The following is a 56,766-nucleotide window of genomic DNA, read 5'->3' as shown; positions in this document are numbered from 1 at the left end:
AAGAGTGAAAAATAAGAAGACGGGACTGCCACCTGTTATCACAGTATCTGTTTGAACATCATATTTCAGTGTTGACATAACAGAGAAAACTTGTGTATAGCTACAGGCAATAGAAAGTAGATATAAAACAAGCACGCCCCAACCTGTCATCCCAGCATCACGATACCGACGGACACACATTGCCCACGTTGGTAATAATAAAGCTAACCATAAAACAAGTGCAAAAAGCATCAACGGTAATAAGTTTCCAAAATCATAGGTTTCAAAATATTCAGCTGCTAAAATTGCTGACACGGCTTTGCCGACAATGGCAATATAAAAAATAAGTGCTAAAATGCTTAATACCAATGTCATCCACCAATAACCAGCACGTGTGGTCCGACCTTTAAAATCAACATATCCACGAAAATAATCTTTAAAAGCTTGTCCAAATGTTACTTTACCTTTTTCCTCAATTTTAACCATAAAAACACCCCTTTGTATTTAATAAAATGATTATAACGGAAAGTAATAAAATAGGAAAATGCGAATTCGCATATTTTGTGATTTTTTTGATAAATCATATAAGGAGCAGGTTTTATCAAAAAACGGTAAAATAAGAGAAGATATTTTATAATGGAGGAATCATGAATGAAAATCAGTATTAGACATCGCTACATAGCAAAAATTCCAGCATTAGAAGTGACAACAGAAGAGCAAAAAAACGAAGCATTACCTTTAATTGTTTACTATCATGGTTGGCAATCAGCTAAAGAATTATCTTTAACACAAGCAAGAAAATTAGCACACGAGGGGTTTCGGGTCATTTTACCAGATGCCATGAACCATGGAGAAAGAAAAACAGGACCTATTTCCACGATTCCTTCGATTACATTTTGGAGTAGCATTCAATATAATTTAATTGAATTTCCAGTAATTATCCATCATTTTCATAAATTAGGGTTGATTAAAGAAAATTGGATTGGCGTAGGTGGTGTATCCATGGGCGGTATTACTACTAGCGCTCTTATGACCCAACATCCTGAGATTCAAGCTGCTGCTTGCTTAATGGGAACACCCTATCCGGCGCGCTATATTCAGCGAGTGATTCAACGGGCGAAAGAATTTGCTATTTTTGTACCTAAAGACTTGCCACTGTTGCTAAGTTGGGTACATCAATACGATTTATCACAAACGCCAGAAAGACTACAAGAACGACCGATGCTGTTTTGGCATGGAACGGAAGATGAAAAAATTCCCTATGAAGACATGGCTGATTTTGAACAATTAGTGTCTGGGAAAACGTATGCGAGAAATACGCAATTTATAACGGAAATCGGTGAGCGGCATTTAGTGAAAGGAGAAACAATGGATTTGGTTGCTGACTTTTTTAAAGAAGCGTCAAAAACGTTAGAAAAATAACGGGATTTTTCAAAGAGAAAAGGGGAATCAGCTTGTTTTTTAAGAACACTTTCTATAAACTTAACAGAAAAGGGGTTGAAGGTGTACATGGAGAAAAACAAGTTGAGAAAAGTGGGCTTAACTGCCCTAGAATGGCTAAAACAACATCCAGAAATTAAACAACATAAAGAATCAAGTCTCTATGAACAGTTGTTTGCTAGTCAGCAATGGCAACAAGCACAAACAATCGGAATGATTCGGTCGTTACCGCTAGAATTATCAACACAGCCAATTTTCGAGCGGGCCATGCAAGAGAGCAAGCAAGTGGCGGTGCCGCGAACATTTAAAGGAGGCAAAATGCACTTTTATCAAGTCTTTCCAGAGACGGTTTATGACACCAGTGCATTTGGCGTGGAAGAACCTCCGTTAACAGCGGCAGAAATAACAGCTACAGCGATTGATTTATTGATTGTGCCAGGGATTGTTTTCAATCGGGCTGGCTATCGAATAGGCTTCGGCGGTGGTTTTTATGATCGTTATTTGGAACATTTTTCGGGCCATTCATGTAGTTTAGTTTTTAGTGAACAACTCCATGAACAATGGCAACCAGAAGCGTTTGATCAGCCAATCGAACAATTATTTATACAATAGGAGGAATGGAATGAATTATCAAACAGAAATGAAATTGAAACGGCTAAAAAATCAGCCGTTCATTACGTATGCCCTTTTAGGTATTTCAATCATTGTTTTCCTTGGATTGGAATTAACTGGAGGATCAGAAAATATTTTAAACTTAGTTAATTGGGGGGCAATGGTTCGTCCACTGGTAGCTCAAAATCATGAATACTGGCGGTTTATCACGCCAATGTTTCTTCACATTGGGTTTATGCATATTATTTTGAATATGGTTACTCTTTATTATATCGGCGCACAGGTTGAGGCAATTTATGGGCATTGGCGCTATTTGGGAATTTATTTATTGAGTGGGATTGCTGGAAATATCGCCAGTTTTGCCTTTGGGACACCCAACAGTGTCTCAGCGGGTGCTAGTACAGCGCTTTTTGGTTTGTTTGGCGCATTTGTTATTTTAGGACGCCATTTTAGAGACAATCCAGCGATTATGTATATGGTGCAACGCTATTCAATGTTTATTGTGATTAATTTGTTATTTAACTTGTTTAGTAGCTCTGTAGATATGATGGGTCATGTTGGCGGTCTAATCGGTGGACTATTAGTCGCGACGGCTTTTGCTGTTCCAAATCGTGAAGAAGCATTTAATAAGCACGAGCGAATTATGGCCACGTTAATTTTTATTTTTCTTGTCGTAATTTGTCTGTTATTGGGTTTTAAAAAATACGGTTTACCTGTATAATAAGGAAGTGTTTTCGTATGGAAACGTTATATGATGTACAACAACTTTTTAAACAGTTTGGGATGTATATTTATGTCGGTGCACGGATTTATGATATTGAGTTAATGATGATTGAATTAAAAAAATTGTATGAAGGTCAATTGGTAGACCGAGATACGTATTTACAGGCCCGGCATATTTTGCAAAGAGAGCATCGAATAGAAGAATCTAGAGGGAAGCAGAAAGGAATCGACTAAATGGATAAGAAGATTATTGGGATTGATTTAGGTGGAACGACCATCAAATTTGCTATTTTAACAACCGATGGCGTTGTTCAACAAAAATGGAGTATTGAAACGAATATTTTAGAAGATGGCAAGCATATTGTGCCATCAATTATTGAAAGTATTCGTCACCGTATAGATCTTTATAATATGAAAAAAGAAGATTTTGTGGGAATTGGTATGGGAACACCAGGAAGTGTCGACATTGAAAAAGGAACTGTTGTAGGTGCCTATAATTTAAACTGGACGACTGTACAGCCTGTCAAAGAACAAATCGAATCTGCTTTAGGAATTCCGTTTGCATTAGATAATGATGCCAATGTTGCCGCTTTAGGTGAGCGTTGGAAGGGCGCGGGGGAAAACAATCCCGACGTGATTTTTATTACTTTAGGAACAGGTGTTGGCGGAGGCATTGTTGCAGCGGGAGAATTGCTCCACGGTGTTGCTGGCTGTGCTGGTGAAGTTGGGCATGTGACGGTTGATCCTAACGGCTTTGACTGTACCTGTGGGAAACGTGGCTGTTTAGAAACTGTTTCTAGCGCCACTGGTGTCGTTCGTGTTGCACGTCATTTATCAGAAGAGTTTGCAGGTGACTCTGAACTGAAACAAGCGATTGATGATGGACAAGATGTTTCGAGTAAAGATGTTTTTGAATTTGCTGAAAAAGGCGATCATTTTGCTTTAATGGTTGTGGATCGTGTTTGTTTCTATTTAGGCTTAGCCACAGGAAACTTAGGTAACACGTTAAATCCAGATAGCGTGGTTATCGGTGGAGGTGTTTCTGCAGCAGGAGAATTTTTACGTAGTCGTGTCGAAAAATATTTCCAAGAATTTACTTTCCCGCAAGTTCGAAATAGTACAAAAATCAAATTAGCAGAGCTAGGTAATGAGGCCGGCGTCATTGGTGCCGCTTCACTAGCATTACAATTTTCAAAAGAGAAATAGAGAGGGCTTTTTAGAATGAGTATTTTATGGGTAATCAATGGTATTTTGCTAGTTATTGTACTAGCGATGGTATTCAATGAATTATATTTGAAAATTATGGTGAAACGTTCAGCAAAAATGCTGACGGAAGAAGAATTTAAAGAAACAATGCGTAAAGCACAAGTGATTGACGTTCGTGAGAAAGATACATTTGATGCTGGGCATATTTTAGGGGCGCGCAGCATGCCATACAGCATGTTAAAAACAACAATTGGTTCTCTTCGTAAGGATCAACCTGTTTATCTTTATGATCAGAAGAAAGCTTTAAGTATCCGAGCAGCTAATTTATTACGCAAAAATGGCTATACTGATATTTATATTTTAAAAGGCGGCTATGATGGCTGGACTGGGAAAGTGAAAAAGAGAAATAGTTAATAACAAAAAGAGTTGGTCTTCATTGAGACCAACTCTTTTTGTATAGGAAAGTTTAATAGAGATGCTGCTTTTTGTCAGTCCTCACTTTTTGAGCTACAATAAAGAGAAGAGGTGAAGGCAGATGATTCAAATCAAGCGAGCATATGAAGCACCGACAGAGCAAGATGGCTACCGTGTTTTAGTTGACCGTATTTGGCCACGAGGAAAATCCAAGGAATCTGAAAAGTTAGATGAATGGCTCAAAGAAGTGGCCCCAAGTACAGAGCTACGGAAATGGTTTAATCATGAAGTAAATAAATATCCCGAGTTTAAACAAAAATACCAAGAAGAATTGAAACATGAGCCAACTGCCACAGCGTTTAAGCAGTTACAGACGATTGTAAAAAATCAGCCAGTAGTCACGCTGGTCTATGGGGCGAAAGATACAGTGCATAATCAAGCGGTTGTCTTAAAAGAATTATTAGAAAAATAGAGTAGGTGATTGGATGAAAATTGCAATTGTAGGTGCTGGACCCAGAGGCTTATCAGCTGCAGAACGAGTCATTGAATGGGCTCGTAAAACGGAAATAAATGTTCAGCTCACGTTGTTTGATCCATACGGTCCAGGTGGGAAAATTTGGCGAGCAGAGCAACCTAATTATTTATTAATGAACACCGTGATTAGCCAAGTCACTTTATTTACAGATGAATCTTTTAGTGGCGAAGGACCAATTGTCAAGGGCCCCACTCTCTATGAATGGACCCAAGCAGAAGCTGCGCAGTACATTCAACAGCAACAACCCTATAATTATCTTGAGTTGTTGAAAGAATGTCATCGCCTTGGACCGAATGATCACTGCTCGAGGGCTTTTTATGGCATGTACCAAAAATGGTTTTATACGTATTTAGCCACGCGGTGTAACGAACAAACATCGCTGACGTTTTTTAAAGAGCCAGTAACTGCTGTACGGTCAGGAGAGGATAACTATTATGTGTACACCCAATCCATTGAGTTTACGGCAGACAAAGTAATTTTAGCCATGGGTCACCAAGAAAATGAATTAACGACTGTTGAACAAGAGCTTGCGGACTACGCCAAGGAGCATCGTTTGTTTTATTCTTCTCCTAAAAATGCGGCGGATGCTTTATTGGCACTTGCCAATATACCCGCAAAACAACCTGTTGTGTTAAAAGGCTTAGGTTTGGCATTTTTTGACTATTTATCTGCCTTGACGATTGGCCGCGGGGGTGTTTTTTCTCGTCAAAATGGCCGCTTACGTTATGAACCTTCTGGAAGAGAGCCTATTATTATTGCTGGTTCTGGTCGCGGTTTTCCTTCTCATCCTCGAGGGAATAATCAAAAAGGCTACGGGGAAACCTATCAGCCTGTTTTTTTAACCGAAACGTATTTAGCTGAATGTCGTAAAAAAGGACAGGTTACAGGCGCAGAGTTTTTTGGGTATTTAAAAAAAGAAGTGGAATATGTGTATTACACTTGCTTAATCGAAGAAAAATATCCGCATCTTTCTAAAGAGGCCTTTCAACAGCTGTTTATTCAAACCAAGGGAGCGCCGGAAAGCTTAGCCCACTTTGAAAAACAAGATTGGTTTGATTGGCAAGCGTTAGAACATCCTGAAACAAAGAAAACCACTCATGAAAGTTTTCGTTCGTTTTTACTAGAGTATTTAAAATGGGATATTCAAGAAGCAGAGAAAGGCAATCTTAGCGGTCCTTTGACCACTGCTTTAGACAGTTTAAAAGATTTAAGAGATCAGATTCGCTTTGTTTTGGATGAGGGGTTATTAACGAATGACGAGAGTCAAAAGTGGTTGTGGCATTGGTTTACCCCGTTGAATACCTTTTTGTCAGTGGGACCTTCTGTTGAAAGAACAGAAGAGCTACAGGCGTTAGTTGAACTGGGATTAGTCACGATTCTGGGGCCAGAAATGCGTGTCGAAATGAAAGCGGGTCAATTTATTACTTATGCTAATTTGTTTCCGGAAAATCGGTATAATAGTCACTTTTTAATTGAAGCGCGCATTCCTAAAGTCAATAATGAAAAAAGTTTGAATCCTTTAACGAGGCAGTTGTTAGCCGATAAGCTAGCTACGCTCCATCAACTGGCATTAGCCGATGGTCAAATAGTCAAAACAGGTGCACTCTTGATTGTGCCTGCCACGAATCAAGTCATCACAAAAGATGGACAGGTGGCGACAGGCCTTTTTAGTTGTGGTATTCCAACAGAAGGGATTCATTGGTTAACAGCCGCTGCAGCTCGTCCGGGTGTGGATCCTTGGAATATGCGCGATATGGATCGGATTGCTGCCACTATTTTTAATAGTTAAGAAAAATAGTCAGCTCCTTTGGTAAAAAAGAAAGCATAACAAGTGGTCATCCATCGCTTTGATGGATGACCACTTGTTATGCTTAAGAGAATCAACCAAGCCAGAAGCGCTCCTGTTGATTTCTTGCCGTTAGATTTTTTATCTCAACGTCACAGCTATTTTTTAACGTGCAATACGTTTACGCATCGCTTTTTTACGGTTTTCTTCAATCATATCTTCTTTTTCTTCAATTGGATCAATGACTGTTTTTTTAATAGTTGTAGCCACACCGGCTAAAGCAGCAACTGTGATAGCAGTACCGACTAACATACCTGATACAAATTTTTTCATCGTTCATTCCTTCTTTCAAATTGTATTTGTTTCTATTATGACGGAAAAAAGCAAAAAAATCCAATAGTTACAATGATTTTTCATAAACTCTACGACTAATTTAGAGATTTGTTAAAATTTACCAAGTCTTTTCTGTATTTTTATAGGAAAAATGAATAAGGAGAAATGGCCAAATTAAATCCTGTTTACAAAATGAAATAATTCAGAAGTAAACCTTATTTAATGGTACAATAGAAAAAGAAATTAGGGAGTAAAAGGAGCGTATTTATGTCTATTTTAGTATTAGGCGGCGCAGGCTACATTGGCTCACATGCCGTCGATCAATTAATTTCAAAAGGATATGCCGTTGTTGTTGTTGATAATTTATTAACGGGGCATCGTTCAGCAGTTCATGAACAAGCGACTTTCTATGAAGGCGATATTCGTGATAAAGCTTTTTTACGTAGTGTCTTTGAAAAGGAATCAATTGAAGGGGTGTTACACTTTGCGGCCAATTCTTTAGTAGGAGAATCCGTGGAGCAACCGTTAATGTATTTCAATAACAATGTTCACGGCACTCAAATTGCCTTGGAAGTCATGCAAGAATTCGGAGTGAAACACATTGTTTTTTCTTCCACAGCGGCCACTTATGGCGAACCAAAAGCAATGCCTATTACAGAAGAAACCCCAACGAATCCTAAAAACCCGTATGGGGAAAGTAAATTAATGATGGAAAAAATCATGAAATGGTGCGACAACGCTTATGGAATGAAATATGTTGCTTTGCGTTATTTTAATGTTGCGGGAGCAAAAAAAGATGCCTCAATTGGTGAGGATCACACGCCAGAAACGCATATTGTGCCAATTATTTTACAAGTGGCATTGGGCCAACGAGCAGAGCTAAGTATTTTTGGGGATGATTATGATACACCTGATGGCACGTGCATTCGAGATTATGTTTATATTGAAGACTTGATTGCAGCACATATTTTGGCTTTAGAATATTTGAAAAATGGCGGCGAAAGTGACGTCTTTAACCTGGGAAGCAACAACGGCTATTCTGTTAAAGAAATGTTAGATGCTGCTCGCGAAGTGACAGGCCAAGAAATTCCTGCGACAATCGCGCCACGCCGAGCAGGGGATCCTAGTACGTTAATTGCTTCTAGTGAAAAAGCCAAACGAGTTTTAGGCTGGCAACCAGAAGTAACTGAGGTCAAGGATATTATCGCCACCGCTTGGCAATGGCACCAAGCTCATCCACATGGATATCAAGAAAAGTAATAGGAGGAATGAATCGATGACCACGAGTCAAATGATTGCCGATTTTACCACATTTGCTATTCAAGCAGGTGGTTGGATGGAATTGGATCGCTTATATCTTCAGAACCGTTTATTATCAATGATTGGTGAACAAGAATTAGGCGAAGTAGACATACGGCCTGTGGCAACACCCGCCGCTGATTTGGCGGAACAATTGTGTCAAGTTGCGAGTGCCAACCAACTTGTAAAAACAGAGCAACAAAAAGAACAGTTCGTGGTGCAATTGATGGATTTGTTGACACCGCCACCTTCTGTGGTTAATGCTTTTTTTGCACAACATTATGCCAAAGAGCCACAAGAGGCTACCGAGTATTTTTACCAACTTTGTCAAAAAAACGGTACGGTCATTGAACAGGAAGAACCTGTTGTTTTTTCAACAGTCTATGGTGATTTTTTAGCAAATAAGGTCCACGGTGAGGCGCCAAAAGCAACGCTCTCTGCACAAAGCTATCCCCGCTGTGAATGGTGCATGGCAACAGAAGGCTACCAGGGAAGTCAGCAATTTCCTGCGACTACGAACCATCGAGTGATTCGAATGAACTTAGATGGCGAAAGCTGGGGGTTTTCCTTTGTAAAACAGGCACAATATCAGCAACAAGGTGTGATTGCGTTTGAAAAACATCAGGCAGCGAAACGTTCAATTAAGACTTTTCAGCAATTGTTGAAAATTGTTGAGGTCTTTCCTCATTATTTTGCTGGGATTGATGCTCACTTTGAACAAGATGAGCATGTCTATTATCAAACGGGTTTGCAACAATTTCCATTAGCCGAAGCGAGCATTTCAGAATATGTTGAGTTAGCTAACTATCCTTTAATCAACGCAGGAATGGTGAAATGGCCAGTTGCGACATTTCGCCTAGAGGGACCGAATGCGTCAGAAGTTGCCCAAGCCGCAAATGATATTTTTGAGCAATGGCAAATGCTAAAACTGCCAACGGATGAGATACAAATCGTTGCCCGACGAAAAGAACTTTTATATGTCATGGACTTAATTTTTAGTCGACCTCAAGCAAAGCCTTCGTTAACGTTAGCAGAAGTCCAAGGTTTAACGACTTGGAACAACCAGAAAACGCAGGCACTTGAAACTGTCGCTTCAGCGTATCAACAGCGATTAAAAGAAGCCAGTGCGTTTGCAGAAACAAGTGAAGGAAAAGCGGCTTTTTTAGCAATGGTTGCGCCAGTGACTCATTAAAAGAAAAAAGATGCCGAATGACTAAAAATCACGTATAATAGATAAGAATGAAAAATAAGGGAGGGTAAAAAATGGCTTATCAAGCACTTTATCGGGTCTGGCGTTCACAACGTTTCGATGACGTAGTAGGACAAAAAGCAATTACTCAGACACTGAAAAATGCGATAGTGCAAAAGAAAACATCTCATGCCTATTTATTTACTGGCCCTCGTGGTACAGGTAAAACCAGTGCCGCAAAAATTTTTGCTAAAGCGATTAACTGTAAACATAGTCAAGATGGTGAACCTTGTAATGTTTGTGAAACCTGTGTAGCCATTACGGAAGGTCGTTTAAATGATGTCATTGAAATTGATGCGGCGAGTAATAATGGCGTGGAAGAAATCCGTGATATTCGTGATAAAGCAAAGTATGCACCGACACAAGCCGAGTACAAAGTTTATATTATTGATGAAGTTCATATGCTATCAACAGGCGCGTTCAATGCACTTTTAAAAACCTTGGAAGAACCGCCACAAAATGTTATTTTTATCTTAGCAACGACTGAACCACACAAGATTCCGTTAACGATTATCTCACGGACGCAACGCTTTGATTTTAAGCGAATTAGTACGCAAGATATCGTCGATCATATGGCCCATATCATGCAGGAAATGGCTCTCGATTATGAGGAACAAGCCCTTTATGTGATTGGACGTGCTGCGGAAGGTGGGATGCGAGATGCCTTGAGTATCTTGGATCAAACGATTTCATTTAGTGATGAAAAAGTAACACTGGAAGATGCAATGCAAGTGACAGGCAGCCTAACCTATGAAATGATGGATCATTATATTCAGTGTTGTGTCGCCGGTGATGTTGAACGAGCATTAGAAGGCTTGGAAAGTATTTTAGGCGAAGGTAAAGAAGCGCGCCGTTTCTTAGAAGATTTGTTATTATATTGTCGAGATTTGCTGATGTATCAGCAAGCACCGAAGTTATTAGCAGAAAAAGCAGGAACTTTGACAGAAGCATTTAAGGAACTAGCTACACAAACACCTGCTGAAAAAATCTACCAACTAATCCAAATTTTAAGTGACACACAAAATGAGATCCGCTTTACCAACAATGCGAATATCTATCTGGAAGTAGCCACTGTCAAATTAGCTAAAACGGTGCAACCCAATAAACACAACACGCCAGAAACAGCTAATCAAGATGGTAGTGCAGAGGGAAATCCAGAATTAGCAGATTTACAAAATCAAATCGGGCAACTGAAGAAAGAACTGGCTGAATTAAAGAAACACGGTGTAACTGCCAAAGAAGCAGATGCGCCACGTCAACAAGCACGACCACAAGCGCCAAAAAGTTCGTTCCGTGTACCCACAGAACGCGTATATCAAGTCCTAAACGAAGCGACTAGAACACATTTAATGAATGTGAAAAATGTCTGGGAAGACTTACTACAAACATTATCTGTGACTCAACGAGCGATGCTCAAAGCTAGTGAACCTGTCGCAGCGAGTCCTAAGGGCATCGTGGTGGCATTTGACTATGAGATTGTTTGTGCTCGTGCAACAGACGATGAAGAGATGCAGTTAGCTTTCAATAATAATTTAAGCCGTTTGATGGACTATACACCAGAGATGGTCTGCATTACTAGAGAAAGCTGGCCAAAACTAAGACAAAGTTTTATTAACCAAAATCAGGGCAGTTTGAATCATTCTGAACCTGAAAATGAAATGGCTCGTCTAGCGGACGAACCGCCTGTAACAAATGAACATTCACAAGAAAATCCAGTAGTAGATGAAGCAATCGCTATGTTTGGTGAAGAGCTTGTCGAAGTACTAGATGATTAATACGAAGGAGTAGAGGAATTATGATGCGAGGAATGGGCAACATGCAAGGCATGATGAAACAAGTACAAAAAATGCAAAAAGAAATGGCCAAAGCGCAAGAAGCGCTAAATGAAAAAGAATTTATCGGTGAAGCAACCAATCAACTTGTGACAGCGACCTTTACTGGTGATCGCACAATGAAAGATTTGACCATTAAAGAAGACGTGGTTGATCCTGAAGACGTTGATATGTTACAAGATTTAGTCATTATGGCTGTCAACGATGCGTTAGTAAAAATTGAAAAAGAAACTGAAGCAACTTTAGGTAAATACACCAAAGGAATGCCAGGATTCTAAAAAATAAGACCAACGAAAGTATGAAAAACGTCATGCCAAAAAAATCGAACTTTTTGGGCATGACGTTTTTTCTATTTTTGTGGGAAAACTCTTTGGCAATTTTAGTAGTCGCTTCCAAAAAACTATGCTATACTAAAGCCAATTGAAGAGAAACATTTGGGGTGCTATTAGCTGAGATTATACCCATGGAACCTGAAACAGTTAGGACTGGCGCAGGGAAATGTCTTGAAATTTTGACCGATTATTGCACCCAACTACGTTTATTTGTGGTTGGGTTTTTCTGTCTTTTTCAGTCGCGCCTCCTTTTGCTTCTCGCAGAAAGGAGTTTTTTTACGTGGAAAAAAATCGAATCCACAGAGTTACGTTACTGGCTTTAATGATTGCGATGGACGTTGTATTATCGCCGTTAATGCGAATTGAGGGAATGGCCCCTATGTCCAGTGTCATGAACATTATTGCCGGAGTTTTATTAGGTCCTCTTTACGGAACGCTCATGGCACTTGTCTGCGGCTTAATCCGTATGACATTCTTAGGTATTCCGCCATTAGCGTTAACAGGTGCCGTCTTTGGCGCATTTTTTGCTGGTTTATTTTATCAATGGGGACAAAAATTAGGCTGGTCGATGCTAGGGGAAATTTTTGGTACAGGCATCATTGGCTCGTTATTGTCCTATCCTGTAATGGTTTGGTTTACTGGCAGTAAGCAGAATTTTTATTGGTTCATTTATACACCACGATTTATTGGTGCCACACTGATTGGTTCAGTGATTGCTTGGCTTGTCTTAGTAAAACTGAAAGAAACTCGAGTATTTAAACAAACACAGGAATTATTTTTGGGAGGGTACTTTTATGAAAACAAGCGTTAAGTTTGAAACGATTTTTCCACTAACAACGGCACCATTAATTCAGTGCATTACGAATGAAATTACGTGTGAGTCTATGGCGAATGCATTACTTTATATTGATGCTAAACCCATTATGGCAGATGATCCCCGGGAATTTCCGCAGTTGTTTCAGCAAACCAGTGCCTTGGTTTTGAATTTAGGCCATTTATCACAAGAACGAGAGCAGAGCTTGTTAGCAGCTAGTGATTATGCTCGGCAAGTGAATAAACCGACCGTAGTCGATTTAGTTGGTTATGGCGCTAGTGATATTCGTAATGAAGTCGGGGAAAAGCTGGTGCACAATCAGCCAACCGTTGTGAAAGGGAATCTTTCAGAAATGCGGACTTTTTGCCAGTTGGTGAGTCATGGCCGAGGAGTGGATGGCAGCCCTTTGGATCAAAGTGAAGAAGCAGTTGAGGAACTGATTCAGGCTTTACGTCAACAAACGAAAAAGTTTCCCCAGACGGTATTTTTAGCAACAGGGATTCAAGATGTCTTGGTTAGTCAAGAGCAAGTGATTGTCTTACAAAATGGCGTTCCTGAGTTGGATTGTTTCACTGGCACGGGCGATTTAGTCGGCGCATTAGTTGCCGCTTTATTAGGTGAAGGCAACGCGCCAATGACTGCGGCAGTAGCCGCAGTGAGCTATTTTAATCTTTGCGGAGAAAAAGCCCAGACTAAGAGCCAAGGGCTGGCCGATTTTCGTCAAAATACGTTAAATCAGTTATCTCTTTTAATGAAGGAGAAGGATTGGTTTGAGGCGGTGAAAGGACGAGTGCTATGAGAGAGCAATTGAAAGTTTATTTGGTGACAGGACGGTATGATTTTAGTGATACTGAATTTTTAAAACGAATTGAAACTGCTTGTCGCAGTGGAGTGACATTGGTCCAACTGCGCGAAAAGGAAGTGTCAACACGGCGCTTTTACGAATTAGCAGTGAAAGTTAAAGCGATAACAGATACGTATCAGATTCCGTTGATTATTAATGATCGTGTCGATATTTGCTTGGCAGTGGATGCGGCAGGTGTGCATATAGGGGATGATGAATTACCGGTTGCTCTTGTGCGAAAACTGGTTGGGTCCACAAAAATCGTAGGTGTTTCAGCCAAAACGGTGGCACGAGGAGTTGAAGCGGAAAACGAGGGCGCCGATTATTTAGGCGTGGGCGCAATTTTCCCCACAACGACTAAGGACAGTCCGTTAACTTCTTTGCAGACACTTTCTGAAATTGCCGCAGCAGTCACGATTCCTGTTGTAGCGATTGGTGGAATCAAAGAAGAGAATATAGAACAACTTATGGGAACGGGAGTGGCTGGTGTTTCACTGGTCAGTGAAATTATGCTGGCTGAACAGATAACCGAGAAAGTTCAAGGGTTGATGCGTGTAATGGAGCGAATGTTGGAGGCGAGAAAATGACCGAATATAATTTGACCCCACAAGTAGTCACGATTGCTGGTTCTGATTCTGGTGGGGGAGCTGGCATGCAAGCAGATTTAAAAACATTTCAAGCACGGCAGGCATTTGGCTTAAATATTGTCATTGCATTGACGGCACAAAATACGTATGGCGTGCAAGATAGCTTACCGATTCCTAGTTCATTTATTGATGCACAATTTCAATCACTGGCGGCTGATTTTAAAATTGGGGCAGCGAAAACGGGGATGTTAGCAGATAGTGAGCGTGTCGAAGCTGTTGTTCGCAATTTGCAGAAAGTTGATTTTGGTCCGTTGATTGTCGATCCTGTAATGGTGGCTAAAGGTGGACATCATTTGTTAGAAGCCGAGGCAGTTCAAACGATTAAAGAGCAACTGTTGCCATTAGCAACGGTCGTGACACCTAATTTACCAGAAGCGGAAGTTTTACTAGAGACGACCATCAAAACAGAACAAGAAATGCAGACCGCAGCAAAAAAATTACAGCAATTGGGCACAAAAAATATTATTATGAAAGGCGGACATAGCACAAATCAACAAGCGGCTGATTATGTGTTAATGGAAGACGGTTCGAGCTTTTGGCTAAGTGCACCACGAATTGTAACGAAAAATACTCATGGAACAGGAGATACTTTTTCAGCGTGTATCGCAGCCGAATTAGCAAAAGGCACGCCGTTAGAAGCGGCGATTGTGATTGGCAAACAGTTTATACAAGGGGCCATTAGCCAAGCAATCTCTGTTGGACATGGTCACGGACCTACTAATCATTGGGCCCAATTAACGCAAGATATTCAAGTTATTAAAGCATAAGAAGAGCCTGGGGAAAAATCTAAAATGATTTTTCCCCAGGCTTTAAATAGCTTAAAGTTCCCTCTTAATATAGTTTATAAACGTTTTGTTCACTAATCTTCACATTTTAAATAAATTTCTTGGCCTTGTTCTTGCAAATGAGCCACGTGGGATTCTCCCCAATTACATAAGTTATCTAAGACAGCAGAGAGGCTTTGACCATAATCGCTTAAATAATATTCGACTTTTGGTGGAACTTGGTTGTAAACTTTTCGCTCGATAATGTTGTCTTCTTCGAGTTCCCGTAATTGTTGTGTCAGCATTTTTTGACTAATGCCAGTAATGCCGCGTTTTAAATCGCTGGGGCGCATGGCACCGTGCCGTAAATTACACAGAATAATTGGCTTCCATTTGCCACCAATAACATCCATCGTTGCTTCGACACCAATCGCATATGTACGAGTTTCCAAAAAACATTCCTCCTTAATAGATTGATAATAAACAAAAGTTACTAAAAGGTACCTATGATACAAAAAAGTAGGTACTTATCAAAAATTCAATCTTAGTATATAGTAATTTTTGTTGAAATTCAAATGTTTTTTAGGAGGAAGAGAATGGAAAAGAAAATTTCACCAAATTTAACGCTCTTTGCATTAGCTATCAATGCTTTCGCAATCGGTTCAACAGAATTTATAAGTGTGGGTTTATTACCAATGATTGTTAAAAGTTTTCATATTAGTCTTTCCCAAGCAGGTTTGACTGTTTCTTTGTACGCTTTAGGTGTGACGATTGGGGCGCCGTTATTAACAATTTTGACAGGAAAATGGAATCGTCGCTCATTAATGCTGGGGATTATGCTTCTTTTCATTAGTGGGAATTTAATTGCTGCGTTTGCGCCAACGTTTATTATTTTATTGGTAGGGCGGATACTTTCTGCATTGGCGCATGGCATTTTCATGTCTGTTTCGACTGTCATCGCCGCAGATGTTGTGCCGCCATCACGTCGTGCCAGCGCCATTGCTATTATGTTTACGGGCTTAACGGTTGCAACAGTGACTGGTGTACCTTTAGGGACGTTTATTGGGCAACAAACAGCTTGGCATATGTCCTTTCTTTTTATAGCCAGTATTGGCTTGGTGGGACTGATTGCTAGTTATTTTTTAGTTCCCAAAAATTTACCGATACCAGGGAAGGTTGACTTAAAAGGAATCACGCGGATTTTTACGAACAAACCCCTCGTTTTATCTTTTCTAATTACTGCTTTTGGTTATGGTGGAACGTTTGCTGCATATACGTACTTGTCACCGTTATTGGAAAATTTAGGCTTTTCAGCCAACGCGGTAGTGATTATTTTAGTTGTTTATGGCGTAATGGTCGCAATTGGCAATACAGTAGGTGGTCACTGGGCAAATAAAAAACCCTTAGATTCGTTAGTAAAAATGTTTAGCTTATTAATTCTGTCCTTAGTCTTTTTATTTATTACTGTTTTAATGGATAACAGTCTTCTAGGCTTATTAGCAAGTTTGATGTTGGGTCTATTTGCCTTTATGAATGTACCTGGTTTACAACTATATGTTGTAGAATTAGCGGAAAAGTATGTTCCAGAAGATATCACTTTGGCCTCAGCTTTTAATATTGCAGCCTTTAATATTGGGATTACCGTTGGCTCAATGACAGGTGGGGTGGTCACAGATCATTTATCAGTAACATATACACCGATTTTTGGTGGTTTTATCGTGCTAATTGCTGTCTTGTTCGTACTTTATATTCGGAAGCAAGAAGCATAAAAAAACAACTATCTTTAGAAAACTAAAAAAAGCAGCTGGTCACTACGGAACGGACCAGCTGCTTTTTTTTAAGCTTTTTTGCGGAAATAATTCCAGCAAGCAATTAAAACAATTACTAATAAGGTTAACAAGAAAATCAGAGAAATGAGTGAGCCCGTTGTTGTCCCCAGAGCAAAATTATCTGCGTGGTCTTGAGCGATATTAATAATCGTCGCTACAATGGCCGTCGCAATAGCGCCAGAAAATTGTTGAAGTGTATTAAATAACGTATTGCCGTCGCCAAAATCTTTCTCCTCTAACAAGCTCATACCAGTCGTCATCATATTACTGTATGCAAAACCTAGACCAATCATATAGGTAACATGTCCAGCGACGAATCCTAATAAAACAGGCATCTCTAGTAAAATTGTTAAAGCTAGCCAACCGATTGTCGCCAAACTTAAGCCAAATAATATAGGTTTTTTAGCGCCGTATTGATCCAACACTCGTCCAGAAAGTGGTGCCAAAATGGCCCCAACTGTAGCACCTGGCAGCATGACTAGCCCAGCTACAAACGCATTTTTTCCAAGGACGATTTGAACAAAGTTTGGTAAGACAAAGGAAATACCTAACAATAAGAATTGACAAACTAAAAAGCCACATAAAAATAAAACGAAGGAGGGATTTTTTAAAATTGTCAAACGTACTAGTGGCTGTTCAGCGGTCGTTGCTCGTTTATAAAAAATAACAAAGCCAATAACGGCTGCCAGAAGTGAAAGCCAGCCAAACAATGTGCCAATTTTACTTAAAAACATCAACAAACCACTAAATAACAGGGCAATACCAATTAAACTAACCAAATCAAGAGTGGTGGTTTTTTTAACAGGTATTTCTGGAATAGCAGATAATCCCATAAACAAAGAAAGTAGTAAAACAGGAATTAAGAATAAAAAGATGGCGTGCCAAGATAGGGAAGATGTTAAGATTCCACCATACGTTGGACCAATGGCTGGAGCAATTGAAGTGGTCAATGTGCCTACCCCCATCATCGTTCCTCGTTTTTCCAGCGGGGTAAAGTTCAAAATAATATGAAACATCAGTGGCAAAGCAATCCCAGTGCTAGCCCCTTGGAAGAGTCGGCCTAATAACAAGATACTGAAAGATGGCGAATAGACATCAATCGCTAAACCAATCAAAAAGAAAAGATTCGCAACAATAAATAAGCGTCTTAACGAATAGGTTTTTAATAAATAATTGGATAAGGGCACCATGATAGAAATAACTAATAAATAAATCGTTGTCACCCACTGCACGGTACCGGTGGAAACACCAAATTCCTTTGTTAATGTCGGAAAGGTTACATTCATTGCTGTTTCAATTAATACGCCAGCAAAAGACATAATTCCTGTCGCTAAAACGGCAGGGAATAATCGTACGTTTTTTTGTTCCATTTAATCACCTCTATAGTTTTCATTTTTTCGTAAAAAAATAGAAGCAGTTTCTATAAGAATAGAAACCGCCTCTCTCTCGACACGCAACTTGCGTGTTATCTGTACGATTTGTTTACATGTTGCATTGTAAACAGTTTTTAGGCTATCGTCAAGCAGAAAATAATTAACGTTGCATGAAGAAACTAATAATTGCAAAAATAGCAATGTGAGCTGGATAGAAAATATAAAAGAAATTCCGCATGCCACGGCCTTTTTCACCATTATAAAGAACAATTGGAATCGCTGCTAAAATCATCATCCATTGGTGGTTCACCCCGAATAGTTCTTGGAAATTATAGCTGGCTGCTGAAATCAACGCAACAACGCCAATTGCTGAAATTTGTAACCACTTTTTGCCATGGAATAAATAAAAAGCTACGGCCAAGAGAACAAATAAAAACCCACCTTCTGTCATCATTAGTGATGGCACAATCAGATTGAAAATTTGGAAACCAATTAAGATAGCAGGGTTGCTTAATATGTCTGGAGAACTAAAAACAACGAGAGGTAGGGCACTGATTAATAAAGGCACAATAAACCAAAGAAGCCCTTTACCAATTTGTTTTTGTTTAAAATAGTCCATAGACTGCATGTAGACCGTACCTAAAAATAACGTCCCAAAAATATTATTGATAATTAAGCCACCTGTTGAAAAATACGCATTTAAAATGCCGTTCAGAATCCCCATAATCCAGAAGCCTAACAATAACCGGAACATGTATTTTCGCCGATTGCTTGTGTGAATGAAGCCTTCAGAACTTTCAAATAAGAAAATAGGTGCAGCAATTCGTCCAATCCATCCGAACCAACCAGGCACGCCTAAAAAACTAAAAAATTGCAATAGATGGTCAAAGACCATTGAAATAACCCCAATGACTTTCAAGTGAAAGCCAGTTAATGTTTTACCCATAGTATAAACGCCTCTCTTTCATAAAGAACAATATAACAAAGTCCAGAAAAACCAACCATTTATTTGCCTAACAGTTATCTTACAAAATTGTTTGATTTCTTCAGCTTTTGATGAAAGAAAAAAGTGCCAAGACTAGTTTTTATAATTATTCTATGCTATAGTAAAAGTACATTTTAATAAAAAACATTTGGGGTGCTGTTATGGCTGAGATGATACCCATTGAACCTGATGCAGTTAGTACTGTCGCAGGGAAATGCCGATTTACTTTGATTTTTCACGCACTCATTCTGTCCTAGGATGAGTGTGTTTTCTTTTATCAGGGTTTATTTAAGTCACTCCTTTTGCTTTTTGTTAAGAGAAAGGAGTTTTTTTATTGAAAAAATGGTCATTGCAACAAGTCGTCTTACTCGCTTTTTTAGCCTTTTTGTTTGGCGGTGTTTTTATGGGGGCAGGGTTCCTCTATGCGTTATTGAATGCTGCGCTGTTACCATTAGGACTGAGTCCATTTGCCAATGAGCTTTTATTTGGAATGTGGACCATGGTGGCACCAATTGCAGCGATGCTGATTCCACGAGCGGGAAGTGCTGTTTTGGCGGAAGTTTTAGCCGCTTTGGCAGAAATGCTTTATGGTTCGTATTTCGGACCTAGTGTATTAATTTCTGGTGTGATTCAAGGCCTAGGTAGTGAAAGTGGCTTTTTTGTGACACGCTACAAACGGTACGATACACTCACGTTATTTTATAGTGCGATTGGGACGACTATTTTTAGTTATGTGTATGAATACTTTAAGTTTGGTTATGGCAATTACGGTCTGGGGATGAACATTGCTTTAATTAGCGTTCGGTTCGTTTCCATTTGTTTCTTTGGTATTTTCTTAACGAAAGTTATTTTACGAATGTATCAGTCTGCGCAAGGGTTAGCTGTGAAGGCAAAATGAATAGTATCCAATTAAAAGCTGTATCCTTTTCACGAGAACAACCCTTGTTTGAAAAGACAAATTTAGCAATTCCTCAAGGAACGTTTTCCTTATTAATTGGCGATAGTGGTAGTGGAAAATCAACGCTCTTACGATTGATTGCCGGATTTGCTCCGCTTGATTACCAAGGAGAAATTTTGATTGAAGGAATAGAACGCCGACAATTATCAACTCGTGAAAAGGCGCAAAAAATTGGCATGCTGTTTCAAAATCCCAGTCAACAATTTACAATGAAAACCTTGGAACGAGAACTGATTTTTGCTTTAGAAAATTTAGGAATCTCGCCTGAAGAAATGAATCGAAAAATCCAAACAGCGCTTCAACTTGTTCAGACTCAAACCTTATTCACACGAGAATTAGCTACGTTATCTGGTGGTGAAAAACAAAAAGCGGCGTTGACAGTTCTGCTAGCAATGAACCCAGATATTCTTTTATTAGATGAACCTTTTGCAAGTATTGATCCAACCTCTCGAAAACAATTTATTCAAATATTAGCAAGACTCCATCAAGCAGGCAAAACGATTTTGGTGTGCGACCACGATTTCAGCGATTACGCTGATGTTGTGGACCAAGTCGTCACGTTGAAAAATGGCCAGTTTGAAAAGCAACCGTTGACGTTTATCAAAACAAAACCACAGACATTTCAGCTTACAACTTCTGTGGTAAAACAACCAATGCTCCAATTGAAAAATTTTCGTTTGTCTCAGGGAAAACGAGTGCTACTTGAAGAAAAAGAAGCGCTTTTGTTTAAAGGAATTACCACGTTGACGGGGCCAAATGGGGCGGGAAAATCCACCTTATTAAAAGCCATCGTTCAGAGACAAAAATATCAAGGAAAAATGTTCTTGGCAGGCCGCCGCTTGCGGGCTTCAAAAAAATTGTATCAACACATGACATTAGCGGTGCAACAAGCCAATCGTCAGTTTGTCACGTTGACTTTACGAGAAGAGCTTTTGTTTGGTCAGAACATGACAGCAGAAAAAAGAAGAAAACAAGAGGAAGCCTTAACTTTTTTAGGTTTAAAAGAAAAACTAGAGCACAGTGTTTTTCAACTAAGTGAAGGGCAAAAAAAGATGGTGCAATTAATTAGTTTGCTGAGCTTAGATTTGGACTGTTTACTTTTAGATGAACCTTTTGCTGGATTAGATGAGCGAGCATGCAATTATTTTGTTGAATGGATCAAAGAAAAAAGTGCGCAACAAGATTTTCTAATCGTCACGCATCGGCTAGAACCTCTCTCTGGCGTGAGCAATTACCGAATAGAATTGCTGCAGCAACAACTGATTATCTGGCAGGAGGGAACCACATGCAAATAAAGCAAACAAATGCAGCAATTTATGCTTCTTTGATTCTTATTTTGACCTTTGAATTATCTTTTTCTCAGTCAATTTTGGCAAATTTGGCGGTTTTTATGGGTTGTGTCATTTTTTTAATAGGCCAGCGAAAATCCCGCTTACTGCTTTGGTTATTTTTCTTGCCACTTTTACCAGCAATCGGGACGTTTTGGTCTATTTATTTGTATGGTACGAGTAGTCAACAAGCCTGGCTTTTGTTTAGTCGAACGTATGCCTTTGCCGGTTTAGGACTAGCTTTTGCTGTAGGCGTTGATTTTGAAGAATTATTGTTGTTATTGGAACAAAAGGGGCTAGCACCGAACTTTGTTTATGGAATTTTAGTGGTGGTTCACGCCTTACCGGAAGTGAAAAGAGAAATTAATGATTTAAAAGAAGCAAGCCTACTCCGTGGCAAAACGTTTCATTTTTGGTCGCCGATGCTTTATGTTAAAACACTGCTCGTTGCTGTTTCTTGGCGAGATAAATATACTGAAGCAATGTCTGCCCATGGCTATGAAGAAGGAGCCACCAGAAGTCGAAAAGAGCATTTTGTGTCAGCAAAAGTCAGTCTGGGGCTTGCTATTTTGATCATCATTTTTACCAATTTGTTTATTTTTCTAACGTAAAGGAGAAACCTATGACATTTACAGAACAAGCCAAAGATCAAGCGCAAGCTTCTTGGCAAGGAAGTTTTCAGCATCCTTTTATCACAGAGTTACATGAAGGAACCTTGAGTCCAACGATTTTTCGCTACTATTTAATTCAAGATCATTACTATTTAAAACACTTTAGTCAACTTTATCGCTTGATTGCGGCACAAACGCAACAACCTCGATTGAAAAAATTACTCTTAACAAATGCGGAAAATCTCGCGTTGGGCGAATTAGCTATTCGTGAAACTTTTTTTGAAGAACTAGCGATTACGGAAGAAGAAGTTGCAGCGACACCGATTGCACCAACCGCTTATCACTATGTTTCTCATATGTATCGCCAACTTATTGAAGGAACGCCTAAGACGGCCGCAGCAAGTATGTTGCCTTGTTCTTGGCTCTATCAAGAAATTGGTGCACAGTTAGTCAAACAACACTCACCAGAGCCACTGTACCAACGTTGGATTGAAACCTATGCTGGGGAGGAAGCGTACCAACACGTCCAAGAGGAACGCCAACTGTTAGACCAATTATATGAAGAAAGTTCACCACAAGAACAAGCAGCTATGATCACCGCTTTTGTTATCAGCAGTGAGATGGAATACGCTTTTTGGGAAATGGCCTATACACACGAAACCTGGATACAAAAAGAAGAGATGAACATGTGGTAAAATAAATTTATCAAAATAGGAGGATAAATTTATGAAAAGTGTTGGTATACTATTGTTCATTGTTGGCATTGGAAATTTTGTTTATCAAGGGATTTTGACCTTACGGAAACTGCGTAAAGAAGCAAATGAGGTACGCACAACGCATAGGTTTTGTTGCACGGCTTGTGGTGAAAAATATGAGTTGAGTACTGTGGAAACAAAGGAAAAAATCAAGTGGAGTATTCATATCCGCAAAGAGACGTTGAATACACAAAAAAGCTTGTACAAATTTATTTGTCCAATCTGTGGTGAAAAAAATTTTCAGGAACGATTGTATGATTTGAATATTACCAAATTGAAAGGTAGAATTCGGTATCAAGGTACAGAATTTCAGCTAAGAGAATTAGTTCTTTTTTTCTTGAAAGGTGTATTACCATTATTACTAGTACGTTATCTATTGCGATTTTTAATTTGAGCAAAATAAAAAAACTTCCATTTTGTCACAACAAAGTGGAAGTTTTTTTTGATTCTTTAAATAGCGGTTAAATATTGCTTTTTTGACAGGGCGTGATAAGATATTCAGTGACGCAAAATCTGTTATAACTCGTTTAGTAATAACAGAAACGCCTTGCTAAGAAAGGACTGTAGAAGCCTCATGAATTATCCAGAACCGATTGCAAAATTGATTGAAAGTTATATGAAATTACCAGGAATTGGTCAAAAAACAGCGACACGGCTTGCTTTTTATACAATTGATATGAAAGAAGAAGATGCTAATGCTTTTGCAAAAGCGCTAATTAGTGTCAAGAGAGATCTCCATTTCTGTAGTATTTGCGGAAATATTACTGAAGAAGATCCTTGTGAAATTTGCCAAGATAAAAATCGTGACCGTAGTATTATTTTAGTAGTGGAAGAACCAAAAGACGTTATGGCAATGGAAAAAATGCGTGAATATCAAGGTTTGTATCACGTACTCCACGGGGTGCTTTCACCGATGGAAGGAACAGGACCAGAAGATATTAATATTGCCTCTTTGATCAAACGATTGCACGATGATGAAGTGAAAGAGGTCATTATAGCAACCAACGCTACCACTGAAGGAGAAGCGACGGCGATGTATTTATCACGGCTCATTAAACCAGCCGGAATCACCGTTACTCGTTTGGCACACGGCTTGTCTGTCGGCAGCGATATTGAATATGCAGACGAAATAACCTTGCTAAAAGCAGTCGAAGGACGTCGAGAAATTTAAAAGAAACATCGTTGGAAAAAGAAGTTGAAATCGAAGTAGGTCGTTTCTGTGAGAAAATGTCGCAGTTCAAGCTTTCCCGTACTTCTTTTTCAGTTTCTTTTTTTCAGCGGATGCATCACTTTAAATAGGACATAAGGATTTCAATTAGACTGATAGAGCAAGATGAAGTATAATAGATACAAGTAAAAATTGATTGGAGTTTTCGCACGTGCAGGGTATTTTTATCACATTTGAAGGTCCAGATGGCGCTGGCAAAACCAGTGTTTTGAAGGAAGTTTCTGAAAGATTAGCTAAAGAGTCAAAACGAAAAATTGTCACTACAAGAGAACCAGGCGGCATACCGATTGCCGAAAAGATTCGAACAGTTATTTTAGATCCAAGAAATGACAGAATGGATGAGCGAACAGAAGCTTTACTTTACGCAGCTGCTCGTCGTCAACATTTAGTGGAAAAAATCTTGCCAGCTTTGGAAGCAGGTCATTTAGTCCTATGTGATCGTTTTGTTGACAGCTCATTAGCCTACCAAGGCGCTGGGCGTAGAATTGGGATTGCCCCCATTGCTTCAATTAATGCGTTTGCGACAGAAGGTGTCTCACCAGATTTTACAATTTATTTAGACGTTGACTCAGATACTGGCTTACGGCGGATTCAAGAAAATCGAACACAGCAAATTGATCGCTTAGATTCAGAAGGATTAGAATTTCATCAACGTGTTCGTCATGAATATTTGAAATTAGCAGAAGAAAATCCACAACGTATCAAAAAGATTGATGCACGGATGAGTTTAGAACTTGTCGTAGAAGCAACGTATCAGGCGATTATTGAACGTTATCCAGAAAACTTTTAATTATAGGAAGGTGTAGACCATGAAGATTATTTTAGCCATTGTACAAGACAAAGATAGTAACCGATTAGCCAACGAATTTATTGATGCCAATATTCGTGCTACAAAATTATCCTCAACAGGTGGATTCTTAAAAGCGGGAAACAGCACATTTATTATTGGGATTGATGATGAACGTGTCGACGAAACATTAGCTTTAATTAAAGAAACATGTCAATCAAGAAAACAATATGTTTCAACACCTGTGACTTTAGATATCACAATGGATGGCCAAATTCCTTATCCTGTGGAAGTTGAAGTAGGCGGCGCTACTTGCTTCGTCTTACCAGTTGAAGGATTCCATCAATATTAAGATGAATGAAGCACAACAGCTACAGCAAATGCAACCTTTGCTGTACAAGCAACTCCAAAAAAGTTTTGAGCATGGTCGTCTTGCCCATGCTTATCTTTTTGAAGGAGATACAGGAACTGGAAAACAAGAATTTGGCTTATGGATGGCGAAACATGTCTTTTGTACGAATTTAGTAAATCAACAGCCTTGTAACGAATGCCATAATTGTGTGCGGATTAATGAAAATGAACATCCAGATGTTTTAAGAATTGCGCCAGATGGGCAAACCATCAAAGTGAACCAAATCCGTGAATTAAAAGCGGAGTTTTCTAAAAGTGGGGTCGAGACTGCTAAAAAAGTTTTCTTAATTCAAGAAGCAGATAAAATGAGTACCGGCGCAGCCAATAGTCTCTTAAAATTTTTAGAAGAACCAGAAGGACAAATTTTAGCTATTTTAGAAACCACTTCGCTTTCTCGAATTTTACCAACGATTCAATCACGATGCCAAACCTTACATTTTCAACCATTAGTCAAAAAAACATTAATTGATCGCTTAATCAAACAGGGGATTGGTGAAAAGACTGCAACCCTTTTAGCTGAGCTGACAAATAGTTTTGAGAAAGCAGTTGAAATCTCTCAAGATGAATGGTTTAATGAAGCTAGGGAAATCATTTTGCAATGGTTTAATTATCTAAAAAGTAATGATTTACAGGCATTTATCTACGTTCAGAAGAAAATGGTCAAAGTATTTAAGGAAAAAGAACAACAAGCGCTTAGCTTTGACTTGCTCATGGTTTATTACCGTCAATTATTGGAAGAAAGTGTTGCGACACAGCAAGCCAAAAAAGTAACGGAAGAGCAGGCGGAACGGTTGGCGCTAATTTTGAAAGCACGCCAAAAATGGACTGCCAATGTTAGTTGGCAAAATGTTTGTGAACAATTAGTTATCCAAATGATTCACCCTAAATCATAAAGGAAAAAAGTGCCAAGTGGCATTCAGTTTCATAATATAGTAGGAACTTAGTTGTTTCAGCAAGTTCCTTAACCGATTGAAGCGACGTTCACTTGAACTAGATTAGGAGGAATAAAATGGTAGAAGTAGTAGGAGTTCGCTTCCGTGAAGCCGGTCATATCTATTATTTTGCTCCTGGAAAATCTGAGTATATTTATAATGAGAAAGTACTCGTTGAATCTCAACAGTCAAAACAATTAGCTACTGTTGCTATTCCTAAAAAAACAGTCGATTCAGACGATTTACCAGAGGACCTAAAACCCATTTTAAATAAAGCAACAGCCAATGATTTAGAAAAAGAACAAAAAAATTTGGCTGATGCAGAAGCTGCCAAAAGCATTGCCAATGAAAAAATTCGAGCTCATGACTTAAAAATGAAATTAGTGCGAGTAGAATATACCTTCGATCGTAGCAAAATGATTTTTTACTTTACGGCAGATGGGCGAATTGATTTTCGTGAATTAGTCAAAGACTTAGCGGCTATTTTCCGGACGCGAATTGAGTTACGTCAAATTGGTGTCCGAGATGAAGCGAAAATATTAGGTGGCATTGGCCCTTGTGGCAGACAACTATGTTGCTCAACATTTCTAGGAGATTTTATGCCAGTTTCAATCAAAATGGCTAAAGATCAAGGGTTATCTTTAAATCCTGTCAAAATTTCGGGATTATGTGGCCGCTTAATGTGTTGTTTGAAATATGAAAACGACGAATATGAAGCCGCTAAAAAAGAATTACCAGATTATGGAAAAGAAGTAATAACACCAGATGGCAAAGGCAAAGTCGTCGGGTTGAATCTATTAAGTCGGATTGTCAAAGTTCGTTTGCATGGTCGTGAAATCGCAGCGGATTATGATTACGAAGAAATCAAAGAAGCTACTGCGAAAGTTGCTGCTGAAAAAGGTGATCAAAATGGATAAACGTTCGCTCTATGATGGATTAAATTCGTTGGAAACTGATTTAGACAGTTCAGTGACACAATTAAGAGAAATTAAAGCAGCACTCCATGAGTTGGTAGAAAAAAATACCACGTTGGAAATCGAAAACCAACGCTTACGAGAGCATCTCCAAGAACTGAATAAGTTAGCAGGAAATACAACTGAAACTGAAAAACAAGAGCTATCAAAATCACGTATGAATTTGGAAAAACTTTATGAAGAGGGCTTCCATGTCTGCAATATTTTATATGGTTCAAGACGTGAAAATGATGAAGAATGTGCCTTTTGTCTTGATGTTATTTATGGGGAACGTACGCGTTAAGTCTAGTGGACACTGCAAATAAAAAGGAAAGGTTTGGTTTGACAGTCAATCGATTGTCAAATCAAACCTTTATCTATTTATAGAACGAAAAAGGAAAATGAGGGATGCGCTATGCAAAAACAGAAAAGTTTTGATAAGCAAACAACAAAAGGAAAATTGTATCTTGTCCCAACACCGATCGGCAATTTAGAAGATATGAGTATTCGTTGTTTAAACATATTGAAAGAAGCAACGGTGATTGCTAGTGAGGACACAAGAAACACACAAAAATTGCTAAATCATTTTGAGATTACAACACCACAAATTAGTTTACACGAACATAATTACAAAGAGCGAATTCCTCAACTGATTACACGATTGCTGAGTGGTGAAACGATTGCCCAAGTTAGCGATGCAGGTATGCCTTCAATTAGTGATCCTGGTCATGAATTGGTTACAGCATGTCTTGAAGAAGAACTGGCAGTGATTGCCTTGCCAGGACCTACGGCAGGAATGACCGCCTTGATTGCCTCGGGTCTTTTACCACAGCCATTTACGTTTTATGGTTTTTTACCAAGAAAGAAAAAGGAACAGAAAGACGTGTTATCAGCATTAAAAGAAGAACGGCCAACACAGATTTTTTATGAGTCCCCCTATCGGATTGCTAAAACGGTAGCAACGTTTGCTGAAGTCTATGGTCAAGAACGCCCTGCTGTGATTTGTCGAGAATTAACGAAACTTCACGAAGAGTATTTACGAGGTACCTTAGGAGAACTAACAGAATATTTAGCAGAAAATACGCTAAAAGGCGAGTGTTGTTTATTAGTTAGCGGATTTACTGGTGAGAAAGAGACAATAGCAGCAATGCCAGCTATTTCCCTCAAAGAACATGTACAAGTTTTAATGGAGGAAGAGGGACGGAGTTCCAAAGAGGCGATCAAAGAAGTGGCCAAATTGAGAAATGTAAAAAAACAAGAAGTATATAAAGAATATCATTCCATTTAAAAAAGGAGAGAAACATGAGTAATTTATTGCGAGCAGAAGGCGTGTCTTATCAAGTAAATGGTCGTAGCATTCTTTCTGATATTGATTTGTCATTTGAAACAGGTAGCAATACAACAATTGTTGGTCCTTCAGGTAGCGGGAAAAGTACATTTTTAAAAATTTTATCTTCATTATTAAGTCCTACAGAAGGCGAAATTTTTTATCAAGAAGCGCCAATTACTACAATGCCAATCGAAACATACCGCCAAAAGGTTTCTTATTGTTTTCAGCAGCCAACTTTATTTGGTGAAACCGTGTATGATAATTTATTATTTCCATTTACCGTCAGACAAGAAGCGTTTAATCAGGAAAAAGTCGTGGCATTACTCCAACAAGTGAAATTGCCCGCTGCTTATCTTGAAAAGAAAATAGCCGAACTCTCTGGTGGTGAGCGACAACGGGTTGCTTTGCTACGAAACATTATTTTTGTACCAGATGTTTTATTATTAGACGAAGTTACAACGGGATTAGATGAAGAAAGCAAACAGATTGTCAATCAATTGTTAAACCAATTAAACAAAGAGCAAGGAGTCACGCTGGTTCGTGTCACGCATGATACCGAAGAAATTCAGCAAGCACAGCAAGTGATTCGTATTGTAGCAGGAAAGGTGGCGCCGACAGATGGATTTAGCAGTTAATAATTTATCCTTATTTTTTTCAGCCATGCTAGTGATGGTCGCATTAATTATTAGTACTAAAGAAAAATTAGGTTTTACCAAAGATATTATTATTAGTGTGATTCGAGCAGTCATTCAATTAGTCGCAGTCGGTTATTTATTAAAATATGTTTTTCAAGTCAATAACCTGATTTTAACGCTCATCATGGTTTTGGTGATTGTTTCCAACGCAGCCTTTAATGCAAAAAAACGCAGCCAGCAATTACAAAAGGGCTTTTTGATTTCTTTCATTGCAATTGGTTGTAGTACAGGAATTACCATTGGTATTTTGATTTTTTCTGGTTCTATTAAATTTATTCCTTCTCAAATCATTCCTATCAGTGGGATGATTGCCAGCAATTCGATGGTGGCAATTGGTTTATGCTATCGCAATTTAGATACTCTTTTTCAAAACCAACGGCAAGCGGTAATGGAGAAACTAGCATTAGGTGCAACTATCAAACTTGCCTCTTTACCAATCATCCAACAAAGTGTGAAAACCGGGATGGCGCCGACGATTGATTCTGCCAAAACTGTCGGAATTGTTAGTTTGCCTGGGATGATGTCAGGCTTGATTTTTGCGGGCGTTGATCCGGTCCATGCGATAAAATATCAGATTATGGTGACTTTTATGTTGCTATCAGCAACAAGTATTGGTTCAGTGATTGCAACTTATCTTGCCTATAAAGGCTACTATAATCAACAAAAACAATTGGTTGTTTAATTAAAAAGCTGGAAATCTGTGTTTATAACTTCACGGATTTTCAGTTTTTTCTGGTTGAAATAAAGAAGTTTCAATTTGAAAAAGAACGGACGTTCGTATATAATGGAGGGAGGAGGCGAATCAAAATGATGAGCGAATTACGTTTTCCCTTAAAAAAAGATACGTCGAGAAAAATTATACATATAGATATGGACGCGTTTTTTGCTTCAGTTGAAGAACGAGATCATCCAGAGCTAGTAGGACATCCGTTAGTTATTGCGCGCCATCCAAGTGATACTGGGGGCAAAGGAGTGGTGACCACAGCGAATTATATTGCTCGACAGTATGGTATTCACTCGGCTATGAGTGCTCAAAAGGCGTATGAACTATGTCCAAGTGCCATTTTTAAGCCAGGTAATTATCAGAAATATAGTGAAATTTCTCAAGAAATCCGTGAAATTTTTCGCCGCTATACAGATGTGATTGAACCAGTATCTATTGACGAAGCGTATTTAGATGTAACTGAAAATAAGGTCAACAGTAAGTCGGCTATTAAAATTGCGAAAATGATTCAATATGATATTTGGCATGAATTGCAGTTAACTTGCTCGGCAGGTGTTAGTTACAATAAGTTTTTAGCCAAGTTAGCATCAGATTTTCAGAAACCAAAGGGCCTGACGGTTGTCTTACCAGAAGAGGCCGAAGATTTTTTGAAAGCATTACCGATTGAAGATTTCCACGGAATCGGCAAAAAAACAGTGCCTAAAATGCATGAACTAGGGATTTTTACTGGAGCAGATTTATACAAGCAAGATGAGATGACGTTGATTCGGTTATTCGGTAAAATGGGTTATTCATTGTATCGTAAAGTCCGCGGTATCCATGATGCGCCAGTTCAAGTGACTAGAGATCGTAAGTCGGTAGGGAAAGAACATACTTACGGCACCCCTTTAACGACGGAAGAGCAGGTTACGGCTCAATTGAGACAATTAGCAGCAGGGGTTGAGCGTGCGTTGCAACGAGTGCAAAAACATGGCAAAACAGTAGTCCTAAAAGTTCGTTATACTGACTATACGACGATTACGAAACGTGTGACATTACCTGAATATATTTCTAAAAAAGAAGAACTTTTCTATCAAGCGAATTTAATTTGGGAAGATATTTTAGGTTTAGAACAAGGAATCCGTTTATTAGGCATTACTTTAACGAATTTAGATCCACTAGCGTATGAAAACATTGTTTTACCTTTATGGGAAAAAAGTTAGCCCTTTAGACACATCCTCAAGAGATGGCTAAAGGGCTAACTTTTTTAAATTGATTTTTTGATTTGTTCATAAGACGTTTCGGCGTCATGACATTTTTCCCAAATAACAGCTTTGCCAGCAGCAAGTGATTTGGGTACATCAATAATCCGTTGATTACTACTGCCACGAAATTGTAAATTTAAATTACGTTTTGCCAGTTCAAAGCGCCCATCAACTAAAATGTCAATTGAATGGAGTAGTTCAAGCTTATCAGGCGTTTCTAAAAGTAGTTCTTCAAAGGTATACCCAGACCAAGACCAGATATCTTTGGCTGAGCCAAATGTTTCCCGCACACGTTTGACTACACTAAGACAAACATCTGTATTCAGAAAAGGTTCACCACCCAAAAGAGTCAAACCTTGGACATAGTCATGGGACAAATCTTCAATAATTTGATTCATTAAAGATTCTGTAAACGGCGTACCGTAATTGAAATTTTGGACAGCTTTGTTAAAACAACCTTCACAAGCAAAGAGACAGCCGCTCACATATAAACTATTGCGTACACCTTCGCCATCAACAAAGTTGAACGCTTTGTAATCGGCAATCTTTTTTTGGCTGTAGTCTTCGGTTTTCCATTCTTGTGGTTTCGGATTACGCATCAGCAAAACTTCTTTCTATAGAATAATCGAGTTTAATTTTTTAAATGTTTCACACGAGAGGAAATTTCTTTGTGACGACCGTGTACCATTGGGCGAGCTTGCGGGTTACCTAAATAACCACAAGTCCGTTTAACGACATCACAAGTCTTAGGATCATGATTGCCACATTCTGGACATTCAAAGCCACGTTCAGTTGGATGGAAGTCCCCTTCAAAACCACAGGCATAACAATGATCAATTGGCGTATTGGTTCCTAAATAGCCAACTTTGTCATAAGCGTAATCCCAGACAGCTTCAAGTGCTTTGGGATTTTGCTGTAACATGGGGTATTCACAGTAGTGGATAAAACCACCAGAACAATATTTTGGATAATCCTTTTCAAAATCAAGTTTTTCAAAAGGCGTTGGATTTTTGCGTACATCATAATGGAAACTATTTGTGTAATATTCTTTATCTGTAATATTTTCGACGATGCCAAATTTTTCAGTATCTAAACGGCAAAAACGGTCAGTCAAGCTTTCGCTCGGTGTAGAGTAGACACTAAAATGATAGCCGTATTCGTTGCCCCAGTTGTCGGCATTTTTTTTCAGTTCTTTTAAAATATCCAGTGTAAAGTTTTTGGCCTCTTGATTGTCCTCCCAAGCACCGCCGTAAAAGGCAGAAGCCACTTCATACAAGCCAATATAGCCAAGTGAAACCGTGGCACGTTTGTTTTTAAACAGTTCATCTACGGCATCCTGTGTAGCTAAACGTTTTCCAAATGCACCATACATGTATAAAATCGGTGCATTCGCTGGTTTAGCTTCTTTAACACGTTCAACCCGATAAACCAAAGCATCTTTAACGATTGCTAAACGTTCATTTAAAATTTGCCAGAACTTTTCTTGGCTTCCTTGCGCTTCTAAAGCGATTCTTGGTAAGTTCAAGGTCACAACGCCTAAATTCATTCGGCCAACATTTACTTCTTCACCTTGTTCGTCTTTCCAGCCTTGTAAAAAGGAACGACAGCCCATTGGTACCTTAAAACTACCTGTTAGTTCAACGATTTTATCATAGTTTAAAACATCAGGATACATGCGTTTCGTTGCGCATTCCAGTGCCAGTTGTTTAATATCGTAGTTTGGATCAGTAGGTTGCGCATTGACGCCGCGTTTAATTGTGAAAATCAGTTTTGGGAAAATAGCTGTTCGTTTTTCAATCCCTAAACCATTAATTCGGATTTGTAAAATCGCCCGTTGAATTTCTCGCTCAAACCAGTTGGTACCTAAACCAAATCCCAGAGAAGTAAAAGGGGTTTGTCCATTGGAAGTAAATAAAGTATTAATTTCATACTCAAGACTTTGCATGGCATCAAAAATATCTTTTTTCGTTTTCTTCCGAGCGAATGCTTTTTGGCGTTCTTCTCCTTCAATCCATTCTTGCGCATCTGCTAAATGTTTTTCATAATTACGTTCTGCAAAAGGCGCTAATAATTCATCAATCCGATCGGCAGAGCATCCACCATATTGACTGGAAGCTACATTGGCAATAATTTGAGAAATTTGTGCAGTGGCCGTTTGAATTGATTTTGGTGATTCGACATCAGCGTTCCCAATTTTAAAGCCATTGTTTAGCATGCCTTTAAAATCAATTAAACAGCAGTTTGTCATGGGCGTATATGGATGATAATCTAAATCGTGGTAATGAATGTCGCCTTTTTGATGGGCATTAGCCACGTGTGAAGGCAACATCTTTAAACCAATTGATTTTCCAACAATCCCAGCGGTTAGATCACGTTGCGTATTAAAAACGTCACTGTCTTTGTTGGCATTTTCGTTCACGACAGTCTGATCTTTATTAATTAATTTGCCGATAGATACATTAATATCAGTTGCTTTACTACGCTCAAAATCACGTTGGGTTCTGTAATGAATGTATTCTTCGGCTAAGGCATATTCGTTGTTGGATAGCAGAGTATGTTCCACAATATTTTGAATTTCATAAATTTTTACGTTATTGGTAAAACGTTCGTTAATTTCTCGATTGACATCGGCAACAATCGATTGGACTTTTTGATGTGTCAAAGGAGTGACTTGGTCATGTATTTTTTGTTCAGCTTTGATCAAAGCGTCGTATATTTTTTGATCATCGAAAGTCACTAAACGACCATCTCGTTTGACGACTTTAATTGTTGAGAGATTAACATCCTCGGCTTTTTCATCAGTAATCTTCATCATTTTATCCAGCTCCTTATATCTCGTTAGTAACTATCCTAATACAAAGGTCGGCTAAATTCAATCGATATATTGCGTATTTTTAGTAAAATATCACTAGACAAACACTATATATTGTGCTTGCACTGTTTTGAAAAAATATGAAAACAAATGAAGAAAAGGATTGAGCAAATTTTTTTGCGTGAAAAAAATTCTTTGTCCAAATTAAAAAACAGCAAAGATTTTTTTGCCAAATTGCTAAAAGCAACACTAAAAAATAACAATTATTAAATAATAATTGTTTGCGGATTTATTCACGAAATGCCAATTATTCTTTGACTACCGAACGATATTGTAAGATAAAACGATGTTCATTCAGATTTTTTCTTGGTAAAATAAGAGTAATAACAAAACGTTGGAGCGAGAAAAATGAAAAAAATTGTAGAAGTAAACCATGTCAGCAAGACATATGGTCGTTTAAATAATAAAACAGAAGTATTAGATAATATTTCGTTTACCGTTGATGAAGGCGAATTTGTGGGGATTATGGGTCCCAGTGGTGCTGGGAAATCGACACTGTTGAATGTCTTATCCTCGATTATTTTGCCAACCGCAGGAATCGTGCGCATCGCCGGACAAGATATTTTAAAAATGCGAGATAATCAATTAAGTGATTTTCGAAGAAACGAAATGGGGTTTATTTTTCAATCGTTTAACCTAATTGATACGTTAAATGTGAAGGACAATATTCTGTTGCCTTTAGCTGTAGAAAAAGTTTCATTAGAAGAAATGGATAAACGTTTGTTACATGTGACTTCGATTTTGGGGATTCAGGAGCTTTTATCTGCTTATCCACCAGAGATTTCTGTGGGACAAAAACAACGAGTAGCAGCTGCTCGTGCTTTGATTACGAACCCTAAAATTATTTTTGCAGATGAACCAACTGGCTCGCTGGATTCAAAATCAGCAACAGAATTGTTGAAATATTTAGCTGAAATTAATCTACATGATGATGCCACAATTTTGATGGTGACACATGACCCGTACACGGCCAGTTTTTGCAATCGCATCTTGTTCATTAAAGACGGTGCGATTTTCTCAGAAGTTGTTCGTCAAGGATCACGTAAGGAATTTTTTAATCGTGTGATAGATATGCAAGCAACGATTGGTGGAGGCGGGCGCGCAAATGATTTTTAAACTATCATTAAAAAATTTAAAAGCTCATGTACCTAATTATCTGGTTTATTACATTAGTATGACTTTTGCAGCGGTCGTTTATTATTGTTTCCGTGCGATTGCTTACAACCAGCCTCTTGTCGCAGGTGCAGGCCGTGATATCGAAATTAAGCGATCTTTCGGACTCGGTAGTACCTTAGTCACCATTATTATTTTGGGCTTTATGTTGGCAGCAAATCGTTTTTTTATAGGAAAACGTAGCCAAGAAATTGGCTTGTATCGATTAATTGGCTTGAGAAAGAGCCAAGTTTCACTAATTTTTTTAGTAGAAAATTTAGTTTTAGGCTTTGTTTCACTAATTAATGGAATTATTTTAGGAGTGATTTTCACCAAGTTGTTTTCAATGATTTTAGCCAAAGTTATGTTTTTAGAAGTCCCCAGTTTCTTCTATATTTCTTGGCGTTCCGTTATTGAAACCGGTGTAGCTTTTGCATTTATGATTTTGATTGTCTGCTTAAGAAGTATTTGGATGATTTATCGTTATCCATTGTCGCAGCTTATGCACCAAGAAAAAATTGGTCAAATTAATTATAGTCGTTTAACGAAACGGCGGCAGTTTCTAGGTATTTTAGGACCTATTTGTTTACTGGCTGGTTATTTTATTGCGTTTGATTTTCGGAATTTAGCGACAGGTATTGTGTATAAACAATTAAATGATTCATTGGATATCTCGATTCCGATGATTATTACATTGACGCCTTTTATCATTTTGGGTCTCTGTGTGGTGGGAACTTATTTATTTTTCCGTTATACCATGTATTTTATCATTCGCTTATTTAATCATAGAAAAAAATGGTATTACCAAGATTTACGCATGATTACTTTAGGCAATGCTAAACGCTACTTATTTAAAAGTAGCAAAACACTCACTGGTTTGACCTTATTAATTGCGACAGCCTTGAGTGGGATTGGCGTGATGGTTTTTGTGTATACGATTAGTATGCACACGGTCAACAGTGATGGCCCCGTGGACTTTTTAGTTTCACAGGAAAGCTATCCTAAATTGAAGAAAGTTCTCGATGAAGCGAAGGACACCAAAATAAAAAATGAAGTGACACTTTCTTATAAAATTACTGGAATTGAACGAAGTTTGCGAATTGGTCAAGCGCAAGAGGAACAAGAAACGATTGAAGCAGTTAATGTTTTATCCTTCTCAAATTACCGCAACTATCAAAAAATTAATCCTTATTTAAACGATTTACATTTAAAAAATGACCAAAGTGTTATCTATATGGATAGCTTTACCAATATTTTAAGTGGTATGTCTCGTTATGAATCGAAACTGCAATTTGTTGAAGGAGAGAAGGCACAACTGCAACAAGTGCTGCCTAACTATCTAGGCAATTTTTTATTGCAATATTCCTTACCAACGATTGTCGTTTCCGATGCCCTTTATCAGAAAGTGACAAAAAATTCCATTCAGTATCAGATTAACGCCGTAAATGTTGACACGAAAAGCCGTGAAAAACTTTATGAAGCCGTAAATAAACAGATTGCCACAGAATGGCAAGCGCCAATTTTGTATAAGTATGAAAAAAATAACCAGCAGTTGAGTGGTTTTGCCAAACAAATGCCTAACGAAGAGGCAAAGAATACGCAAGATGATGTCACAGAAACTTGGCGGCTAAATATGAATGATCGCTACGCCTCTTTACGCTATGAACGAAAAATTAACGGCTTGACTTTATATGTCTCCATGTTTGTGGCAATTTTAGCGTTGTTTATTACGGGCAGTATTTTGATGTTACGACAACTGTTTTCAGCTGTAAGTGAGCGTCAAGATTACGTGACTTTAAAACGGATGGGTGTTTCTAGTAAAGCGATAACTAAGCAAATTTATCGACAGAATAGTTTGATTTTCTTTCCGCCGATGGTCATTGGGATTTTGCATACCACCTTTGCCATTTATTTGCTAAGCCAATTTATTAAGAGTCCAGGATATTTGTTAGTATATCTTTCTTGTGGAATCTTAATAATTGTTTATCTAATTTTTTATATTTTAACGTCTGCCATTTATGCGCGGATGATTCGACACATCCATTTTTAAAAAACTGTAAAAGCCGTTGTGAAGCGGTTTTTACAGTTTCTTTATGCGAAAAAATTATGAGAGTTCCCTTTATGAAAATCATGAAAATTTAAGAAGTGACGAAATTGTTAGTTTTTTTATTAAATTGTAAGAAATTTCAATGGACTTTGCTGAAATATAGCATAAAATAATGGATAGCGATTAACCTTAGGAGGTGAATGATAATGAAAACAACTTTTCAGAAAATTCTCAATAACGAAAGTCTTAAATTCATCGGTAAAACGTTATTTTATTCTTTCATTGTCATTGCATTAATTTATCTTTATCATTACAAGAATATCAATGGAGGAACCTTCATTTATAACGAGTTTTAAGGAGGCGGCTATATATGGAAAAAGTAATTAATATGATTCAAACGATTGATGAATGGGCACGTAAAGAACCCCAACGTCCTGTTTATTTAACCGAAGAAAAAGTCTCTACGTATGGAGAGTTAAAAGAAAAGTCAGACAATCTAGCCGCTTATTTAGCTGAGCTGAAAACGGACAAGTCAGCGATTGTCGTATATGGAGAATTAGATTTTGAAATGATTGTGAGTTTTTTAGGCGCATCGAAAGCTGGTTTTAGCTATATCCCCATTGATGCACATACACCAAAAGAACGCATTGAACTAATTCTAAACGTAGCCAAACCAACCGCAGTGATTGCTGTGCATGAATGGCCTGAATTAGCCACCGAAGTGCCAGTAATTACGGCGGAAGAATTAACAGAAATGATGATGCATGCACCCCGATATGCGCCTGAGTTGACGCCTGTCACAGGAGCAAGTAATTACTATATCATTTTCACTTCAGGGACAACTGGCGTACCAAAGGGTGTGCAAATCAGCCATGATAATTTAGTTAGCTTTACGAATTGGTTGTTGCAAGATTTTGGTTTAGAAGAAGGGGCCCGCTTTTTAGCACAGGCACCTTATTCGTTTGATTTATCGGTGATGTCTATTTATCCCGCATTGGCGTTAGGCGGCTCATTAACTCCGTTACCCAATGAAATCATTAACGATTTTAAACAATTATTTACGCGTTTGCCACAATTAACAATCGACGTCTGGGTTTCAACACCGTCCTTTATTGAATTGTGTCTAATGGAACCAAGCTTCGATGGTGAACATCTACCAGCACTGTGCACGTTTTTATTCTGTGGAGAAGAATTACCAAAACCAACGGCTGAAAAATTAGCCGCTCGTTTCCCAACTGCGCATATTTATAATACGTATGGGCCGACAGAAGCGACTGTAGCGATTAGTGCCATTGAAATCACTCAAGAAGTTTTAAAAAGTGTCCAACGTTTACCAATCGGGTATGTGAAAGAGGATACGCAAATTTATATTATGGAAGGCATGTCAAAATTACCTGCAGGTGAAATTGGTGAAATCGTCATTGCTGGACCAAGTGTTTCCAAAGGCTATCTAAATAATCCTGCGAAAACAGCTGAAGCTTTTTTCCAATTAGATGGCGTACCAGCTTATCGCACAGGCGATGCTGGAAAGTTAGTCGATAACCTATTGCAGTATGAGGGACGCTTAGATTTTCAAATTAAATTGCATGGCTACCGCATTGAGTTAGAAGAAGTGGATCATCACTTAACGAATGTTTCCTACGTGAAACAAGCAGTCGTTGTGCCGAAATATCAAGGAAATAAAGTCCAACAATTAATTGCCTATGTCGTTCCGCAAGCACATGAATTTTCAAGTGATTTTCAATTAACTAAGGCAATTAAACAAGAATTAGCCACGTTGACAATGGACTATATGATTCCACAAAAATTTGTATATGTTGAACAATTACCTTTGACAAGTAATGGCAAAATTGATCGGAAAGGGTTGATGAATGAGGTGAATGCCACATGATGAATTTTCCTCATATGATTCCCTATAATGCACCGTATTACTTTGTTCTGCTAATTGCGGCCTTGTTGCCGATGATTTTAACTTTAGCCATTAAAGGGACACGTTGGCCTTGGTACCAAACACTCGTGACACTGGTCTTTCTATATATCAGTTTTGGTGGCGAATTTTGGCAACAAGGAGTCGCTCTGATTGTATATGTTATTTATCAAACGTTACTAACGTGGGGCTATGCGGCTTATCGAAAAAATAAAAATGCAGGTTGGGTCTTTTATCTGGCTGTCTTTTTAGCTATATTACCGCTTGTTTGGGTGAAAGTTTCTCCCTTCATGACAGGCAAAACAACCTTACTTGGCTTTTTAGGGATTTCTTATTTAACCTTTAAAGCGGTCCAAGTGGTCATGGATTTACGGGATGGCGTAATGAAAGAATATCATCCGTTTCGTTACATTCAGTTTCTCTTGTTTTTCCCGACTATTTCTTCAGGACCCATCGATCGTTATCGGCGCTTTGAAAAAGATTTGAAAAACCCGCCGAGTGCGGAGAAATATTTAGACTTTTTAGAAAAAGGAATTTTTTATTTATTTCTAGGATTTTTATATAAGTTTATTATCAGTCATTATCTTGGTGGTGTCTTTTTACCACATGTGGAAAAAATGGCCTTGGCACAAGGTGGTTTATCTTGGTGGACAGTCGGCTATATGTATAATTACAGTTTGTATCTATTCTTTGATTTCGCAGGCTATAGTTTACTGGCCGTTGGCACAAGTTATTTAATGGGCTATGATACACCAATGAACTTTAACAAACCGTTCCTAAGTTGGAATATTAAAGAATTCTGGAATCGTTGGCACATGACCTTATCTTTTTGGTTCCGTGATTACATTTACATGCGCTTAATGTTTTTCTTAATGAAAAAGAAAGTCTTTAAAAGTCGGATTGTGACTTCTAATATTGGTTACTTTGCGTTGTTCTTAATCATGGGCATTTGGCATGGATTAACGTGGTTCTACATCGCTTATGGGCTCTACCATGCAACACTAATTTGTGTAACAGATGCTTGGCTACGTTTTAAGAAAAAACATAAAGACAAGATACCATCAAACAAATTTACACATGCATTTGCAGTCTTTTTAACTTTCCAAGCGGTTTGTGTCAGCTTCCTGATTTTCTCAGGATTTTTAGACAAACTATGGTTTAAATAAACAAAAATAAAAATATAAAGGGGCAATTTACAATGAACATTCAAGAAACAGTATTAAACATTTTAGAAGATATTACAGGAACAGACGAAGTTGTGAACAATCAAGACATTCAATTATTTGAAGAAGGATTATTGGACTCTTTAGCAACGGTTCAATTATTAGTAGAAATTGAAGGACAATTAGGAATCCAAGTTCCTGTATCAGACTTTGACCGTGAAGTATGGGGAACACCAAAACAAATCATTCAACAAGTGGAAGCTTTACAATAATGTCTAGAAAAAAACGACTAATCAGAATCTTAGGTCCAGTGCTTTGTTCAGCGGTCTTGGTTGCAGTGTTCTTTTTTGCACCGTTCAGAATCAATTTAACTTCCGAAAAAACGTTGAAGGAAGCATCAACGTCAATGGCACCGAACGTTTTAAAAGGCAATGTGATTAAAAACAAAGCAGTGGCTTCTGGTAAATATGTTCCTTTTTTTGGCTCTTCTGAATTAAGTCGATTTAGTGCTTTCCACCCTAGTGTGCTCTCTGAAAAGTATCAACGGAACTACCGACCGTTTTTACTAGGAGAAGCGGGCACACAGTCATTAACCCAAGCAATGGTCATTCATTCGATGGGCGATGCGATTGCCAATAAGAAAGCGGTCTTTATTTTATCTCCGCAATGGTTTGTCAAAAAGGGTGTACCTAATGATAGTTTTGGTGCACACTATTCACAATTACAAACCTATCAATGGTTAGCTAATTTAACCGAATTAACCAGCGGTGACCAATATCTAGCACAACGTTTGACCAAATTTCCAGTTGTTCAAAAAGACAAAGTCTTAATGGAAACTTTGGCAAATCTGCAGGCAGGGCAACTTCCCCAACGCTCTCAACGAGATTATTTTATAATGAATCTCCGTTTCTTGAATCGTGAAGATGAATTGTTTAGCCAAATTGGCATGGTTAGCAGAGAACCAATTGTTGAAAAAGATATGAAACAATTACCTGCTACGTATAATTTTAATGAATTAGATCAGCTAGCTGGAAAAATTGCGGCAAAAGCCATTAATAATAATAAGTTTGAAATTAGTAACGGTTTTTATCGCCAACGGATTAAACCAGTTTTACCGAAATTAGCTCATTCACAAAAGAAATGGGATTACCGTTTTTCTCCAGAATATGGTGATTTCCAAGCTGCGTTAGAACAGTTAGCAGAAAAAAATGTCGATGTTTTATTTGTAATCCCACCTGTTAACAAACGTTGGTCGGACTATACGGGCTTGTCACAAGATATGTTGCAACAAGTAGCACGCAAGCTGAAATATCAACTTCAAGAGCAAGGCTTTACTAACATTGCTGACTTCTCAACATGTAGTAATGAACGCTACTTTATGGCGGACACGATTCATTTAGGTTGGCGTGGTTGGCTCGCTGTTGATCGTCAAGTAGATGAATTTATGAAACAACCTGCGCCTAAAAAGTTAGCGTATCAAATTGATGATCGTTTTTATCAGACAGATTGGCAACAACAAAATCCATTGGTCTTACCTCAATTTTAAGAAGGCAAGATGGATCAAGTACCAATTATCTGAAGCGGACTAGAAACGCTTCGTAACAATGAAAATAGCCTGTACCTGCCGTTGAATAACGAGCGTGCAGGCTGTTTTTTCGTTTATTTTTAGTGGAGAACGTTGCTCAATTTATTTTTTGTAAGTATTTTTTTAGTTCGTGGTATAATGGATAAAATTGGTTTTTGAGGGGAGTTATTTTTATGGATGCAAAAGAAGAAAAAATGTTAATTGATTTAACAAGTGCTAAAGGGATTGCTGGGAATGAAGACGAAGTACGTTCGTTATTTAAAAAGTATGCAGCACCGTATGCGGATAAATTTTTATATGATGGCCTTGGCAGTATTATTGCAAAAAATGTTGGTGATAAAGAAGGACCAAAAGTCTACATTTCTGGGCATATGGATGAAGTCGGTTTCATGGTTACCCAAATCACAGAAAAAGGCTTTTTAAAATTTCAAACTGTTGGTGGTTGGTGGGGGCAAGTGATGTTGGCCCAACAAGTTCAGATTAAAACCACGACTGGTAAGGTTTACCATGGTGTCATTGGGTCTAAACCACCGCATGTGTTAACAGCGGAAGTTCGTAACAAACCCTATGAGATTGCAGATATGTTTATTGATATTGGTGCAAGTAGCGATCAACAAGTTGCAGAATGGGGGATTCATCCAGGAGATATGGTGACACCATATATTGACTATCGTCGCATGAATGATACAAAATTTTTATTGGCAAAAGCGTGGGATAACCGAATTGGTACGGCCGTTTCATTAAAAGTTTTAGAAAATTTAGCGACAGAAGGGCACCCCAATATTTTATTTGCAGGCAGTGATGTGCAAGAAGAAGTCGGGCTACGCGGTGCGCAAACAAGTACGCATCTTGTGAATCCAGACATAGCGTTTGCTTTAGACACAGGAACAGCTGGTGACACACCAGGAATGACACCTAAAGAAGCCGACTCTGTTTTAGGTGAAGGGCCACAAATTTTGATTTATGATGCATCAATGATTCCGCATAAAAAATTACGTGATTTTGTTATTCAAGTGGCGGAAGAAAATAACATTCCCTTCCAATATACAGTGATTACAGGGGGAGGTACGGATGCTGGACGTATGCATTTAACACGCAACGGGATTCCATCATTAGCCATCACGGTGCCTGTTAGATATCTGCATTCACATACCTCAGTTATTCATGAAGATGATTATTTCAACACAGTCAAATTAGTCACAGAAGTGGTGAAACGTCTAGATAAAGAAACAGTCGCTAAATTGACTAGTTATTAGTTTCAGAAAGGATGGAATGAATGAAAAGTTTAGTAACAAATTCGCAACATCGTGCCAATGCTCGCAGAGCCCTTGATGGGCAATGGGGGATCATGGCTTGGTTAACTTTCTTAGGAGTGGTTTTACAGAGCTTCTTAACATCGATTGTGCAAAATTTATTTTCTGGTGAAAATCAAGTTTTTCAAAGTAGTTTTGCCGCAGTATTACTGCAAATTTTTGTTTTATTCGCGTTAAGTTATGCGCTATATTACGCAGCCTTGAAGGTGTTGCGTGGTGAAAAGGTGCGGGTCAATATTTTAATGAGTGTTTTTCAAGGAAAATATTATGGTCCGCTATTTGTGGTCAACCTACTTCAAAAAGTACTTGAACGTGTAATAGGTTTGTTATTTTTGTTACCAATTTTATTTGGGGCAGGGACAACCTTGTATTTCAAATTGATGTTTAATACAGTTACACCAGAGGAAATCCAAGCCTTTTTCTTAAATGATTTTTCCTTTTTCCTAGCATTTGGCGTTGCCACTATCTTGATCTTTTTAATTGGTTTATTTGTGAGTGGCGTTTTTCAATTTGCTGTGTGGCTACGTTTTGATAATCCAGAACTGCCAATTATGATGGCATTGAAACAGGCGTTATATTTAATGAAAAATCGTTTTTGGCAATATTTATGTTTACAATTTTCTTTTATTGGTTGGTATATTGTGGGCTTTTTAGCTATTGGTATCGGTCTATTATGGGTGATTCCTTATAACTATGTAGCGTTAGCTAGTTTTTATCAAACTGCCTTAGAAGAAAAAGGTTTAGCCGAAGAATAAAATAGAAGCTTGAATCCTTCGTTATCTCGACAAAGGGTTCAGGTTTTTTCTTTGGTCTTTTTGTGAAAATTTAAGCGTTTTAACCTCGTTTTTCCGTTATTTTATGGTAACATGGAAGTATCGTATTGAAGGAGGTTGTCCACACATGAAATTGACTGTCTTAGGCTGTTTAGGTGCTTATCCATACAAAGGAGAAGGAACGAGTTCCTATTTGTTAGAATCTGAAGGCTTTCATTTGCTTATTGATGCAGGCAGTACGACATTAGTGCGTTTAGAAAACTATCTAGATCCATTGAAATTAGATGCTGTCATTCTGTCGCATTACCATCATGACCATATCGCAGATTTAGGTGTTTTACAATATTATCGTCAGCTTTATCCAACGCTGGAACCGACACCTATTTTGCCAATATATGGCCATACACAAGATCAAATGCATTTCAAAGAACTAACGCTTCCTAACGTTTCCGAAGGGAAAGAGTATTTTGAAGCAGAAGAGTTGGCAGTAGGACCATTTTTAATTACTTTCATGGAAACGATTCATCCTGTCACTTGTTACGCGATGCGGATTGTTGAAAAAGCGACTGGCAAAGTCTTTGTCTTTACAGGAGACTCTGGTTACTTAGCAAGTTTTGAAGACTTTGCAAAAGACGCTGATTTATTCTTAGCGGATACGTACTTATTTGAAGGTAATGAACGACATCATGCACATTTTACGTCAAGAGAAGCGGGTGAAATTGCCAAAGCAGCACAAGTCAAACAATTGATGTTGACCCATTTACCACAACATGGGTCATTGGAACAACTACGGGAAGAAGCGCAAAACTATGCTGGAACGGAAATTCCAGTGACATTAGCCCAACCAGATTTAACAGTTGAGATTTAAAAAAGTAACTATACCAAGGGAGAGAACCGATTGTGATTTTTGTACCGAATGAAAATAATGACCCACGAGTGAACTTAGCAATTGAAACATATTTGTTAACAGAAATGCCTTTAGATGAGCCCATTCTTTTATTTTACATTAACGAGCCGTCAATCATTATTGGCCGTAACCAAAATACAATTGAAGAAATTAACAAAGAATATGTAGATGAGCACGGCATTCATGTTGTTCGTCGCTTAAGTGGCGGCGGCGCCGTTTATCATGATCATGGTAATTTGAATTTTAGTTTTATTATGCCAGATGACGGCAACTCTTTCCGTGATTTTGCGAAAGTTACCCAACCAATTATTCAAGCATTGCACGACTTAGGCGTTGAAGGTGCCGAATTAAAAGGGCGCAATGACCTAGTGATTAATGATATGAAGTTTTCAGGAAATGCGATGTACGCTACCAACGGCCGCATGTTTGCACATGGAACCTTAATGTTTGATAGTGATATTGATGAAGTTGTAAATACATTGAAAGTACGGAAAGATAAAATCGAATCTAAAGGTATCAAGTCTGTTCGTTCACGGGTAACAAACATTAAACCATTTTTATCTGAAGATAAACAAGAGATGACAACGGAAGAATTCCGCCAAGAAATTCTTTTGAAAATTTTCGGCGTAGATTCGATCGACCAAGTTAAAACGTATGAATTAACTGATCAAGACTGGGCGGCTATTAACAAAATTTCAGAGCAATACTATCGCAATTGGGATTGGAATTATGGTAAATCACCTGCATTTAACTTAGAACGTCGCCATCGTTTTCCAATTGGTTCAATTGAAATGAAAATGAATGTGGCGGATGGTGCCATTCAAGAAATTAAAATCTTTGGGGACTTCTTTGGGCTTGGTGAAATTAAAGATGTTGAAGATATTTTAACCGGCGTGAAATATGATAAAGCTTCTTTAGAAGAAGCCATTGATCAAATTGACGTTAAAAAATACTTTGGCAATATCGAAAAAGAAGATTTGCTTGGGTTAATTTATTAAAAAAAAGACAGCCGTTTCAAACGGTTGTCTTTTTTCTAGCTAAAAATAATTTTTAGCTTTTAGAAAGGTAGTGCTATGTGCAAAATCGTCGAAACGATTTTTATCAGGGAACTATCAAATAGCTCGCCTGCATATGTACTTGAACCAAGTCAAGTCCGGGAATTTGGTTATGTGCTTCACTATAAATCACCATCTGTAAAGAGTATACAAGATTTCCTTTCTTTTGTGATATCAAATTTTTACAGACAAAGTAGTAAAATTTGACGTTTCTTATTTTAGCAAGGTTATAGGCTTATTTTGGGGCTTGAAATAGCAAGAATTAATAGTGATTTAAGGGAAAATATTAACATATGTAGAAGTATTTTTATAAGAAATAACGAGAAAAAATCAATAGGTATGTTCTTGAGGGCTACTTTTTGACGTTTTCTGAATAAAACTTAATAAAAAATAGCAGAAACAAAGAAAAAATGTGTTTACAAGAAGTAATCCGCACTTAGCTAGGAAGTTAAGAATGTGCATGTTATTTTCAAACAAATAATAAGAATCCTATTTCAATCCTTTACAGAGGAACAAGGACTTCGTATAATAAAGGGACGAAAAGGAGCGAAAGTGATGAGAAACGAAATGATGCATCGACCAGTCGTTAAACCAGAATTGGTTGAGTATATGCGTACAAAACAAAAGAAACTTCCCGGAGAATTAGGTGCCGTGGAGGCAGAAGCCAATGAAGCAGGGGTGCCGATTATTCCACACGAAACAGTAGTTTTTCTACAATTTTTGCTAGGACAACTAAAGCCCAAAAATATTTTAGAAATCGGGGCAGCAATTGGTTTTTCTTCAAGCTTGATGGCCCAATTTGTTGGTGAAGATGGTCACGTGACCACGATTGATCGTTTTGATGTAATGATAAAAAAAGCGAAGAAAACCTACCAACGCCTAGACTTAGAAGAAAAGGTCACTCTTTTAGAAGGACAAGCAGCTGAGATTCTACCAACGTTGGAAGGACCTTATGACTTTATTTTTATGGATAGTGCCAAATCAAAATACATTGAATTTTTACCTGAATGTTTACGGTTGCTACCAGTTGGCGGCGTTTTGATGGTGGATGATGTATTTCAAGCTGGGACAATTTTAGACCCTGCTGAGGAAGTACCGAAAAAAAATCGAGCGATTCATCGTAAATTAAACCAATTTTTAGATGTAGTCATGGCTCACCCTGATTTAACTTCTACTTTAGTTCCTCTTGGTGATGGAGTTATTTTAATTACCAAAGAGAAAGAAACGATTATTTTAGATAGTTAAAGAATGTCTTCACAAAAAGAAAGCGAATCATTAAAAAGCAAGTTCTTTTAATGATTCGCTTTCTTTTTTATGTTATTTAAAAAGTTATCTCGCTATTTCTAATTGAGAATGATAATCAGAAAATTCTCAATAGGACAGTATTATGCGTTAATAAAACCTCATTTGTTTATAATTATTCTATTGACGGAATAATTATAAACTGTTATCCTTAAAGAGTAAAAAACAGAGGAGGAACGACAATGAATTTAATTAATCAAAAACTTTTTGACTTTGAATGTGATGCCTATCACGATGGTGAATTTACACGAGTATCAACAGAAGATATTTTAGGAAAATGGAGTATTTTCTTCTTTTATCCAGCTGATTTTTCTTTCGTGTGTCCTACGGAATTAGGGGATATGCAAGAGCATTATGCGCATTTACAGGAATTAAATTGTGAGGTTTACTCTGTTTCAGAAGATAGTCATTATGTGCATAAAGCATGGGCTGACGCTACAGAAACGATTGGAAAAATTAAATATCCAATGTTAGCCGATCCCAACGGTCAACTTGCTCGTTTCTTTGGCGTTTTAGATGAAGCTTCTGGAATGGCTTACCGTGCTTCATTTATTGTGAGTCCAGAAGGGGACATCAAATCTTATGAAATCAACGACATGGGTATTGGTCGTAATGCTGAAGAACTTGTTCGTAAATTAGAAGCTTCTCAATTTGTAGCAGAACATGGTGATAAAGTTTGTCCAGCCAATTGGCAACCAGGAGAAGAAACAATTGCACCAAGCTTAGATTTAGTTGGTAAAATTTAAATTCGCTTTGTAAATAGAGGTCAAAGAGTTGGATAAAACAGAGAAAATGTTTTGTTCAGCTCTTTTTCTGAAACACAGAAGAAAGAGGAGAAGCAAGTGACAGAAGAAATCTACGATTTGATTATTATTGGTGGCGGCTCAGCTGCTTTATCTGCAGGTATCTATGCAGGTCGCGCAATGATGGATACCTTAATTATTGAAAAAGACAAAATTGGCGGACAAGTAACGACGACTTCTGAAATTGTGAACTATCCAGCGATTCGTCACACAACAGGTCCAGAACTAATGGAAGAAATGCGCATTCAAGCACAAGACTTCGGTGTAGCTTTTACAAACGACGAGATTATTGATGTTGATTTTAGTCAAACGATAAAAACTGTTCAATCAGCGAGTCAAACCTATCAAGCATATGCAGTATTGATTGCGACAGGGGCCTCTGCTCGTAAAATTGGTTTCCCTGGTGAAAGTGAATTTACAGGACGCGGCGTGGCCTATTGTTCTACTTGTGATGGGGAGTTTTTCCAAGGCCTAGATATTTTTGTGATTGGTGGCGGTTATGCAGCAGCGGAAGAGGCCGTTTATTTGACACGTTACGGTAAATCAGTAACGATGATTATCCGAGAACCCGATTTTACATGTGCAAAATTAACTGCGGAGGCGGCTAAAAATCACCCGAAAATTAAGATTGTTTATAACACAGAAGTGAAAGAAATTACGGGAGATGATTTTGTCCGAAAAGCTGTGTTTGTCAATAACCAGACGGGAGAAGAAACGGTTTATGAAGCACCAAAAGACAGTACATTTGGTCTGTTTGTTTTTGCTGGAAATAAACCAAGTACAGAAATTTTTGAAGGAAAAATTGCCTTAGACCGTGGGTATGTGCCAACAACTGAGAATATGGAAACCAATATCCCTGGCGTTTATGCAGCAGGAGATTTACGAATAAAAGAATTACGTCAAATTGTGACGGCGGTTGCAGACGGTGCAATTGCCGCCACTCATGCGCAACGTTACGTGACAGAACAAAAAACACAGGCGGGCCAACCGATTGTAACGAAGCGAATGACTGAACGATTAGCTAATCAATCTGCCCCTGAAACAAACAGTCAGCAATCAAAAGAAAAACAGCCAGCGAAAGTTACTGGTAAGCATCAGTGGTTCCCAGAAAGTATGCGCCAACAATTAAGCGGTATTTTCACTAAACTAACCAAAAAAGTGACATTGCTTCAGTTTTTGGATGCAAGTGATGAAAAATCATTGGAACTTCAATCATTCTTAACAGAATTTGCAAGTCTGGATCAGAAGATTACTTTAGAAACTATTTTGAAAGATACTGAGCCAGCCAAAGAATTGCTGTATGGGATTGAAAAAATGCCTAGCGTTGTGCTCTTAGATGCGGCAGGAAACTATACAGGAATTAAATTTAGTGGTATTCCTAGTGGCCATGAAGTAAACTCGTTGGTTTTGGCGGTTTATAATGTCGGTAGCGAGGGGCAGCCGTTAGAAGCAAGTCTCCAAAAGAACATACTTGCATTGCCAAAAAGAAAAATAGAAATTTTTGTTTCACTAACATGTCATTTCTGTCCCGATGTCGTGGCCGCTTGCCAACATATTGCATCAATTAATCCTCATGTGGAAGCAGAAATGGTGGACATTAGTCTGTTTCCAGAGTTGAAAAAAGAAAAGAAAATTATGAGCGTTCCAGCAATGCTGATTGATGGCGAACAAATGATTTTTGGTTCAAAAACAATGACCGAAATTATTGAAGCCTTGGCTTAAAAGAGGCGGAAAAAAGTAATTAGCCTAAAGAACCTAAGTCATTCAAAAAAGTGAGAAATACGTCGAGATGACGTATTTCTCACTTTTTTCGCATAGTTAGTCAAGTACCTTTTTTGATTAGGCGATTGAGTTTCCTAAAAAGAATTAAAAAGACACAACAGCAAATGAACAACAGGCTTCCTGTTAGTGGTAAAAAGACATCTTGCATGTAGCTATCGATATGCATTAAACCAGGTACCTCGCTGAAAAAATCATGGATAAACTGTTGAATGAGCTTATTAGCTAGAAAAGCAGCTAAAGGCAAAACAAAAATCAAATAATAGAGGGGTTGTAAGGCATAGCTAATTAAAATTTGTAATTTTGTCGTACCTAAAAGAGCTAAGATCAGTAAGTCGTTTTTTTTGCTCTAAAAAAGTTAGGAAGAAAGCTCGGCAAATATAACTAATCAGGAAGAAAAAGAGTGTTCCAGCGCTGATTCCAGCCAAACCTCTGAAAATTGTCAAGGGAGGAATCACTGCATAATTATCAAGAAGAATCATTTGTGAAAGCCATCGAGAAAACAACAAAGTCAATAATAGAGCAGAAAAAGTCAGAAAACTAATAATAAAGATAAGAATCAACGTACTAAATTGGTTTTTTGAGCGCCACGCATTTTTGAGAGAGTCTGTGAATAAGTAAAGAATCGAATACATCATCGCGTCCTTTCTGAAAAATTTTTGTTTTAGCGGAAAAGTTATGTAAAAGAAAAGACGTTATCTCCTGCCAACTAGCCAATGAAAGAGATAACGCCCTCGCTGGAAACAAGAACTGGATTATTTCACCAATACTAATTTTTTTAAAGGTTCAACCCCAAATCGTTGTTCTTGCTGTAAAAGAATTTCGGCACAAGCTCGGCTATCTTCTAAAGCATCATGATGATTATTTAAAGTGATATTGAGGTTTTCACAAACGGTATTTAATTTATGATTAGGAAATTCAGGAAACAGTTTGCGACTCGTTTTGACTGTACATAAAGAAAGGTAATTAGGTTGTTCTAAGCCATAGTAATCTAAACAGCCAGCCAAAACACTACAATCGAAACTTGCATTGTGAGCGACCACTAACCGATTTGGTTGAAAACAATGCTGAATTTGTTGCCATACTTCAGGGAATTTGGGCGCATTGACAACATCTGATTCATGAATGCCGTGAATTTGCGTATTTCGCCAGAAAAAAGGTGTTTCTGGTTTGATTAACGTGTAAAATTCATCCACAATCCGACTATTTTCTACTTTAACAATTGCAATGGAACAGGCACTATGTTTATCATAACTAGCTGTTTCAAAGTCAAAAGCGTAAAAGTTCATTAAAAAAAACTCCTTTCAACGCGTTGAGTAACACTTAAAAATCAAGTACAACTTCCACTGGACAATGATCACTACCAAGAATATCTGTATGGATTTTAGCACTGACTAAACGTTCATTCAAGGATTCTGACACAACGAAATAGTCAATCCGCCAACCTGCGTTATTTTTTCGTGCGTTAAAGCGATAACTCCACCATGAGTAGATGCCTTCAGCTTCTGGATAAAAATAACGGAATGTATCAGTGAAGCCACTGTCTAATAACTCAGTAAATTTTTGCCGTTCTTCAGGCGTGAATCCCGCATTTTTTTGATTGGTTTTCCAATTTTTTAAATCAATCTTTTGATGAGCTACGTTTAAATCACCGCAAAGAATTACGGGTTTTTCTTGATTTAATTCGTTTAAATAGGAACGAAATGCATCTTCCCATGTCATTCGATAAGCTAAACGCTTTAGTTCAGCTTGTGAGTTTGGTGTGTAGCAAGTGACCATGAAAAATTCTGGATATTCTAAAGTGATCACGCGGCCTTCTTGATCGTGAGTCTCGATACCTAAGCCATAGCGAACACTTAACGCTTCTTCTTTAGCGAAAATTGCTGTGCCAGAATAGCCTTTTTTTTCGGCGTAATTCCAATACTGATGATAGCCAGGAAGTTCTAAATCAATTTGCCCAGCTTGTAATTTTGTTTCTTGTAAACAGAAAAAATCTGCATCTAATTCATTAAAAACATCCATAAAATTCTTTTTAACAACCGCTCGTAAGCCGTTGACATTCCAAGAAATACATTTCATTGTTGAAACTCCTTTCAAATAAGAAACGCTTTTGCTCGTTTCAGTGCAAACCAGAACCAAAGAAAAGGTCGCTTGGTGCTTTCTTCTATTCTAATACTTTTTAAAGAAGTTTTAAATACTTGAAAAGAAAAAGAGAAAATGACTGATTTTTGGAAAGAAGTAGTCTATGATAAAATAGTAAAAAGAGCAGAAATGAGGACAAACGAATGAAAATTGGAGTCATTGGTTTAGGAAATATTGCACAAAAAGCGTATTTGCCAACTTATAGTGAATGCCGCCACTTGGCAGAGTTTGTATTAGCGACTAGGAACCCAGAAACACGACAAAAAATCGCTGATCAGTATGGCTTTACAGAAACCGTTGGGACCATAGAAGAATTGATTGAAGCGAAGATTGATGCTTGTTTTGTCCATGTAGCCACAAAAGTGCATGGTGCAGTCGTTCGCCAATTATTACAGGCCGGTATTCACGTCTTTGTGGACAAACCTTTAAGTGAAGAGCTTGCTGAAGTCAAAGAATTACAAGCATTGGCAGCAGCCAAAAATCTGCGCCTGATGGTTGGCTTCAATCGTCGTTTTGCCCCTTATACGGAAGTATTGAAAAATATTCCTGAAAAACAAACAATTTTTATTAAAAAGAACCGCATCAATACAACGAGAGAAACAAGTTTTATGATGTATGATTTATTTTTACATGTCGTTGATACCGCCGTTTATTTAGCGGAAGGACCGCTCCACGTGGTGCAGTCAAAATTAGTGGAAGAAAACAGTCATTTAAAACGAGCAATTTTACAATTAGAAACCGAACAGACAACGATTGTTTGTTCCATGGATTTACACTCTGGGGCCAATACAGAAACTTTTGAAGTCACCAGCCCCACAGGTACTTATCGTTTGGAAAATTTAACGCATTTGACCATCCAAACAGAAGAAGAATACCAAGTAAAAGAGATGGGGGATTGGACGCCGACATTGGAAAAAAGAGGTTTTTACCAAATGGTTACTGCTTTCATTCAGGCCATTCAAAAACCGCAAGAGCAAGAGTTAAAGCAAGAAAAAGTCTATGAAAGTCATGCGTTATGTGAAGAAATGCTACGCCAACAACAACGGCATGTTCTTTAAAGAGGACTAGCAACTTTCTTTCTATCATGCTAGAATAAGACAGATATTTTGAAAAGAAAGGACTAACTTTCGTGAACACTAAAGCTATGTTAGAAACATTAAACGAAATTACTTTATTAGTAGATGAACCATTAAAAAACGTAACCTTTACCAAAACAGGCGGCCCAGCTGATGTGTTGGCCTTACCCAAAACAAAAAAAGAAGTCGAAGAGATTGTGGCGTATTGCCGAGAACAAGGACTTTCATGGTTAGTATTAGGCAATGCTAGCAACTTGATTGTTCGTGATGGCGGTATTCGCGATGTCGTGATTATGCTAACAGAAATGAAAGAAATCAAAGTAGCCGGTACCACCATGATTGTGGATGCTGGTGCCAAGCTGATTGATACAACCTACGAAGCCTTAGCAGCTGATTTAACTGGTTTTGAATTTGCTTGTGGTATTCCAGGAAGTGTCGGCGGTGCTGTTTATATGAATGCTGGAGCATACGGCGGGGAAATTAAAGATGTTTTCCAGTCTGCAGAAGTGCTGTTGGCAGATGGAACTATCCAAACAATGACGAAAGAAGACCTGAATTTCCGTTATCGTCATAGTGAAATTCAAGAATTACATTGTATTGTCTTGCAAGCAACGTTTGCTTTAGAAAAAGGAAACCATGCAGAAATTAAAGCCCAAATGGATGAATTAACGGAACTTCGTGAACTGAAGCAACCGCTAGAGTATCCCTCTTGTGGCAGTGTCTTTAAACGCCCTGTTGGTCATTTTACAGGAAAATTAATCCAAGACGCTGGCTTACAAGGCTTGAAATGGGGCGGTGCTCAAATTTCTGAAAAGCATGCGGGATTTATTGTTAACATCGATCATGCAACCGCAACAGATTATGTGGAATTAATTGCACATATCCAAGAAGTGATTAAAGAAAAATTTGATGTTGAATTGCAAACGGAAGTTCGAATTATTGGTGAAGAAGTCTAAAAAATAAGCTAGGGAGGTAAGTCATTTTGACTTGCCTCCCTAGCTTTAAATCCTAAGATAAAGGTCGTAAATTTTACTCGTCTTCTAAATTTTCCAGTTCTACAACTTTAAAGTTTTTCCGCTCTAAATGTTCTACAATGGCTGTACACGTTTCGGCAGTTGTGCCGGCTGGTAAAGTAATAAGTGTGCGACGAACAAATTCTTCACTATCAACATCCAATGTAATACAGCTGGCGATGCTGCTATATTTGGCAATGATTTTTGAAATGGCTGCTAAGTCGCCTTGTTGACCAACTGAAGCAATTGTTAAAACGTAGCTCCCTTGTTTTACATTCCAAGATTGCGCTAAAATATTTAATAAGGTGCTGTGTGTTAAAATGCCGTAAAAATAATTATTTTCATCTAAAACAGCAATGTAAGGTAGTTCTTTAATAGTAAAAAATACCTTGAAAAATGAAGTGTTGACATAAATAAATTTTGTGGCATTTTTTAACAAATAGGTAACAGGTAAACTCATATCGCCACCGTTTGCTTTGTGGCGGTAAATATGCATTTTATAGATATTTCCTCGGAAAATTTTTCCAGATTCGTCTAAAATTGGGACACAACGGTAACCTGAGTCTTCTAAAATAGAAAGAGCTTCTTCTAGAGTACAAGATTCATTGACTGTTGTTAAATTATCTTTTTTAATAACTACAGATTTTAATAACATAAACAGGCCTCCTAAGGGTTCATTTTTAATAAATTTATCATATCATAACTTAGCAGAAAACAATAGCTGAGACCTCAGAATAAAAGCAATTTTGTTAAAATAAATAGAAAATAAAGAAAAATCAGATATTTTATAAAAGAAATCAAGCACGTATTCGCGATAATGGTAAAAAATTACGTAAGAATCGGCACAGCGCTTCTTTAAAAAGTAAATTAAACTTTGACAACTTTTTCGAATAATGGTACTGTTAAGAAGTAAATTTGTGAATAGAGGAGGTCGAAGAACATGGCAACAAAGAAAGCAGCTCTTGCTTGTTCCGTTTGTGGCTCTCGCAACTATTCTAAATCCGTTAGTGAAGGTAAACGTGGCGAACGCTTAGAAATCAATAAATTCTGTAAATATTGTAATCAATACACGTTACATAAAGAAACGAAATAGATTTAGAGGAGGGTATCAACATGAAATTTTTCCGCAGCGTTGCTGATGAGATGAAGCAAGTAACTTGGCCAACAAAAAAACAATTGCGTAAAGATACATTAGTTGTAATTGAAACATCTATTTTATTTGCAGCATTGTTCTTTATCATGGATACTGTTATCCAAACGGCATTTGGCTGGATTTTAAAATAATTAATTCTAGTATTTCCCGACGAGGGGTGCTATAATAGTATTCGAGAAAAAGCTTCGGGAAACTGAGCTTTTTTTATTTGCTCGAAAAAAATAAACTAAAACATTTAAAGGAGCCGAATCAGTAATGGAAACTTTTGAAAGAAATTGGTACGTATTGCACACCTATTCAGGCTATGAAAATAAAGTAAAAGCAAACATTGAATCACGTGCACAAAGCATGGGGATGGGCGATTATATTTTTCGTGTCGTTGTACCAGAAGAAACAGAAAAAGAAGTCAAAAATGGTAAAGAAAAAGAAATCGTTCATAAAACTTTCCCTGGTTATGTGTTAGTGGAAATGATTATGACCGATGATTCTTGGTATATTGTTCGTAACACGCCAGGCGTAACTGGTTTTGTAGGCTCACATGGTGCTGGTAGTAAACCCGCTCCTTTATTACAAGAAGAAATTAACCACATTTTACGTTCAATTGGCATGAGCACCCGTCAATCAGACTTAGAAGTAGCGCTAGGCGATACAGTGAAAATTATCGAAGGTGCCTTTTCTGGTCTTGAAGGTGTTGTGACAGAAATCGATGAAGAAAAACAAAAATTAAAAGTAAACATCGATATGTTTGGTCGTGAAACAAGTACAGAATTAGACTTTGAACAAGTCGATAACATTGATTAATAAACAAGCTGACAAACTATTGTTCAGCTGATTGATACAGATTGTAGGGTCTGGAAAAGCAGTCAACTGACTTCTTTTCCAAGCCCTTTTTTAGTTCATCGCAGAAAGGAATGAAAAAAATGAAACAGGCCAAAAAATATCGTTATTTTTCTTTGCTAATGGGTCTTGTTCTATTATTAAGTGCTTGCCAAATTGGAGCAACCACGAAGAATGACAACCAAGCCCCCACAAAAGAAGCAACCGTTGAGTTAAACCGCACAACAACACCAACGCTCTTTTTTCATGGTTACGCGGGAACTAAAAATTCGTTTGGCTCGTTACTGCATCGCTTGGAGAAACAAGGTGCCACAACTCAAGAATTAGTGCTACTCGTTAAACCTGATGGGACCGTGGTTAAAGAGCGAGGAGCTTTAAGTGGCAAAGCGACGAATCCCAGTGTTCAAGTTCTATTTGAAGATAATAAAAACAATGAATGGAATCAAACAGAATGGATAAAAAACACATTACTCTATTTACAAAAAAATTATCAAGTGAACAAAGCCAATATTGTCGGGCACTCTATGGGTGGTGTTAGTGGTTTACGTTATTTAGGAACCTATGGGCAAGACACATCGTTACCTAAAATTGAAAAATTTGTCAGCATTGGAGCACCTTTCAATGATTTTATTGATACGAGTCAACAGCAAACCATCGAAACGGAACTAGAAAACGGCCCCACAGAAAAAAGTAGCCGCTATTTGGATTATCAAGAGATGATCAATGTTGTTCCAGAAAAACTGCCCATTTTATTAATTGGTGGTCAATTAAGTGCAACAGATTTAAGTGATGGAACGGTACCGTTATCTAGTGCCTTAGCAGTCAACGCCTTGCTAAGACAGCGAGGAACTCAAGTCACTAGCCAGATTATTAAAGGAGAAAATGCACAACATAGCCAATTACATGAAAATCCTG

Annotated in this window: 62 protein-coding genes, 1 pseudogene and 2 riboswitches (2 of these 65 cut by a window edge); of the genes and pseudogenes, 52 read left to right on the top strand and 11 right to left on the bottom strand. The window is 38.0% G+C overall.

From position 1 onward, the window contains the following. A protein-coding gene (locus IGL86_RS10875) for a DUF805 domain-containing protein (protein ID WP_002356327.1) crosses the window boundary here: on the bottom strand, window positions 1-465 show its 5' portion. The gene continues 111 nt to the left of window position 1, outside the view; only the first 465 of its 576 coding nucleotides appear in the window; it begins with the start codon at window positions 463-465; its stop codon lies off the left edge, out of view. Between the two features lie 165 nt (window positions 466-630). Here IGL86_RS10875 and IGL86_RS10870 point away from each other — a divergent pair, with 165 nt between their 5' ends. The 8 genes from IGL86_RS10870 (at window position 631) to IGL86_RS10835 (ending at window position 6,698) form a co-directional block, all read left to right on the top strand. Then, window positions 631-1,401 (top strand): alpha/beta fold hydrolase, encoded by a 771-nt coding sequence (locus IGL86_RS10870; RefSeq protein WP_010707173.1) that lies wholly within the window; start codon window positions 631-633, stop codon window positions 1,399-1,401. 87 nt (window positions 1,402-1,488) lie between these two features. Continuing rightward, a complete protein-coding gene (locus tag IGL86_RS10865; protein ID WP_002384041.1) occupies window positions 1,489-2,031 on the top strand; it encodes a 5-formyltetrahydrofolate cyclo-ligase in 543 nt (180 codons plus the stop codon). 10 nt (window positions 2,032-2,041) lie between these two features. Beyond that, a complete protein-coding gene (locus tag IGL86_RS10860) occupies window positions 2,042-2,752 on the top strand; it encodes a rhomboid family intramembrane serine protease (protein WP_002362481.1) in 711 nt (236 codons plus the stop codon). Window positions 2,753-2,769: 17 nt separating this feature from the next. Beyond that, window positions 2,770-2,988: a YqgQ family protein gene (locus IGL86_RS10855; RefSeq protein WP_002356332.1), complete on the top strand. Its 219-nt coding sequence runs from the start codon at window positions 2,770-2,772 to the stop codon at window positions 2,986-2,988. After that, complete coding sequence (locus IGL86_RS10850) at window positions 2,989-3,960, top strand: ROK family glucokinase (protein WP_002356333.1); 972 nt, start codon at window positions 2,989-2,991, stop codon at window positions 3,958-3,960. A 15-nt stretch (window positions 3,961-3,975) separates the two neighbouring features. After that, window positions 3,976-4,374 carry a rhodanese-like domain-containing protein gene (locus IGL86_RS10845; protein ID WP_002356334.1) on the top strand — a complete coding sequence of 133 codons (399 nt, stop codon included), beginning with the start codon at window positions 3,976-3,978 and terminating at the stop codon, window positions 4,372-4,374. A 121-nt stretch (window positions 4,375-4,495) separates the two neighbouring features. Next, window positions 4,496-4,846 carry a DUF488 domain-containing protein gene (locus IGL86_RS10840; RefSeq protein ID WP_002365077.1) on the top strand — a complete coding sequence of 117 codons (351 nt, stop codon included), beginning with the start codon at window positions 4,496-4,498 and terminating at the stop codon, window positions 4,844-4,846. A gap of 13 nt (window positions 4,847-4,859) precedes the next feature. Next, window positions 4,860-6,698, top strand: coding sequence for an FAD/NAD(P)-binding protein (locus tag IGL86_RS10835; protein ID WP_033625493.1), 1,839 nt, complete (start codon window positions 4,860-4,862; stop codon window positions 6,696-6,698). A 162-nt stretch (window positions 6,699-6,860) separates the two neighbouring features. Here the strand turns inward: IGL86_RS10835 and IGL86_RS10830 are convergent, their stop codons facing one another. Further along, window positions 6,861-7,028 carry a DUF3042 family protein gene (locus IGL86_RS10830; protein ID WP_002356337.1) on the bottom strand — a complete coding sequence of 56 codons (168 nt, stop codon included), beginning with the start codon at window positions 7,026-7,028 and terminating at the stop codon, window positions 6,861-6,863. Between the two features lie 267 nt (window positions 7,029-7,295). Here IGL86_RS10830 and galE point away from each other — a divergent pair, with 267 nt between their 5' ends. The 8 genes from galE to thiD all read left to right on the top strand — a co-directional run bounded on the left by galE (window position 7,296) and on the right by thiD (window position 14,812). Beyond that, on the top strand, window positions 7,296-8,288 hold the full coding sequence (galE, locus tag IGL86_RS10825; protein ID WP_002378649.1) for a UDP-glucose 4-epimerase GalE: 993 nt from the start codon (window positions 7,296-7,298) through the stop codon (window positions 8,286-8,288). Further along, window positions 8,269-9,519, top strand: coding sequence for a UDP-glucose--hexose-1-phosphate uridylyltransferase (locus tag IGL86_RS10820; RefSeq protein WP_050443820.1), 1,251 nt, complete (start codon window positions 8,269-8,271; stop codon window positions 9,517-9,519). The genes galE and IGL86_RS10820 overlap by 20 nt, the downstream gene beginning before the upstream one ends. Before the next feature lie 71 nt (window positions 9,520-9,590). Then, on the top strand, window positions 9,591-11,351 hold the full coding sequence (dnaX, locus tag IGL86_RS10815; RefSeq protein ID WP_010709884.1) for a DNA polymerase III subunit gamma/tau: 1,761 nt from the start codon (window positions 9,591-9,593) through the stop codon (window positions 11,349-11,351). A 20-nt stretch (window positions 11,352-11,371) separates the two neighbouring features. After that, window positions 11,372-11,686, top strand: coding sequence for a YbaB/EbfC family nucleoid-associated protein (locus tag IGL86_RS10810; protein WP_002382484.1), 315 nt, complete (start codon window positions 11,372-11,374; stop codon window positions 11,684-11,686). 147 nt (window positions 11,687-11,833) lie between these two features. Next, window positions 11,834-11,922, top strand: a riboswitch (TPP riboswitch). 140 nt (window positions 11,923-12,062) lie between these two features. After that, on the top strand, window positions 12,063-12,551 hold the full coding sequence (gene thiW, locus IGL86_RS10805; protein ID WP_002356342.1) for an energy coupling factor transporter S component ThiW: 489 nt from the start codon (window positions 12,063-12,065) through the stop codon (window positions 12,549-12,551). Next, complete coding sequence (locus IGL86_RS10800; RefSeq protein WP_010707176.1) at window positions 12,535-13,353, top strand: hydroxyethylthiazole kinase; 819 nt, start codon at window positions 12,535-12,537, stop codon at window positions 13,351-13,353. Before thiW ends, IGL86_RS10800 begins: the two co-directional genes overlap by 17 nt. Then, window positions 13,350-13,985, top strand: a complete 636-nt coding sequence (thiE, locus tag IGL86_RS10795) for a thiamine phosphate synthase (RefSeq protein WP_033625350.1) — start codon at window positions 13,350-13,352, stop codon at window positions 13,983-13,985. The genes IGL86_RS10800 and thiE overlap by 4 nt, the downstream gene beginning before the upstream one ends. After that, entirely contained in the window at window positions 13,982-14,812 is an 831-nt protein-coding gene (gene thiD / locus IGL86_RS10790) for a bifunctional hydroxymethylpyrimidine kinase/phosphomethylpyrimidine kinase (RefSeq protein ID WP_002362487.1), read from the top strand. The genes thiE and thiD overlap by 4 nt, the downstream gene beginning before the upstream one ends. Window positions 14,813-14,904: 92 nt before the next feature. On the opposite strand, the gene IGL86_RS10785 is transcribed toward thiD, so the two are convergent. Next, entirely contained in the window at window positions 14,905-15,261 is a 357-nt protein-coding gene (locus IGL86_RS10785; RefSeq protein WP_002356348.1) for a winged helix-turn-helix transcriptional regulator, read from the bottom strand. Between the two features lie 144 nt (window positions 15,262-15,405). On the opposite strand from IGL86_RS10785, the gene IGL86_RS10780 reads away from it, so the two are divergent. Beyond that, window positions 15,406-16,578: an MFS transporter gene (locus IGL86_RS10780; RefSeq protein WP_033625349.1), complete on the top strand. Its 1,173-nt coding sequence runs from the start codon at window positions 15,406-15,408 to the stop codon at window positions 16,576-16,578. 68 nt (window positions 16,579-16,646) lie between these two features. On the opposite strand, the gene IGL86_RS10775 is transcribed toward IGL86_RS10780, so the two are convergent. Both IGL86_RS10775 and IGL86_RS10770 read right to left on the bottom strand, forming a co-directional pair. Continuing rightward, window positions 16,647-18,008, bottom strand: coding sequence for an MFS transporter (locus IGL86_RS10775; protein WP_033625348.1), 1,362 nt, complete (start codon window positions 18,006-18,008; stop codon window positions 16,647-16,649). A gap of 163 nt (window positions 18,009-18,171) precedes the next feature. Continuing rightward, entirely contained in the window at window positions 18,172-18,957 is a 786-nt protein-coding gene (locus IGL86_RS10770; protein WP_002356353.1) for a TraX family protein, read from the bottom strand. Window positions 18,958-19,135: 178 nt separating this feature from the next. Further along, a riboswitch (TPP riboswitch) is annotated at window positions 19,136-19,226 on the top strand. A gap of 104 nt (window positions 19,227-19,330) precedes the next feature. Here IGL86_RS10770 and IGL86_RS10765 point away from each other — a divergent pair. From IGL86_RS10765 to dinB, 15 genes are all read left to right on the top strand, one after another. Further along, a complete protein-coding gene (locus IGL86_RS10765; protein ID WP_002359429.1) occupies window positions 19,331-19,894 on the top strand; it encodes an ECF transporter S component in 564 nt (187 codons plus the stop codon). Then, complete coding sequence (locus tag IGL86_RS10760) at window positions 19,891-21,249, top strand: ABC transporter ATP-binding protein (RefSeq protein ID WP_010823930.1); 1,359 nt, start codon at window positions 19,891-19,893, stop codon at window positions 21,247-21,249. The genes IGL86_RS10765 and IGL86_RS10760 overlap by 4 nt, the downstream gene beginning before the upstream one ends. After that, window positions 21,240-21,893, top strand: a complete 654-nt coding sequence (locus IGL86_RS10755; protein WP_033625347.1) for a CbiQ family ECF transporter T component — start codon at window positions 21,240-21,242, stop codon at window positions 21,891-21,893. Before IGL86_RS10760 ends, IGL86_RS10755 begins: the two co-directional genes overlap by 10 nt. A gap of 11 nt (window positions 21,894-21,904) precedes the next feature. Next, window positions 21,905-22,588: a thiaminase II gene (tenA, locus tag IGL86_RS10750; RefSeq protein WP_002359434.1), complete on the top strand. Its 684-nt coding sequence runs from the start codon at window positions 21,905-21,907 to the stop codon at window positions 22,586-22,588. Window positions 22,589-22,619: 31 nt separating this feature from the next. Beyond that, window positions 22,620-23,042, top strand: coding sequence for a hypothetical protein (locus tag IGL86_RS10745; protein WP_002367219.1), 423 nt, complete (start codon window positions 22,620-22,622; stop codon window positions 23,040-23,042). A 180-nt stretch (window positions 23,043-23,222) separates the two neighbouring features. After that, window positions 23,223-23,819 carry a recombination mediator RecR gene (gene recR, locus IGL86_RS10740; protein ID WP_002356363.1) on the top strand — a complete coding sequence of 199 codons (597 nt, stop codon included), beginning with the start codon at window positions 23,223-23,225 and terminating at the stop codon, window positions 23,817-23,819. Window positions 23,820-24,027: 208 nt separating this feature from the next. Further along, entirely contained in the window at window positions 24,028-24,666 is a 639-nt protein-coding gene (tmk, locus tag IGL86_RS10735) for a dTMP kinase (RefSeq protein ID WP_002356366.1), read from the top strand. 19 nt (window positions 24,667-24,685) lie between these two features. Then, window positions 24,686-25,015 (top strand): cyclic-di-AMP receptor, encoded by a 330-nt coding sequence (locus IGL86_RS10730; protein WP_002356367.1) that lies wholly within the window; start codon window positions 24,686-24,688, stop codon window positions 25,013-25,015. 1 nt (window position 25,016) lies between these two features. Then, window positions 25,017-25,967 (top strand): DNA polymerase III subunit delta', encoded by a 951-nt coding sequence (holB, locus tag IGL86_RS10725; protein WP_002384059.1) that lies wholly within the window; start codon window positions 25,017-25,019, stop codon window positions 25,965-25,967. Between the two features lie 116 nt (window positions 25,968-26,083). Then, on the top strand, window positions 26,084-26,923 hold the full coding sequence (locus IGL86_RS10720) for a PSP1 domain-containing protein (RefSeq protein WP_002356371.1): 840 nt from the start codon (window positions 26,084-26,086) through the stop codon (window positions 26,921-26,923). After that, complete coding sequence (locus tag IGL86_RS10715; RefSeq protein WP_002356372.1) at window positions 26,916-27,263, top strand: DNA replication initiation control protein YabA; 348 nt, start codon at window positions 26,916-26,918, stop codon at window positions 27,261-27,263. Before IGL86_RS10720 ends, IGL86_RS10715 begins: the two co-directional genes overlap by 8 nt. A 111-nt stretch (window positions 27,264-27,374) precedes the next feature. Next, window positions 27,375-28,247, top strand: coding sequence for a 16S rRNA (cytidine(1402)-2'-O)-methyltransferase (rsmI, locus tag IGL86_RS10710; protein ID WP_002356373.1), 873 nt, complete (start codon window positions 27,375-27,377; stop codon window positions 28,245-28,247). Window positions 28,248-28,261: 14 nt separating this feature from the next. After that, window positions 28,262-28,924 (top strand): ABC transporter ATP-binding protein, encoded by a 663-nt coding sequence (locus IGL86_RS10705; RefSeq protein WP_002356375.1) that lies wholly within the window; start codon window positions 28,262-28,264, stop codon window positions 28,922-28,924. Then, entirely contained in the window at window positions 28,908-29,666 is a 759-nt protein-coding gene (locus IGL86_RS10700; RefSeq protein ID WP_010713130.1) for an ABC transporter permease, read from the top strand. The genes IGL86_RS10705 and IGL86_RS10700 overlap by 17 nt, the downstream gene beginning before the upstream one ends. Before the next feature lie 128 nt (window positions 29,667-29,794). Then, window positions 29,795-30,910, top strand: a complete 1,116-nt coding sequence (gene dinB, locus IGL86_RS10695; RefSeq protein WP_023894966.1) for a DNA polymerase IV — start codon at window positions 29,795-29,797, stop codon at window positions 30,908-30,910. A gap of 44 nt (window positions 30,911-30,954) precedes the next feature. On the opposite strand, the gene nrdG is transcribed toward dinB, so the two are convergent. Then, a complete protein-coding gene (gene nrdG / locus IGL86_RS10690; RefSeq protein ID WP_002356379.1) occupies window positions 30,955-31,551 on the bottom strand; it encodes an anaerobic ribonucleoside-triphosphate reductase activating protein in 597 nt (198 codons plus the stop codon). A gap of 32 nt (window positions 31,552-31,583) precedes the next feature. Next, window positions 31,584-33,767 carry an anaerobic ribonucleoside-triphosphate reductase gene (gene nrdD, locus IGL86_RS10685; RefSeq protein WP_033625346.1) on the bottom strand — a complete coding sequence of 728 codons (2,184 nt, stop codon included), beginning with the start codon at window positions 33,765-33,767 and terminating at the stop codon, window positions 31,584-31,586. A gap of 405 nt (window positions 33,768-34,172) precedes the next feature. On the opposite strand from nrdD, the gene IGL86_RS10680 reads away from it, so the two are divergent. From IGL86_RS10680 to IGL86_RS10615, 14 genes are all read left to right on the top strand, one after another. Beyond that, window positions 34,173-34,940, top strand: coding sequence for an ABC transporter ATP-binding protein (locus IGL86_RS10680; protein ID WP_002356382.1), 768 nt, complete (start codon window positions 34,173-34,175; stop codon window positions 34,938-34,940). Beyond that, window positions 34,930-37,026, top strand: coding sequence for an ABC transporter permease (locus IGL86_RS10675; protein WP_033625345.1), 2,097 nt, complete (start codon window positions 34,930-34,932; stop codon window positions 37,024-37,026). Before IGL86_RS10680 ends, IGL86_RS10675 begins: the two co-directional genes overlap by 11 nt. 203 nt (window positions 37,027-37,229) lie before the next feature. Beyond that, window positions 37,230-37,379 carry a teichoic acid D-Ala incorporation-associated protein DltX gene (locus IGL86_RS10670; RefSeq protein WP_002356384.1) on the top strand — a complete coding sequence of 50 codons (150 nt, stop codon included), beginning with the start codon at window positions 37,230-37,232 and terminating at the stop codon, window positions 37,377-37,379. A 14-nt stretch (window positions 37,380-37,393) separates the two neighbouring features. Then, window positions 37,394-38,914: a D-alanine--poly(phosphoribitol) ligase subunit DltA gene (gene dltA / locus IGL86_RS10665; protein WP_033625344.1), complete on the top strand. Its 1,521-nt coding sequence runs from the start codon at window positions 37,394-37,396 to the stop codon at window positions 38,912-38,914. After that, window positions 38,911-40,116, top strand: coding sequence for a D-alanyl-lipoteichoic acid biosynthesis protein DltB (gene dltB, locus IGL86_RS10660; protein WP_002382500.1), 1,206 nt, complete (start codon window positions 38,911-38,913; stop codon window positions 40,114-40,116). Before dltA ends, dltB begins: the two co-directional genes overlap by 4 nt. A 32-nt stretch (window positions 40,117-40,148) precedes the next feature. Then, complete coding sequence (gene dltC / locus IGL86_RS10655) at window positions 40,149-40,385, top strand: D-alanine--poly(phosphoribitol) ligase subunit DltC (protein WP_002356389.1); 237 nt, start codon at window positions 40,149-40,151, stop codon at window positions 40,383-40,385. Next, a complete protein-coding gene (gene dltD, locus IGL86_RS10650; RefSeq protein WP_002359447.1) occupies window positions 40,385-41,659 on the top strand; it encodes a D-alanyl-lipoteichoic acid biosynthesis protein DltD in 1,275 nt (424 codons plus the stop codon). The genes dltC and dltD overlap by 1 nt, the downstream gene beginning before the upstream one ends. Before the next feature lie 212 nt (window positions 41,660-41,871). Further along, window positions 41,872-42,954, top strand: coding sequence for a M42 family metallopeptidase (locus IGL86_RS10645; protein WP_002367214.1), 1,083 nt, complete (start codon window positions 41,872-41,874; stop codon window positions 42,952-42,954). A gap of 20 nt (window positions 42,955-42,974) precedes the next feature. After that, window positions 42,975-43,766, top strand: a complete 792-nt coding sequence (locus IGL86_RS10640; RefSeq protein WP_002365061.1) for a DUF975 family protein — start codon at window positions 42,975-42,977, stop codon at window positions 43,764-43,766. A 145-nt stretch (window positions 43,767-43,911) separates the two neighbouring features. After that, window positions 43,912-44,652, top strand: coding sequence for an MBL fold metallo-hydrolase (locus IGL86_RS10635; RefSeq protein WP_002356393.1), 741 nt, complete (start codon window positions 43,912-43,914; stop codon window positions 44,650-44,652). Between the two features lie 32 nt (window positions 44,653-44,684). Continuing rightward, complete coding sequence (locus IGL86_RS10630) at window positions 44,685-45,689, top strand: lipoate--protein ligase (protein ID WP_002356394.1); 1,005 nt, start codon at window positions 44,685-44,687, stop codon at window positions 45,687-45,689. A 612-nt stretch (window positions 45,690-46,301) separates the two neighbouring features. Then, entirely contained in the window at window positions 46,302-46,991 is a 690-nt protein-coding gene (locus IGL86_RS10625; RefSeq protein WP_002381418.1) for an O-methyltransferase, read from the top strand. A gap of 239 nt (window positions 46,992-47,230) precedes the next feature. Beyond that, on the top strand, window positions 47,231-47,794 hold the full coding sequence (gene ahpC, locus IGL86_RS10620) for an alkyl hydroperoxide reductase subunit C (RefSeq protein ID WP_002367212.1): 564 nt from the start codon (window positions 47,231-47,233) through the stop codon (window positions 47,792-47,794). A 96-nt stretch (window positions 47,795-47,890) separates the two neighbouring features. Next, window positions 47,891-49,573 (top strand): FAD-dependent oxidoreductase, encoded by a 1,683-nt coding sequence (locus tag IGL86_RS10615; protein ID WP_430605604.1) that lies wholly within the window; start codon window positions 47,891-47,893, stop codon window positions 49,571-49,573. A 100-nt stretch (window positions 49,574-49,673) separates the two neighbouring features. Here IGL86_RS10615 and IGL86_RS10610 read toward each other — a convergent pair. The 3 genes and pseudogenes from IGL86_RS10610 to IGL86_RS10600 all read right to left on the bottom strand — a co-directional run bounded on the left by IGL86_RS10610 (window position 49,674) and on the right by IGL86_RS10600 (window position 51,709). Continuing rightward, window positions 49,674-50,265: pseudogene (locus IGL86_RS10610) on the bottom strand (hypothetical protein). 120 nt (window positions 50,266-50,385) lie between these two features. Further along, the gene (locus tag IGL86_RS10605) at window positions 50,386-50,919 is read right to left on the bottom strand and encodes a 3'-5' exonuclease (protein ID WP_002356400.1); all 534 of its coding nucleotides are present in this window, start codon (window positions 50,917-50,919) and stop codon (window positions 50,386-50,388) included. 34 nt (window positions 50,920-50,953) lie between these two features. After that, window positions 50,954-51,709: an exodeoxyribonuclease III gene (locus IGL86_RS10600; RefSeq protein WP_033625472.1), complete on the bottom strand. Its 756-nt coding sequence runs from the start codon at window positions 51,707-51,709 to the stop codon at window positions 50,954-50,956. Window positions 51,710-51,915: 206 nt separating this feature from the next. On the opposite strand from IGL86_RS10600, the gene IGL86_RS10595 reads away from it, so the two are divergent. Continuing rightward, complete coding sequence (locus IGL86_RS10595) at window positions 51,916-52,830, top strand: Gfo/Idh/MocA family protein (protein WP_002374055.1); 915 nt, start codon at window positions 51,916-51,918, stop codon at window positions 52,828-52,830. A gap of 86 nt (window positions 52,831-52,916) precedes the next feature. Next, complete coding sequence (murB, locus tag IGL86_RS10590; protein ID WP_002387193.1) at window positions 52,917-53,804, top strand: UDP-N-acetylmuramate dehydrogenase; 888 nt, start codon at window positions 52,917-52,919, stop codon at window positions 53,802-53,804. Between the two features lie 73 nt (window positions 53,805-53,877). Here the strand turns inward: murB and cbpA are convergent, their stop codons facing one another. Then, entirely contained in the window at window positions 53,878-54,516 is a 639-nt protein-coding gene (gene cbpA / locus IGL86_RS10585) for a cyclic di-AMP binding protein CbpA (RefSeq protein WP_002365057.1), read from the bottom strand. A gap of 285 nt (window positions 54,517-54,801) precedes the next feature. Here cbpA and rpmG point away from each other — a divergent pair, with 285 nt between their 5' ends. From rpmG to IGL86_RS10565, 4 genes are all read left to right on the top strand, one after another. Continuing rightward, complete coding sequence (gene rpmG / locus IGL86_RS10580; RefSeq protein ID WP_002356408.1) at window positions 54,802-54,954, top strand: 50S ribosomal protein L33; 153 nt, start codon at window positions 54,802-54,804, stop codon at window positions 54,952-54,954. Window positions 54,955-54,974: 20 nt separating this feature from the next. Further along, complete coding sequence (secE, locus tag IGL86_RS10575; RefSeq protein WP_002356409.1) at window positions 54,975-55,145, top strand: preprotein translocase subunit SecE; 171 nt, start codon at window positions 54,975-54,977, stop codon at window positions 55,143-55,145. 124 nt (window positions 55,146-55,269) lie between these two features. Beyond that, a complete protein-coding gene (gene nusG / locus IGL86_RS10570) occupies window positions 55,270-55,815 on the top strand; it encodes a transcription termination/antitermination protein NusG (protein WP_002384070.1) in 546 nt (181 codons plus the stop codon). A 110-nt stretch (window positions 55,816-55,925) separates the two neighbouring features. After that, a protein-coding gene (locus tag IGL86_RS10565; RefSeq protein WP_025188790.1) for an alpha/beta hydrolase crosses the window boundary here: on the top strand, window positions 55,926-56,766 show its 5' portion. The gene runs 47 nt beyond the window's last position; only the first 841 of its 888 coding nucleotides appear in the window; it begins with the start codon at window positions 55,926-55,928; its stop codon lies beyond the right edge, outside the window.

The organism is Enterococcus sp. DIV0774 (genome assembly GCF_050539095.1).
Classification (GTDB): domain Bacteria; phylum Bacillota; class Bacilli; order Lactobacillales; family Enterococcaceae; genus Enterococcus; species Enterococcus faecalis.
The sequence above is the reverse complement of the archived record's forward strand: the minus strand, read 5'-3'. Positions and strand labels throughout refer to the sequence as shown.

Excerpts from the sequence above, each read along its gene's own strand:
- IGL86_RS10810 (WP_002382484.1), top strand. The coding sequence starts at position 11,372 with ATGATGCGAGGAATGGGCAACATGCAAGGCATGATGAAACAAGTACAA.
- IGL86_RS10705 (WP_002356375.1), top strand. The coding sequence starts at position 28,262 with ATGAGTAATTTATTGCGAGCAGAAGGCGTGTCTTATCAAGTAAATGGT.
- IGL86_RS10635 (WP_002356393.1), top strand. The coding sequence starts at position 43,912 with ATGAAATTGACTGTCTTAGGCTGTTTAGGTGCTTATCCATACAAAGGA.
- IGL86_RS10850 (WP_002356333.1), top strand. The coding sequence starts at position 2,989 with ATGGATAAGAAGATTATTGGGATTGATTTAGGTGGAACGACCATCAAA.
- IGL86_RS10605 (WP_002356400.1), bottom strand. The coding sequence starts at position 50,919 with ATGAACTTTTACGCTTTTGACTTTGAAACAGCTAGTTATGATAAACAT.
- IGL86_RS10625 (WP_002381418.1), top strand. The coding sequence starts at position 46,302 with ATGAGAAACGAAATGATGCATCGACCAGTCGTTAAACCAGAATTGGTT.
- thiD (WP_002362487.1), top strand. The coding sequence starts at position 13,982 with ATGACCGAATATAATTTGACCCCACAAGTAGTCACGATTGCTGGTTCT.
- IGL86_RS10855 (WP_002356332.1), top strand. The coding sequence starts at position 2,770 with ATGGAAACGTTATATGATGTACAACAACTTTTTAAACAGTTTGGGATG.
- thiW (WP_002356342.1), top strand. The coding sequence starts at position 12,063 with ATGATTGCGATGGACGTTGTATTATCGCCGTTAATGCGAATTGAGGGA.
- IGL86_RS10595 (WP_002374055.1), top strand. The coding sequence starts at position 51,916 with ATGAAAATTGGAGTCATTGGTTTAGGAAATATTGCACAAAAAGCGTAT.
- IGL86_RS10830 (WP_002356337.1), bottom strand. The coding sequence starts at position 7,028 with ATGAAAAAATTTGTATCAGGTATGTTAGTCGGTACTGCTATCACAGTT.
- recR (WP_002356363.1), top strand. The coding sequence starts at position 23,223 with ATGAATTATCCAGAACCGATTGCAAAATTGATTGAAAGTTATATGAAA.
- IGL86_RS10865 (WP_002384041.1), top strand. The coding sequence starts at position 1,489 with ATGGAGAAAAACAAGTTGAGAAAAGTGGGCTTAACTGCCCTAGAATGG.
- dltA (WP_033625344.1), top strand. The coding sequence starts at position 37,394 with ATGGAAAAAGTAATTAATATGATTCAAACGATTGATGAATGGGCACGT.
- IGL86_RS10730 (WP_002356367.1), top strand. The coding sequence starts at position 24,686 with ATGAAGATTATTTTAGCCATTGTACAAGACAAAGATAGTAACCGATTA.
- murB (WP_002387193.1), top strand. The coding sequence starts at position 52,917 with ATGTTAGAAACATTAAACGAAATTACTTTATTAGTAGATGAACCATTA.
- dnaX (WP_010709884.1), top strand. The coding sequence starts at position 9,591 with ATGGCTTATCAAGCACTTTATCGGGTCTGGCGTTCACAACGTTTCGAT.
- IGL86_RS10845 (WP_002356334.1), top strand. The coding sequence starts at position 3,976 with ATGAGTATTTTATGGGTAATCAATGGTATTTTGCTAGTTATTGTACTA.
- IGL86_RS10835 (WP_033625493.1), top strand. The coding sequence starts at position 4,860 with ATGAAAATTGCAATTGTAGGTGCTGGACCCAGAGGCTTATCAGCTGCA.
- IGL86_RS10840 (WP_002365077.1), top strand. The coding sequence starts at position 4,496 with ATGATTCAAATCAAGCGAGCATATGAAGCACCGACAGAGCAAGATGGC.
- IGL86_RS10760 (WP_010823930.1), top strand. The coding sequence starts at position 19,891 with ATGAATAGTATCCAATTAAAAGCTGTATCCTTTTCACGAGAACAACCC.
- IGL86_RS10770 (WP_002356353.1), bottom strand. The coding sequence starts at position 18,957 with ATGGGTAAAACATTAACTGGCTTTCACTTGAAAGTCATTGGGGTTATT.
- galE (WP_002378649.1), top strand. The coding sequence starts at position 7,296 with ATGTCTATTTTAGTATTAGGCGGCGCAGGCTACATTGGCTCACATGCC.
- nrdD (WP_033625346.1), bottom strand. The coding sequence starts at position 33,767 with ATGATGAAGATTACTGATGAAAAAGCCGAGGATGTTAATCTCTCAACA.
- IGL86_RS10715 (WP_002356372.1), top strand. The coding sequence starts at position 26,916 with ATGGATAAACGTTCGCTCTATGATGGATTAAATTCGTTGGAAACTGAT.
- IGL86_RS10780 (WP_033625349.1), top strand. The coding sequence starts at position 15,406 with ATGGAAAAGAAAATTTCACCAAATTTAACGCTCTTTGCATTAGCTATC.
- IGL86_RS10640 (WP_002365061.1), top strand. The coding sequence starts at position 42,975 with ATGAAAAGTTTAGTAACAAATTCGCAACATCGTGCCAATGCTCGCAGA.
- secE (WP_002356409.1), top strand. The coding sequence starts at position 54,975 with ATGAAATTTTTCCGCAGCGTTGCTGATGAGATGAAGCAAGTAACTTGG.
- tenA (WP_002359434.1), top strand. The coding sequence starts at position 21,905 with ATGACATTTACAGAACAAGCCAAAGATCAAGCGCAAGCTTCTTGGCAA.
- IGL86_RS10720 (WP_002356371.1), top strand. The coding sequence starts at position 26,084 with ATGGTAGAAGTAGTAGGAGTTCGCTTCCGTGAAGCCGGTCATATCTAT.
- IGL86_RS10755 (WP_033625347.1), top strand. The coding sequence starts at position 21,240 with ATGCAAATAAAGCAAACAAATGCAGCAATTTATGCTTCTTTGATTCTT.
- rsmI (WP_002356373.1), top strand. The coding sequence starts at position 27,375 with ATGCAAAAACAGAAAAGTTTTGATAAGCAAACAACAAAAGGAAAATTG.
- nusG (WP_002384070.1), top strand. The coding sequence starts at position 55,270 with ATGGAAACTTTTGAAAGAAATTGGTACGTATTGCACACCTATTCAGGC.
- IGL86_RS10675 (WP_033625345.1), top strand. The coding sequence starts at position 34,930 with ATGATTTTTAAACTATCATTAAAAAATTTAAAAGCTCATGTACCTAAT.
- IGL86_RS10820 (WP_050443820.1), top strand. The coding sequence starts at position 8,269 with ATGGATATCAAGAAAAGTAATAGGAGGAATGAATCGATGACCACGAGT.
- holB (WP_002384059.1), top strand. The coding sequence starts at position 25,017 with ATGAATGAAGCACAACAGCTACAGCAAATGCAACCTTTGCTGTACAAG.
- IGL86_RS10600 (WP_033625472.1), bottom strand. The coding sequence starts at position 51,709 with ATGAAATGTATTTCTTGGAATGTCAACGGCTTACGAGCGGTTGTTAAA.
- rpmG (WP_002356408.1), top strand. The coding sequence starts at position 54,802 with ATGGCAACAAAGAAAGCAGCTCTTGCTTGTTCCGTTTGTGGCTCTCGC.
- thiE (WP_033625350.1), top strand. The coding sequence starts at position 13,350 with ATGAGAGAGCAATTGAAAGTTTATTTGGTGACAGGACGGTATGATTTT.
- nrdG (WP_002356379.1), bottom strand. The coding sequence starts at position 31,551 with ATGCGTAATCCGAAACCACAAGAATGGAAAACCGAAGACTACAGCCAA.
- IGL86_RS10860 (WP_002362481.1), top strand. The coding sequence starts at position 2,042 with ATGAATTATCAAACAGAAATGAAATTGAAACGGCTAAAAAATCAGCCG.
- IGL86_RS10745 (WP_002367219.1), top strand. The coding sequence starts at position 22,620 with ATGAAAAGTGTTGGTATACTATTGTTCATTGTTGGCATTGGAAATTTT.
- dltB (WP_002382500.1), top strand. The coding sequence starts at position 38,911 with ATGATGAATTTTCCTCATATGATTCCCTATAATGCACCGTATTACTTT.
- IGL86_RS10700 (WP_010713130.1), top strand. The coding sequence starts at position 28,908 with ATGGATTTAGCAGTTAATAATTTATCCTTATTTTTTTCAGCCATGCTA.
- dltD (WP_002359447.1), top strand. The coding sequence starts at position 40,385 with ATGTCTAGAAAAAAACGACTAATCAGAATCTTAGGTCCAGTGCTTTGT.
- dltC (WP_002356389.1), top strand. The coding sequence starts at position 40,149 with ATGAACATTCAAGAAACAGTATTAAACATTTTAGAAGATATTACAGGA.
- cbpA (WP_002365057.1), bottom strand. The coding sequence starts at position 54,516 with ATGTTATTAAAATCTGTAGTTATTAAAAAAGATAATTTAACAACAGTC.
- IGL86_RS10800 (WP_010707176.1), top strand. The coding sequence starts at position 12,535 with ATGAAAACAAGCGTTAAGTTTGAAACGATTTTTCCACTAACAACGGCA.
- IGL86_RS10680 (WP_002356382.1), top strand. The coding sequence starts at position 34,173 with ATGAAAAAAATTGTAGAAGTAAACCATGTCAGCAAGACATATGGTCGT.
- ahpC (WP_002367212.1), top strand. The coding sequence starts at position 47,231 with ATGAATTTAATTAATCAAAAACTTTTTGACTTTGAATGTGATGCCTAT.
- IGL86_RS10645 (WP_002367214.1), top strand. The coding sequence starts at position 41,872 with ATGGATGCAAAAGAAGAAAAAATGTTAATTGATTTAACAAGTGCTAAA.
- dinB (WP_023894966.1), top strand. The coding sequence starts at position 29,795 with ATGAGCGAATTACGTTTTCCCTTAAAAAAAGATACGTCGAGAAAAATT.
- IGL86_RS10670 (WP_002356384.1), top strand. The coding sequence starts at position 37,230 with ATGAAAACAACTTTTCAGAAAATTCTCAATAACGAAAGTCTTAAATTC.
- IGL86_RS10870 (WP_010707173.1), top strand. The coding sequence starts at position 631 with ATGAAAATCAGTATTAGACATCGCTACATAGCAAAAATTCCAGCATTA.
- IGL86_RS10775 (WP_033625348.1), bottom strand. The coding sequence starts at position 18,008 with ATGGAACAAAAAAACGTACGATTATTCCCTGCCGTTTTAGCGACAGGA.